Source organism: Curtobacterium sp. MMLR14_006, assembly GCF_001864985.1.
Classification (GTDB): domain Bacteria; phylum Actinomycetota; class Actinomycetes; order Actinomycetales; family Microbacteriaceae; genus Curtobacterium.
In genome coordinates, this window is the sequence record NZ_MJGU01000021.1 from 125,281 (window position 1) to 182,951 (window position 57,671).

General features: G+C 72.8%; 49 protein-coding genes (1 of these 49 running past the window's edge). 28 read left to right on the forward strand and 21 right to left on the reverse strand.

All coding sequences use genetic code 11. The features are described 5' to 3' along the window. The 5 genes from BIU94_RS08625 to BIU94_RS08645 all read left to right on the forward strand — a co-directional run. Window positions 1–933 (forward strand): anthranilate synthase component I family protein (locus BIU94_RS08625; RefSeq protein ID WP_139196361.1); only part of this gene is annotated, 933 nt, incomplete at its 5' end. 62 nt (window positions 934–995) lie between these two features. Further along, window positions 996–3,266, forward strand: a complete 2,271-nt coding sequence (locus BIU94_RS17810) for an Ig-like domain-containing protein (RefSeq protein ID WP_071257425.1) — start codon at window positions 996–998, stop codon at window positions 3,264–3,266. Between the two features lie 237 nt (window positions 3,267–3,503). Next, window positions 3,504–4,328 (forward strand): hypothetical protein, encoded by an 825-nt coding sequence (locus BIU94_RS08635; RefSeq protein WP_175472101.1) that lies wholly within the window; start codon window positions 3,504–3,506, stop codon window positions 4,326–4,328. Further along, complete coding sequence (locus BIU94_RS08640; RefSeq protein WP_083404695.1) at window positions 4,325–5,953, forward strand: DNA polymerase Y family protein; 1,629 nt, start codon at window positions 4,325–4,327, stop codon at window positions 5,951–5,953. The genes BIU94_RS08635 and BIU94_RS08640 overlap by 4 nt, the downstream gene beginning before the upstream one ends. A 22-nt stretch (window positions 5,954–5,975) precedes the next feature. Continuing rightward, on the forward strand, window positions 5,976–9,389 hold the full coding sequence (locus tag BIU94_RS08645) for an error-prone DNA polymerase (protein WP_071257428.1): 3,414 nt from the start codon (window positions 5,976–5,978) through the stop codon (window positions 9,387–9,389). A 6-nt stretch (window positions 9,390–9,395) separates the two neighbouring features. Here the strand turns inward: BIU94_RS08645 and BIU94_RS08650 are convergent, their stop codons facing one another. Both BIU94_RS08650 and BIU94_RS08655 read right to left on the reverse strand, forming a co-directional pair. Beyond that, window positions 9,396–10,880: a cell wall metabolism sensor histidine kinase WalK gene (locus tag BIU94_RS08650; RefSeq protein WP_071257431.1), complete on the reverse strand. Its 1,485-nt coding sequence runs from the start codon at window positions 10,878–10,880 to the stop codon at window positions 9,396–9,398. Continuing rightward, window positions 10,877–11,554, reverse strand: a complete 678-nt coding sequence (locus BIU94_RS08655; protein ID WP_071257435.1) for a response regulator transcription factor — start codon at window positions 11,552–11,554, stop codon at window positions 10,877–10,879. Before BIU94_RS08655 ends, BIU94_RS08650 begins: the two co-directional genes overlap by 4 nt. Before the next feature lie 202 nt (window positions 11,555–11,756). Between BIU94_RS08655 and BIU94_RS08660 the strand changes: the two genes are divergently transcribed. Then, on the forward strand, window positions 11,757–12,083 hold the full coding sequence (locus tag BIU94_RS08660; RefSeq protein WP_071257438.1) for a hypothetical protein: 327 nt from the start codon (window positions 11,757–11,759) through the stop codon (window positions 12,081–12,083). A gap of 188 nt (window positions 12,084–12,271) precedes the next feature. Here the strand turns inward: BIU94_RS08660 and BIU94_RS08665 are convergent, their stop codons facing one another. Further along, on the reverse strand, window positions 12,272–13,333 hold the full coding sequence (locus tag BIU94_RS08665) for an aromatic acid exporter family protein (RefSeq protein ID WP_071257441.1): 1,062 nt from the start codon (window positions 13,331–13,333) through the stop codon (window positions 12,272–12,274). Between the two features lie 80 nt (window positions 13,334–13,413). Here BIU94_RS08665 and BIU94_RS08670 point away from each other — a divergent pair, with 80 nt between their 5' ends. Both BIU94_RS08670 and BIU94_RS08675 read left to right on the forward strand, forming a co-directional pair. Further along, window positions 13,414–14,658 carry a phosphotransferase enzyme family protein gene (locus BIU94_RS08670; protein ID WP_139196359.1) on the forward strand — a complete coding sequence of 415 codons (1,245 nt, stop codon included), beginning with the start codon at window positions 13,414–13,416 and terminating at the stop codon, window positions 14,656–14,658. Between the two features lie 933 nt (window positions 14,659–15,591). After that, entirely contained in the window at window positions 15,592–17,718 is a 2,127-nt protein-coding gene (locus BIU94_RS08675) for a DEAD/DEAH box helicase (RefSeq protein ID WP_071257447.1), read from the forward strand. A gap of 128 nt (window positions 17,719–17,846) precedes the next feature. Here BIU94_RS08675 and BIU94_RS08680 read toward each other — a convergent pair whose 3' ends face one another. Beyond that, window positions 17,847–18,119, reverse strand: coding sequence for a mycoredoxin (locus BIU94_RS08680; RefSeq protein WP_071257451.1), 273 nt, complete (start codon window positions 18,117–18,119; stop codon window positions 17,847–17,849). 66 nt (window positions 18,120–18,185) lie between these two features. Here BIU94_RS08680 and BIU94_RS08685 point away from each other — a divergent pair, with 66 nt between their 5' ends. From BIU94_RS08685 to BIU94_RS08695, 3 genes are read left to right on the forward strand one after another with little or no spacing between them, the layout of a single operon-like run. Then, on the forward strand, window positions 18,186–18,512 hold the full coding sequence (locus tag BIU94_RS08685; RefSeq protein ID WP_071257454.1) for a PadR family transcriptional regulator: 327 nt from the start codon (window positions 18,186–18,188) through the stop codon (window positions 18,510–18,512). Beyond that, a complete protein-coding gene (locus BIU94_RS08690; protein ID WP_071257457.1) occupies window positions 18,509–19,348 on the forward strand; it encodes a hypothetical protein in 840 nt (279 codons plus the stop codon). The genes BIU94_RS08685 and BIU94_RS08690 overlap by 4 nt, the downstream gene beginning before the upstream one ends. Beyond that, complete coding sequence (locus tag BIU94_RS08695; protein ID WP_071257460.1) at window positions 19,345–20,874, forward strand: CYTH domain-containing protein; 1,530 nt, start codon at window positions 19,345–19,347, stop codon at window positions 20,872–20,874. The genes BIU94_RS08690 and BIU94_RS08695 overlap by 4 nt, the downstream gene beginning before the upstream one ends. A gap of 136 nt (window positions 20,875–21,010) precedes the next feature. On the opposite strand, the gene BIU94_RS08700 is transcribed toward BIU94_RS08695, so the two are convergent. Continuing rightward, window positions 21,011–23,182: a S9 family peptidase gene (locus BIU94_RS08700; RefSeq protein ID WP_071257464.1), complete on the reverse strand. Its 2,172-nt coding sequence runs from the start codon at window positions 23,180–23,182 to the stop codon at window positions 21,011–21,013. Between the two features lie 50 nt (window positions 23,183–23,232). Continuing rightward, on the reverse strand, window positions 23,233–24,429 hold the full coding sequence (locus tag BIU94_RS08705) for a Fic family protein (protein WP_071257503.1): 1,197 nt from the start codon (window positions 24,427–24,429) through the stop codon (window positions 23,233–23,235). Between the two features lie 202 nt (window positions 24,430–24,631). On the opposite strand from BIU94_RS08705, the gene BIU94_RS08710 reads away from it, so the two are divergent. Then, window positions 24,632–25,831, forward strand: coding sequence for an amidohydrolase (locus BIU94_RS08710; protein ID WP_071257507.1), 1,200 nt, complete (start codon window positions 24,632–24,634; stop codon window positions 25,829–25,831). 82 nt (window positions 25,832–25,913) lie between these two features. On the opposite strand, the gene BIU94_RS08715 is transcribed toward BIU94_RS08710, so the two are convergent. Further along, window positions 25,914–26,804: an aminodeoxychorismate lyase gene (locus tag BIU94_RS08715; protein ID WP_071257510.1), complete on the reverse strand. Its 891-nt coding sequence runs from the start codon at window positions 26,802–26,804 to the stop codon at window positions 25,914–25,916. A gap of 19 nt (window positions 26,805–26,823) precedes the next feature. Beyond that, the gene (locus BIU94_RS08720; protein ID WP_254784795.1) at window positions 26,824–27,105 is read right to left on the reverse strand and encodes a tryptophan synthase subunit alpha; all 282 of its coding nucleotides are present in this window, start codon (window positions 27,103–27,105) and stop codon (window positions 26,824–26,826) included. Between the two features lie 133 nt (window positions 27,106–27,238). Here BIU94_RS08720 and BIU94_RS08725 point away from each other — a divergent pair, with 133 nt between their 5' ends. Further along, complete coding sequence (locus BIU94_RS08725; protein WP_217639493.1) at window positions 27,239–27,763, forward strand: 8-oxo-dGTP diphosphatase; 525 nt, start codon at window positions 27,239–27,241, stop codon at window positions 27,761–27,763. Here BIU94_RS08725 and BIU94_RS08730 read toward each other — a convergent pair. The 3 genes from BIU94_RS08730 to BIU94_RS08740 all read right to left on the reverse strand — a co-directional run bounded on the left by BIU94_RS08730 (window position 27,760) and on the right by BIU94_RS08740 (window position 31,909). Continuing rightward, the gene (locus BIU94_RS08730; protein WP_071257516.1) at window positions 27,760–28,047 is read right to left on the reverse strand and encodes a hypothetical protein; all 288 of its coding nucleotides are present in this window, start codon (window positions 28,045–28,047) and stop codon (window positions 27,760–27,762) included. The two genes, BIU94_RS08725 and BIU94_RS08730, sit on opposite strands and share 4 nt — an antisense overlap. A gap of 531 nt (window positions 28,048–28,578) precedes the next feature. Next, window positions 28,579–30,168 (reverse strand): ABC transporter permease, encoded by a 1,590-nt coding sequence (locus BIU94_RS08735; protein ID WP_071257518.1) that lies wholly within the window; start codon window positions 30,166–30,168, stop codon window positions 28,579–28,581. A gap of 52 nt (window positions 30,169–30,220) precedes the next feature. Then, entirely contained in the window at window positions 30,221–31,909 is a 1,689-nt protein-coding gene (locus BIU94_RS08740) for a sodium:proton antiporter (RefSeq protein ID WP_071257797.1), read from the reverse strand. A 116-nt stretch (window positions 31,910–32,025) separates the two neighbouring features. On the opposite strand from BIU94_RS08740, the gene BIU94_RS08745 reads away from it, so the two are divergent. The 3 genes from BIU94_RS08745 to BIU94_RS08755 all read left to right on the forward strand — a co-directional run bounded on the left by BIU94_RS08745 (window position 32,026) and on the right by BIU94_RS08755 (window position 35,322). Continuing rightward, window positions 32,026–33,282 carry an inorganic phosphate transporter gene (locus BIU94_RS08745; protein WP_083404696.1) on the forward strand — a complete coding sequence of 419 codons (1,257 nt, stop codon included), beginning with the start codon at window positions 32,026–32,028 and terminating at the stop codon, window positions 33,280–33,282. Further along, complete coding sequence (locus tag BIU94_RS08750) at window positions 33,282–33,578, forward strand: hypothetical protein (protein ID WP_071257521.1); 297 nt, start codon at window positions 33,282–33,284, stop codon at window positions 33,576–33,578. Before BIU94_RS08745 ends, BIU94_RS08750 begins: the two co-directional genes overlap by 1 nt. Before the next feature lie 253 nt (window positions 33,579–33,831). Continuing rightward, the gene (locus BIU94_RS08755; protein ID WP_071257524.1) at window positions 33,832–35,322 is read left to right on the forward strand and encodes an aspartate ammonia-lyase; all 1,491 of its coding nucleotides are present in this window, start codon (window positions 33,832–33,834) and stop codon (window positions 35,320–35,322) included. Window positions 35,323–35,373: 51 nt separating this feature from the next. Here the strand turns inward: BIU94_RS08755 and BIU94_RS08760 are convergent, their stop codons facing one another. Continuing rightward, a complete protein-coding gene (locus BIU94_RS08760) occupies window positions 35,374–36,459 on the reverse strand; it encodes a YihY/virulence factor BrkB family protein (RefSeq protein ID WP_071257527.1) in 1,086 nt (361 codons plus the stop codon). A gap of 377 nt (window positions 36,460–36,836) precedes the next feature. Then, window positions 36,837–38,156: an MFS transporter gene (locus BIU94_RS08765; RefSeq protein WP_083404697.1), complete on the reverse strand. Its 1,320-nt coding sequence runs from the start codon at window positions 38,154–38,156 to the stop codon at window positions 36,837–36,839. 58 nt (window positions 38,157–38,214) lie between these two features. Here BIU94_RS08765 and BIU94_RS08770 point away from each other — a divergent pair, with 58 nt between their 5' ends. The 3 genes from BIU94_RS08770 to BIU94_RS08780 all read left to right on the forward strand — a co-directional run bounded on the left by BIU94_RS08770 (window position 38,215) and on the right by BIU94_RS08780 (window position 41,877). Beyond that, the gene (locus tag BIU94_RS08770) at window positions 38,215–38,586 is read left to right on the forward strand and encodes an FKBP-type peptidyl-prolyl cis-trans isomerase (RefSeq protein WP_071257535.1); all 372 of its coding nucleotides are present in this window, start codon (window positions 38,215–38,217) and stop codon (window positions 38,584–38,586) included. Continuing rightward, window positions 38,586–39,422: an aldo/keto reductase gene (locus tag BIU94_RS08775; RefSeq protein WP_071257537.1), complete on the forward strand. Its 837-nt coding sequence runs from the start codon at window positions 38,586–38,588 to the stop codon at window positions 39,420–39,422. Before BIU94_RS08770 ends, BIU94_RS08775 begins: the two co-directional genes overlap by 1 nt. Window positions 39,423–39,633: 211 nt before the next feature. Beyond that, window positions 39,634–41,877: an ATP-binding domain-containing protein gene (locus BIU94_RS08780; RefSeq protein ID WP_254784793.1), complete on the forward strand. Its 2,244-nt coding sequence runs from the start codon at window positions 39,634–39,636 to the stop codon at window positions 41,875–41,877. 150 nt (window positions 41,878–42,027) lie between these two features. Here BIU94_RS08780 and BIU94_RS08785 read toward each other — a convergent pair whose 3' ends face one another. Genes BIU94_RS08785 through BIU94_RS08795 form a run of 3 tightly spaced genes read right to left on the reverse strand, consistent with a single transcriptional unit; the run spans window position 42,028 to window position 44,518 of the window. Continuing rightward, a complete protein-coding gene (locus tag BIU94_RS08785; protein ID WP_071257604.1) occupies window positions 42,028–42,297 on the reverse strand; it encodes a protealysin inhibitor emfourin in 270 nt (89 codons plus the stop codon). 29 nt (window positions 42,298–42,326) lie between these two features. Next, window positions 42,327–43,376, reverse strand: coding sequence for a M4 family metallopeptidase (locus tag BIU94_RS08790; protein WP_071257606.1), 1,050 nt, complete (start codon window positions 43,374–43,376; stop codon window positions 42,327–42,329). 44 nt (window positions 43,377–43,420) lie between these two features. Further along, complete coding sequence (locus tag BIU94_RS08795; RefSeq protein WP_071257612.1) at window positions 43,421–44,518, reverse strand: glycoside hydrolase family 6 protein; 1,098 nt, start codon at window positions 44,516–44,518, stop codon at window positions 43,421–43,423. A gap of 152 nt (window positions 44,519–44,670) precedes the next feature. On the opposite strand from BIU94_RS08795, the gene BIU94_RS08800 reads away from it, so the two are divergent. The 3 genes from BIU94_RS08800 to BIU94_RS08810 all read left to right on the forward strand — a co-directional run bounded on the left by BIU94_RS08800 (window position 44,671) and on the right by BIU94_RS08810 (window position 46,262). Further along, window positions 44,671–45,135 carry a VanZ family protein gene (locus tag BIU94_RS08800; RefSeq protein ID WP_175472100.1) on the forward strand — a complete coding sequence of 155 codons (465 nt, stop codon included), beginning with the start codon at window positions 44,671–44,673 and terminating at the stop codon, window positions 45,133–45,135. A 101-nt stretch (window positions 45,136–45,236) separates the two neighbouring features. Next, complete coding sequence (rpsO, locus tag BIU94_RS08805) at window positions 45,237–45,506, forward strand: 30S ribosomal protein S15 (RefSeq protein ID WP_071257618.1); 270 nt, start codon at window positions 45,237–45,239, stop codon at window positions 45,504–45,506. A gap of 138 nt (window positions 45,507–45,644) precedes the next feature. Further along, window positions 45,645–46,262, forward strand: a complete 618-nt coding sequence (locus tag BIU94_RS08810) for a CE1759 family FMN reductase (protein ID WP_071257619.1) — start codon at window positions 45,645–45,647, stop codon at window positions 46,260–46,262. Between the two features lie 19 nt (window positions 46,263–46,281). Here BIU94_RS08810 and BIU94_RS08815 read toward each other — a convergent pair whose 3' ends face one another. Next, entirely contained in the window at window positions 46,282–47,481 is a 1,200-nt protein-coding gene (locus BIU94_RS08815) for a lytic transglycosylase domain-containing protein (RefSeq protein WP_071257621.1), read from the reverse strand. A gap of 281 nt (window positions 47,482–47,762) precedes the next feature. On the opposite strand from BIU94_RS08815, the gene BIU94_RS08820 reads away from it, so the two are divergent. After that, on the forward strand, window positions 47,763–50,051 hold the full coding sequence (locus BIU94_RS08820) for a polyribonucleotide nucleotidyltransferase (protein ID WP_071257625.1): 2,289 nt from the start codon (window positions 47,763–47,765) through the stop codon (window positions 50,049–50,051). Window positions 50,052–50,122: 71 nt separating this feature from the next. Here BIU94_RS08820 and BIU94_RS08825 read toward each other — a convergent pair whose 3' ends face one another. Together BIU94_RS08825 and BIU94_RS08830 are read right to left on the reverse strand one after the other, a co-directional pair. Continuing rightward, entirely contained in the window at window positions 50,123–50,650 is a 528-nt protein-coding gene (locus tag BIU94_RS08825) for a YbhB/YbcL family Raf kinase inhibitor-like protein (protein WP_071257628.1), read from the reverse strand. A 585-nt stretch (window positions 50,651–51,235) separates the two neighbouring features. After that, window positions 51,236–51,883 carry a TetR/AcrR family transcriptional regulator gene (locus BIU94_RS08830; RefSeq protein WP_175472099.1) on the reverse strand — a complete coding sequence of 216 codons (648 nt, stop codon included), beginning with the start codon at window positions 51,881–51,883 and terminating at the stop codon, window positions 51,236–51,238. Between the two features lie 250 nt (window positions 51,884–52,133). On the opposite strand from BIU94_RS08830, the gene BIU94_RS08835 reads away from it, so the two are divergent. Continuing rightward, a complete protein-coding gene (locus BIU94_RS08835; protein WP_071257631.1) occupies window positions 52,134–53,468 on the forward strand; it encodes a pitrilysin family protein in 1,335 nt (444 codons plus the stop codon). Window positions 53,469–53,476: 8 nt separating this feature from the next. Then, a complete protein-coding gene (locus tag BIU94_RS08840) occupies window positions 53,477–54,079 on the forward strand; it encodes a histidine phosphatase family protein (protein ID WP_071257634.1) in 603 nt (200 codons plus the stop codon). Between the two features lie 48 nt (window positions 54,080–54,127). Here BIU94_RS08840 and BIU94_RS08845 read toward each other — a convergent pair whose 3' ends face one another. Continuing rightward, window positions 54,128–54,622, reverse strand: coding sequence for a GNAT family N-acetyltransferase (locus BIU94_RS08845; protein ID WP_071257644.1), 495 nt, complete (start codon window positions 54,620–54,622; stop codon window positions 54,128–54,130). 23 nt (window positions 54,623–54,645) lie between these two features. Here BIU94_RS08845 and dapB point away from each other — a divergent pair, with 23 nt between their 5' ends. Both dapB and BIU94_RS08855 read left to right on the forward strand, forming a co-directional pair. Continuing rightward, on the forward strand, window positions 54,646–55,392 hold the full coding sequence (gene dapB / locus BIU94_RS08850; RefSeq protein WP_071257805.1) for a 4-hydroxy-tetrahydrodipicolinate reductase: 747 nt from the start codon (window positions 54,646–54,648) through the stop codon (window positions 55,390–55,392). A 51-nt stretch (window positions 55,393–55,443) separates the two neighbouring features. Continuing rightward, a complete protein-coding gene (locus tag BIU94_RS08855) occupies window positions 55,444–55,863 on the forward strand; it encodes a tetratricopeptide repeat protein (protein ID WP_071257650.1) in 420 nt (139 codons plus the stop codon). 94 nt (window positions 55,864–55,957) lie between these two features. Here BIU94_RS08855 and BIU94_RS08860 read toward each other — a convergent pair whose 3' ends face one another. After that, window positions 55,958–56,878: a TIGR01777 family oxidoreductase gene (locus BIU94_RS08860; protein WP_071257655.1), complete on the reverse strand. Its 921-nt coding sequence runs from the start codon at window positions 56,876–56,878 to the stop codon at window positions 55,958–55,960. Between the two features lie 38 nt (window positions 56,879–56,916). Between BIU94_RS08860 and BIU94_RS08865 the strand changes: the two genes are divergently transcribed. Then, window positions 56,917–57,671 carry the 5' portion of a thymidylate synthase gene (locus tag BIU94_RS08865; RefSeq protein WP_254784794.1) on the forward strand. Its footprint extends 76 nt past the window's final position, so only the first 755 of its 831 coding nucleotides appear in the window; its start codon is at window positions 56,917–56,919; its stop codon lies beyond the right edge, outside the window.

The following is a 57,671-nucleotide window of genomic DNA, read 5'->3' on the forward strand; positions in this document are numbered from 1 at the left end:
ACGGAGGCCGGTCCCGGGGACATGCCCACGGGCCTCCTGGCCGGGACGGCGACCGGCCGTGTGGGCCGCGCCGCCTACGAGGACGCGGTCGACGCGTGCCGCGCCGAGATCCGCGAGGGCAACGCCTTCCAGGTGTGCCTCACCACCACGTTCGTCCTGACGGACGGACGGGAGGGCCGGATCGCCCCCGGCACGGACCCGCACCTGGTCGAGTACCTGCGCATGCGCGCGGCGGACCCCGTGCCGTTCGGCGCCTACCTGCGGCTCGGCACGCTGCGCGTGGCGAGCCGGTCGCCGGAACGGTTCCTGCGGATCGACGCCGGCGGGGCGGTGACGGCGGAGCCGATCAAGGGCACGCGCCGCCGCGCCGCCGACCCCGCGGCGGACGCGGCCGTGCGGGCCGAGCTTTCGGCGAGTGCGAAGGACCGGGCCGAGAACGTGATGATCGTCGACCTGCTGCGGAACGACCTGCTGCGGACGGCGCTGCCCGGCTCGGTGCACGTCGAGCGGTTGTGCGACGTCGAGACCTACGCGAGCGTGCACCAGCTGGTGTCGACGATCGGCGCGCAACTACCGACGGGCACGTCGCGGGCGGAGGTGGTGCGCGCGGCCTTCCCGCCCGGGTCGATGACCGGTGCACCCAAGACCAGCGCCACGGCGATCGCCGACCGGCTCGAGCGTGCACCGCGCGGCGTCTACTCCGGGGCGATCGGGTACTTCTCGGCGAGCGGGGCGGTGGACCTCTCGGTGGTGATCCGGACACTGGTGACGGTCGTGGACACCGACGGCGTCGTCCGGTCGCGGACGCTCGGCGCCGGGGGAGCGGTGACGTGGTCATCGGACGCGGCGCAGGAGGCGGACGAGGTCGAGACGAAGACGCGTTCGGTGCTCGGGGCGGTCGGTGCGAGCACATCCTGGACCATCAATATGTGAAATACGGTGCGCTACGATGCCCGGGTCGCGTTCTGCGGCGTCCCCACATCGAGGAGTCACACTTGGCAATCCCACGCACAGCACACCTGACGACGCTCGGCGTCGTCATCGCGGTCGGCCTGAGCTGCACGATCGGCGCGTCCGGCGCCGTCGCGGCCCCTGCTCCGTCCCCCACCACACGCGTTTCGTCGACCGTCACCGATGCGTCGATCCCCGCACCCGTCGTACAGCGCATCGACACCGAGGCGAACGGCACGCAGCGGATGCTCGGGACAGCGAACTCGGACCGCGTCGAGGTGCTCGACGGTGACACCGTCGTCAGCGCCTGGCCCGCGGGCATGGGGTTCTTCTCGATCGCCGTCGGCGAGCGGTACCGCGACACCGAGTTGACCATCGTCGCGGAACGCACCGTGGACGGGACGGCGCGGCGCTCCGAGCCGGTCGTGCTCCCGCGGACCTTGCAGGTCGACGGCGTCGACACGAAGCTGACGAGCTTCACGCCGGGGCAGCACGAGTTCAGCGGCACGGCGACCGCGGGAGCGACCATCACCGCGACCGACGTGGACGGCACCGAGCTGTTCCGCGCCGAGGTGCCGTCGTCCCGGGCGGCGTCGGTGCGCTGGTCGGCCGACGCGGACCTCGGTGACACCAGCCACACGATCACGTTCACCCAGACGACGCCGTCCGGCATCCCGACGGTCCTCGCAGACGTCCGCTACCTGCCGTCGGTCGCCGCCGTGCCGACGGTGGACGACATCGACCGCGGCGTGCGGGGCGAGTACTTCCTGCGCGGCTCCGTGGGCGGGGAGGGGACCCGCACGGTCGTCGCCACCGTCGGCGAGGACCGGTACACCGCCGATGTCCGTGACGGTGCCTTCCTGCTGACGGTCCCGGGGTCGCACGTCGGAGCCACCGCGCAGGTCGCTTCGGAGTCCGACGACGGTCCCTCGAAGTCCACCCCGGTCGAGTTGATCGCCGCCCCTGAGGACGCGGACATCGCCGCTCCGACGGTCCGCGACGTCTTCAACCTGCCGAACGGCGAGATCCTGGTCACCGGCGACGCGCACGCGCCCGGCGCGATCTGGTTCCTGCACGGCGACCGTGTCGTCGCGGGGACGAACCCCGACGGCGGGTTCTCGTACCAGATCGGGTCCGACTCCACCGACCAGCAGATCGACATGGCCACCATGCAGTTCGGCAAGATCTCGGAGCGGACCGCCCTGCCGCGTCTGCTGTCGGTCGACGGGGTGACCGACCACGAGAACTCCTTCGTACCGGGCACGCAGACGTTCACGGGTCGGGCGGAGGCCGGTGCGACGGTCACCGCGCGCGACGCCGACGGGACGGAGCTGTTCTCGGTCGAGGCGTCGGGCGCAAAGGCGGGTGTCGGCAGTTGGTCCGCCCAGGCAGACCTGTCCGCCGGCTCGCACGAGCTGACGTTCACGCAGACCACGCGCGACGGGCGGACGTCCGTCATGCAGGACATCGGGTTCACCTCGGACGACGAGGCGCCGGTGGCGCCGGTGGTGGTGACCGGGCCGACGGAGGGGTCGACGGTGACGTCGAAGCGTCCGGTGTTCCAGGGCACCGGTGCCGAGGGCGCCACGATCGTCGTCAAGGGATCGAGCCGTCAGGTGGCGACGACCACGGTGGTCGACGGCAAGTGGTCGGTGCCGGCCGACTTCGACCTGGGCAACGGGGACTACCGGCTCTGGGTCACGCAGACCCCGACCGGTGGTGCGGAGCCGACCACGGTCGAGATGTCGTTCACCGTGCGGCACGCCGCCGTCGCGCCGCTGGTGGTGACCGGGCCGACGGAGGGGTCGACGGTGACGTCGAAGCGTCCGGTGTTCGAAGGCACGGGTGCCGAGGGTGCCACGATCGTGGTGAAGGGGTCGAGCCGTCAGGTGGCGACGACCACGGTCGAGGACGGCACGTGGTCGGTGCCGGCCGACTTCGACCTCGGCGACGGTGACTACCGTCTCTGGGTCACGCAGACCCCGACCGGCGGCGCGGAGCCGACCACGGCCGAGGTGACGTTCACCGTGCGGCACGCCGCCGTCGCGCCGGTGGTGGTGACCGCGCCGGCCGAGGGGGCGACGGTGACGTCGAAGCGTCCGGTGTTCGAGGGCACGGGCGCCGAGGGTGCCTTGATCGTCGTCAAGGGATTGAGCCGCCAGGTGGCGACGACCACGGTCGAGGACGGCACGTGGTCCGTGCCGGCCGACTTCGACCTCGGGAACGGCGACTACCGCCTGTGGACCACGCAGACCCCGACCGGTGGTGCTGCCCCGACCACGGTCGAGGTGACGTTCCGGGTCGCTGCGGGCTGACGTCCCTGCGACTGACGCCCCCGCGACTGACGCACCCGTCCGTCTGACGCGCCGGGCACCCTCGTCACGAGGGTGCCCGGCGCTGTCGTTTCCGGGGCGCGTGTCGGCCGTCCCGGGCAGGATGGAGCTCGTCGTCGGCACTCCATCGGCGCTTCGTCGACACAGCCACGGCGTGTCGAACGCGTGTTCGACCAGGGCTGTCCACGGATGTCGGACGCGGTTGACATCATCGAACACATGTTCGAATATGAGGGCATGCAGACGGCCGCCGCACTCCGGTCGCCCGTCCCCGACCGGGGCGGGCGGAACGGTGCAGCACGCGGCGGCGGCGGTGCACGGCGGGGGAACGACCACCTCGGCGACGCTCGCGCGGCCCTCGACCGCATCACGTCGCTGCGCTCCCGGGTCGCCGACATGGAGTCCACCCGGGTCGACACCGCCGGCCTGCCCACGGCACCGGCCCTCGAACCGCTGCTGCCCGGCGGGGCGATCCGCGTGGGTGGCACGTACGCCGTGCCCGAGTCGGTGCTGCTCGCGATGACCATGCTGCAGGCGGCCTCAGCGGCGGGCGCGTGGTGCGCGGTGGTGGGCGTGCCGTCCTTCGGGGTCGAAGCCGCGGCCGCCGCGGGGATCGACCTCGAACGGCTCGTGCTCGTCCCCGACCCGGGCGACCAGTGGCTCGCGGTGACGGCGGCGATGGCCGACGTCGCGCAGATCGTCCTCACCCGGCCGCTCGGTCGGGTCGTCCCCGGTGACGTGGCCCGGCTGTCCGCCCGGCTGCGGCAGCGGGGCGGCGCGCTCGTCGCGCTCGGCGCCTGGCCAGGAGCGGACGTCACGCTCCGGGTCACGTCCTCGACGTGGAGCGGCATCGGGCAGGGGCACGGCCACCTGACCGAGCGCCGCGCCACGGTGACGGCCACCGGGCGAGCCGGTGCGGTGCGGCCGACCAGCACCGAGCTGCTGCTGCCCGCTGCGGACGGCGCGGTCCGCGCCGCGGTCCCCGTGCCGTCGGTCGGTTCCGGCGACGGGCGGGTCCTGCGCCCGGTGGCGGTGGCGTCGTGATCGCCCGCGGTCGCATCCGCGCCGACGCGATCGCCCGCGGCGGTGCCGTGCCGGAACCGCCCCCGACCCGGACCGTCGTGCTCTGGTGCCCGGACTGGCCGGTGATCGCGGCTGCCCGCGCCGCCGGGGAGCCCCCGGAACAACCCTTCGCGGTCGTGTCGAAGGGACTCGTGTTCGCGAGCTCCGCCTCGGCCCGGCAGCACGGTGTCGTCCGGGGGCTCCGCGTGCGCGAGGCGCAGGCGCGCTGCACGGAACTCGTCGTGCAGCCCTACGACGACGCCCTCGACCACCGCGCCTTCGAACCCGTCATCCGTGCGGTCGAGGCAGCCGTGCCGGGGGTCGAGGTCGTGCGGCCGGGGACCCTCGCCCTGCGCTCGCGCGGTCCCGCGCGGTACTACGGCGGCGAACGCGCCGCGGCGGCCACGCTCGCCGGGATCGCGGCCGACCACGGCGCGCCTGCGGTGCGGGCGGGGGTGGCGGACACCCCGTTCGCCGCCGAGCAGGCGGCACGCGCGCGACCCCTCCGCCCCGGGGAACGCGTGCGGATCGTGCCCGTGTCCGGATCGGCCGACTTCCTCGCGGACCTGCCCCTCGGCGTCCTCGGCGACCCCGAGCTCGCGACCGTGCTCGACCGGCTCGGCATCGGCACGCTGGGGGACTTCGCGGCGCTCAGCGACGAGCAGGTCCGCGACCGCTTCGGGGTGGCAGGGGCGTTCCTGCACCGGTTGGCCGGCGGCCGTGATCCGCGCGAGGTCGCGGCACGCGAGGTCCCGCCCGAGCTCCGGGTCGAGGCGTCCTTCGAGCCGCCGCTCGACCGTGCCGACCAGATCGCCTTCGCGTTCCGGCGCTCCGCCGACGACTTCGACGCCCGGCTCCGGGCCGCCGGACTCGTCGCGACGACGATCCGGGTCGGGATCGTCGACGAGCGCGACGTCCTGCTCGAACGCACCTGGGCGCACCCGCGCTGGTTCGACGCCGCCGACGTGGTCGACCGGGTGCGGTGGCAGCTCGCCGGCGGGGTCGACCCGACCGGGCTCGAGGCGCCGGTCACGTCGGTCGTGCTCGAACCCGTCGCGGTCGACGACGTGGCGAACCACGAGCGCGGGCTGTGGGGCGCCGGCCCCGACGAACGCGTGCACCACGGGCTCGCCCGCATCCAGGGCATGGTCGGCCACGACGGTGTCGTCAGCCCCAGGATCGGCGGCGGTCGCACCCTGTCGGAGCGCGTGGTGCTCGTCCCGTGGGGCGATGCGCCCGCGGGTGGTGAGCGCGCGCTGGCCACCGTGCGCGACCGCCCGTGGCCGGGCAGGCTGCCGGGGCCGCCACCGGCCACGGTCCTCGAACGTCCCCGCCCGGTCGACGTGGTCACCGCCGGCGGCGCGAGCGTCGACGTCGACGAGCGCGGGGTGCTGTCCGGCCCGCCGGAGCACTTCCGTGCCGAGGGCGACCGCGGGGGCGGGTTCTCGGCGGTCTCCGCGTGGGCGGGGCCGTGGCCGCTCGTCGTGCGCTGGTGGGAGTCCGGCGGACGCCGACTGCACCGGCTGCAGCTCGTCGACGCCGAGGGGCGCGCCTGGTACCTGGTGCTCGCCGACCACCGCTGGTGGGCGGAGGCGATCGCCACGTGAACCGACCCGAGAGCAGGACCTGATGGGCTACAGCAACCCGGCCATCCCGTGGTCGCAGTTCGAGCGTGCCCTGTCCGACAAGCGGAGCCCCGGCACCGCACACGACGGCGACGGCGGCGACAGCCCCGCGTGGTCGCGCAAGCGCGAGCGGTACGTGCCGACGACGCTCGACACCGACGACGCCCCCGTGGTGCCGTACGCCGAGCTGCACGCGCACTCGACCTTCAGCTTCCTCGACGGCGCGAGCCAGCCCGAGCACCTGTTCGAGGAAGCAGCCCGGCTGCGGCTGCACGCCCTCGCGCTCACCGACCACGACGGCTTCTACGGCGCTGCCCGGATGGCCGAGGTCGCCGAGGCGTACCCCGCGGTCGGCACGGTCTACGGCACCGAGCTCTCGCTGGGGTTGACCGAGCCGCAGAACGGTGTGCCCGACCCGCAGGGGTCGCACCTGCTGCTGCTCGCCGACGGCCAGGACGGCTACCACCGGCTCGCGGGCGCGGTGACGAGCGCGCACCTCGCCGCCGGGTCCGAGAAGGGCAGCCCGCGGTACGACCTCGACGAGCTCGCGGCGCGGGCGGACGGCCACTGGCGCGTCCTGACCGGCTGCCGGAAGGGCACCGTCCGGCAGGCGCTCGAGCAGGGCGGCGAGTCGGCGGCCGAGACCGCCCTGCGCGTGCTGCTCGACCGGTTCGGCACCGGCAACGTCGTGGTCGAGCTCCTCGACCACGGCGACCCGCTCGACAGCGCCCGGAACGACGCCCTGGCGACGCTCGCCGAGCGGTACGCGCTGCCCCTGGTCGCGACCGGCAACGTCCACTACGCCACCCCGGACCGCTTCCCGGTGGCGACGGCACTCGCTGCGGTCCGCGCCCGGCGCAGTCTCGACGAGATCGACGGCTGGCTGCCGGCGGCCGACACCGCGCACCTGCGCTCCGGCGCCGAGATGACCCGTCGGTTCGGGCGGTACCCGGGGGCGATCGAGAACACCGTCACCCTGGCCGACGAACTCGGGTTCCGGCTGCGCACGGCGAAGCCCGGGCTGCCCGACATCGACGTGCCGGACGGGCACACCGCGATGTCCTGGCTCCGCGAGCTCACCTGGGCGGGGGCACGGCGCTTCTACCCGGGCAGCGCCGACGGGGTGGAGCCCCACAAACGCGAACGGATCGAGCGCGAGCTGTCCGTGATCGAGGACAAGAACTTCCCCGGCTACTTCCTCATCGTTCGCGACATGGTGCAGTACGCCCGCGGGCGTGGGATCCTCTGCCAGGGGCGGGGGTCCGCGGCGAACTCGGCGGTCTGCTACCTGCTCGAGATCACCGCCGTCGACTCCATCCGCTACGGACTGCCCTTCGAGCGGTTCCTGTCGGCGATGCGCGACGAGGAACCCGACATCGACGTCGACTTCGACTCCGACCGGCGCGAAGAGGTCATCCAGTACGTCTACGACAAGTACGGCCGGTACAACGCCGCGCAGGTCGCCAACGTCATCACCTACCGGCCGAAGGGCGCCGTGCGGGACATGGCGAAGGCGCTCGGGCACAGCCCGGGCCAGCAGGACGCCTGGTCGAAGCAGGTCGAGCGGTGGGGGTCGGTCACCGAGAGCCAGGACCACGACATCCCGCCCGAGGTCGTCGGGCTCGCGAGCGACGTCCTCGGCTTCCCCCGGCACCTCGGCATCCACTCGGGCGGCATGGTGCTCACCGACCGCCCGGTGGGCGAGGTCGTGCCGATCGAGCACGCCCGGATGGACGGCCGCACCGTGCTGCAGTGGGACAAGGACGACTGCGCCTACATGGGCCTGGTGAAGTTCGACATGCTCGGCCTCGGCATGCTCGCCGCGCTGCAGTACTCGTTCGACCTGGCGGCGGAGCACTGCGGGGAGCGCTGGGAGATGCACTCCATCCCGAAGGAGGAGCAGGGCGTCTACGACCAGCTCTGCCGCGCGGACACGGTCGGGGTGTTCCAGGTGGAGTCCCGCGCACAGATGGGCACCCTGCCCCGGCTGCTCCCGCGACGCTTCTACGACCTCGTCATCGAGGTCGCCCTGGTGCGCCCCGGGCCGATCCAAGGCGGCGCCGTGCACCCCTACATCCGCCGCCGCACCGGCGAGGAACCCATCACGTACATGCACCCGGCGCTCGAGCCGGTGCTCGAACGCACGCTCGGGGTGCCCCTGTTCCAGGAGCAGCTCATGCAGATGGCGATCGCGGTGGGCAACTGCTCCGGTGACGACGCCGACCTGCTGCGGCGGGCGATGGGGTCCAAGCGCGGGCACGAGAAGATCGACCGGCTCCGCGACACGCTCTACACGGGCATGGCGGACAACGGGATCCACGGGGCGGACGCCGACGCGATCTACGCCAAGATCCAGGCGTTCGCGAACTTCGGCTTCGCGGAGAGCCACTCGATCAGCTTCGCCCTCATCGTCTACGCGAGCGCCTGGATACGCCTGCACTACCCGGGAGCGTTCCTGGCGGCCCTGCTGCGGGCACAGCCGATGGGCTTCTACTCGCCGCAGACCCTGGTCGCCGACGCCCGACGGCACGGCGTGCAGGTGCTCCGCCCGGACATCCTGCGCTCCGGGGTGGACGCGACGCTCGAACCGCTGTCCGACGATTCCGCGCAGCCCACCGGGCAGGACGCCTGCCTCGCCACCGAGCAGCCGCCGGTGCTGCCATTCGACAAGGCGCTCCCGGACGACACGGCCGAGCACCGTCGCGACGGCGCCTTCGCGGTGCGGCTCGGACTCGCCGAGGTCGCGTCGCTCAGCCGGAAGACCGCCGAGAAGATCGTCGCCGAACGCGACGCGCACGGCCCGTACACCGACATGTCCGACCTGGCCCGCCGGGTGGGGCTGACCACGGCGCAGCTCGAGGCCCTCGCCGCGGCGGACGCCTTCGCGCCGTTCGACATCGACCGTCGCGGGGCGATGTGGTCGGCGGCGCAGGCCGCGGCCGAGCGTCCGGACCAGCTGCCGGACACACAGGTCGTGGTGCAGCCGCCGCTGTTCGGGCAGATGACCAGCGGCGACGTCCTGATCGCCGACATGTGGTCGACGGGCATGACGACCGACGACCACCCGGTGCGGCACGTCCGCGACCGGCTCGCCGCTCGCCGCGTGCTCACCGTGCAGGACACCGCCACCGCCGAGACCGGGCGTCGTGTCGAGGTGGGCGGCATCGTCACCCACCGTCAGCGACCCGCGACGGCCTCGGGCATCACGTTCCTGAACGTCGAGGACGAGACCGGGCTCGTCAACGTGATCTGCAGCGTCGGGGTCTGGGGCCGGTACCGACGGGTGGCCCGGGAATCGCCGGCGGTGGTCGTCCGGGGGATCCTCGAGCGCTCACCGGACGGCGTCGTGAACCTGGTGGCGGACCGCATCGAGCACCTGCCGCTCGCCGTCCGCACCCGGTCCCGCGACTTCCAGTGAGCGGCCCTACTCGACCTCGGGCAGGCGGATGGTGACCTCGAGCCCACCGGAACGGACGTTCCGCAGGGCGGCGGTCCCGCCGGCACGTTCGGCCACCGCGCGCACGATCGCGAGTCCCAGTCCGGAGCCGCCCGGCATCGGGATCGCGCCCGTGGTCGGGTCCGGGTTCGCCCGCGAGGTCCGCGCCTCGTCGGGACGGGTGAACCGGTCGAAGGCCACCGGGATGAACGACTCCGGCACCCCCGGCCCGTCGTCCGTGATCTGCAGGACGCCCTCGCCGTCGCTGCTGCGCCAGGACACGAAGACGCCACCGCCGCGGGGGAGTGCGGCGACGGCGTTGCCGGCCACGTTCGTCACGAGCTGCGCCATGCCACCGGTGTCGATGCGGTAGCGCGGCTCGGTGCCGCCGCCGGTCGCCGGCGCCTCGAGGTCGAAGTCGACCGTCACGTCCTTCGCCGAGGCGATGAGGCGGACGCGGTCCACGGCGGCCATGACCTCGTCGCCGAGGTCCGACCAGCCGGTCTCCGGCTGCCGGTCGCCGTCCTGCTCCCGCCGTTCGGACTCCTCGATCCGCGACAGGGCGAGCAGGTCGTTCGCCAGGCGGGACAGTCGGGCGACGCTGTGCTTGGCGCGCTCGATGTGCGCGGCCAGGGCGGCGGCGTCGTCGCCGTCGAGCGACGCCAGGTCGAGCTGCGTGGTGAGGATGGCCAGGGGGGTGCGGAGCTCGTGGCTCGCGTCCGAGACCATCTGCCGCTCCCGTTCGGTGGCCTGGCGGGTCCGGGCCAGGAACGCGTTGAGCGTCGTCGCGAGCGAGGCGAGCTCGTCCTGGGCCGGTCCGACGGGCAGCTCGGCGCGCTCCGGGGCGACGGAGAGCCGCTCGGCCTCGCGGCGCATCCGGTTCACCGGGCGCAGTGCGGCGGTGGCCAGGACCCACGACGCGATGCCGAAGGCGACGAGGATCGCGACCCCGGTGAGCGAGAGCGTCGAGGTCAGGTCGTCGACGACGATCGCCTCGGCCTGCGAGTTGCGGGCGGCGACGACCGTCCAGCGGCCGACCTCGTTGACGGGGTGCTCGACGACGACGCGGTACTCCGAGCCGGAGACCCGGATGATCGACGTGCCGGCTGCGGTCGAGGTGAGGCTGCCGAGGGCGCGCTCGACCCGGTTCGGCATCGTCGACAGCACGATGTCGCCCTCGGGGGAGACCACGGCGACGAGCTGCAGGTTGCCCGGCGGCGACAGGTCCGGGTCGCTGTCGACCTCGAGCGTCGCGACGTAGGGGTCCGCGTCGGCGTCGAGCAGGGTGCGGGTGGCGCTCGCGACGACGCTCACCACCTGGAAGCGCATCACCAGGACGAGCAGGACGATGACGACCGCGGCGATCGCCGTCGAGCCGATCGTGATCCGCGCGCGCAGGGACAGCAGGCGGAGCGGCCGGACCGGGCCGCGGCGCCGAGGCTCCGGCGCCGACGTGGCAGAGGACCCGCTCACGCCCCGATGAGGTCGAGCCGGTAGCCGCGGCCGCGGACCGTCGCGATGGCGACCGTCGCCTCGTGCGCGGTCAGCTTCTTGCGCAGGTACGAGATGTACTGCTCGACGACGTTCGGGTCCACGTGCTGCGACCCGTCCCAGACCTCTTCGAGGATCTTCGGCCGGTCGACGACGGTGCCGGCGGAGCGGGCGAGCAGTCGGAGCAGCGAGAACTCGGTGGGGCTCACGGCGACGCGCTGGCCCTTGATGGCGATGCGGCGGGCCTCGGAGTCGATGGAGACGTCGCCGACCTCGATCGTGCGGGGCGCACCGGCCGACTCGCGCCGGCCGAGCGCGCGGAGGCGGGCCGTGAGCTCGGCGAAGGCGAAGGGCTTGGTGAGGTAGTCGTCGGCACCGGCGTCGAGTCCGAACACCCGGTCGTCCACCGCGTCGCGGGCGGTGACGAGGAGGATCCGGACCGGGTCCTCGCGCTCACGGATGCGCCGTGCGAGCTCGAACCCCGACATCCCCGGCATCATGACGTCCACGACCGCGAGGTCGAAGGCCTGCTCGCCGAGGGCGATGAGCGCCTCGACCCCGTTCTCGACCGCCGTCACGCGGTACCCCTCGGCGGCGAGACCGCGCTCCATCAGGGCACGCATCTCGTCGTCGTCCTCGACCACCAACAGCCGCATAGTGGACCTCCTCGGACCCATCGTGGCATCGAACCGGTCCCCGGGTCCGCTCTCCGGGCCGAAGTCGCTGAATCTCGTCTCAGCAGCGGGCGGAACGGTCTGTCCCACGTTCGTGGGTCGTGAGGCCGAAGACCCTTCGTTGCTAGGCTCGCGCAGCGGTGGACGTGACCCGAAGCGTCGGCCGCTGCACTGGGGGAGCACCATGGACCACTCGACCGACCACCCGGCCATGGCGCGGCTGCGAGCAGAGCTCGACGCCGCGTGGAAGGGCATCGGCACGCTCGGCGACCTCGAGGACGCCCCGCGCGACCGCGTCGTGGCGGAGCTGCGCACCGCGGTGCCGGACGTCGCGAGCCGCGCGGCCCGCGCGGTCGGTCCCGAGGCCGTCGTCGCCGAGATCGACCGCTACGCCGGTGCCGGGCTGCCCGGCTCGGACGACGCCGTCCCGGCCGCCGTCATCTGGGGCGACGTCGTGCAGACCGCGGCAGCGGCGGCCCGGGCGACGAGCGGCCAGCACACGACCGGCTGAGCAGCGACCCGCACACGACCGGCCGGGCAGAGCAACCTCCGCACGACCGGCTGAGCAACGACCCGCACACGACCGGCCGGGCGGAGCAACCTCCGCACACGACCGGCTGAGCAGCGCGGCCCGCGCACGCCGCCCGGTCGGACCGACCGGGCGGGCCGACCGACCGGCCGGCGCACGACCGGTCCGGCTCAGTCGTCCTCGCCGAGCAGTTCCTCGCGCACGCGCCGGATGTCCTCGAGCAGAGCGCCGATGAGCACCCAGTGCCGTGAGTTCGGGCGGACCACCTCGAGCGGAGCGGTGAGCGCCGGTTCGGCCGCCTCGGGCACCGGGTCCGCGGCAGCGGTGGAGGGGTCGAGCCTCGTCGACTCGACGCGGGCACTGAGCGCCCGGACATCGGCCCCGATCCGGGCGACCTCGGTGGCGATGCCGCCGACGACGGGGTCTGCGCGCAGGTCCGGAGCGGTGGTGTCCCGGATCGCGCGGGTCATGCCGGTGACCCGGGTCACGAGCACCCGCAGGTGCTCGGCGATGACGACGTCGCGGTCGAGGATCGTCCGGTGGCGGCCGCCGCGCGGGTTCATCGTCAGCGACTCCCGTGCGGCGTTCAGCGACGCCTCGGCCTTCGCGTGCTGCTGCCGCAGGGCGCGGGCCCGCACCAGGGCCTCGTGCCAGCGGTCGTGGTCCCACCCCTCGGTCAGTCCGATGGCGACGCGTTCGAACGCCGCAGCGGTGTCCCGGGCCAGGCGTGCGACGGCCAGGTGGGCGGGTTCGAGCAGGACCGGGGGCACGATGAGGGCGTTCACCACCAGGGCGACGACCGCGCCGATCACGGTCTCGAGGATCCGGTCCGCCGAGTAGTTCGGTGTGACGACCCCGGCGGTGAGCACGAGCATGCCGCTGATGCCGACCTGGGTCGCCGACGTCGGGGTCAGCCGCAGGGCCCACGCGATGAGGATCGCGAGCACGATGACGAGCAGCACCACCCAGACCGCATCGCCGAAGAGCAGGTGGAAGCCGGTCGCGAGCACGACGCCGAGGACGACCCCGGCGCTCCGTTCCAGGCCCTTGACGAACGACTGGTTGATGCTCGGTTGGACCACGAGCAGGGCGGCGATCGCGGCGAAGGTCGGGAACGGCCCGTCGATGACGAGCCGACAGAGCAACACCGCGGCGACCACCGCGACGGCGGTCTTCACGACCTGCAGGAACGGCGTGCGACTGGAGCTGCGGAGGCGCGCGACCGGGTTCACACGGACCACGCTAGCCACGGCCCGCACGCCGAGCCGTGCACGAACGCGACGAAAACGCCCGGACACGGTTGACTGTGGTCGTGTGGCCCAACCATGAGCGCGTCATCCCGCAGGCCTTCGCCGGCTCCGGGACCTCCGTGGTGGCCGCGCGGGCGCACTCGGTCGAGCCCTCCGGCAACGGCTACCTGTACGGCTACGAGGTCGACACCGTCGACCGGAACGGCCAGCCGGCCACGGTCCTGACCTACGTCGACACCGGCGGCACGCACGACCAGAACAGCGCCATCGTCACCGACCCGACGACGGGCGAGCCGGTCTCGGTGTGGGCCTACCCGAACGACCCGGGGCTGCCGGTGCTCGCGCAGGTGACCTACCGCGACGCTGTGGCCGAGCTGCTCACGACGCTCGGCATGCCCGTCACCGACCCGGTGCTCAGCGTCGCGGCCTACCGACCCGGCAAACGCGCCGTCGTCCGGGTGGACGCCCCGGAGCGCACCGTCTTCCTCAAGGTCGTCCGGCCGCACCGCGTCGCGCCGATCGTCGAGTCGCACGAGCAGTTCGTCGCAGCGGGGCTGCCGGTCCCGCGGGTGTTGTCGAGCCGCGGTGACGGGCTCCTGGTGCTCGAACGGATCCGCGGTGTGCCGGCTGGCAGCCGCATCCTCGACATCGCCGACGACCCGCGCTTCGTCGCGTCGCTCGCCGCCCTGAGCGGTCGGGTGGCGACCGTCCCGGTGACGCAGCAGGCCCGCGCCGACGCGATGGACCACGCCGACTGGCACCGTCGCACCCTCGTCACCGCGCTGCCGCAGGACGCGGATGAGATCGACCGCCTGTACGACGCCATCGGACGCCGGTCGATCGGGTGGACGAACGCCACGAAGCAGGTCGTGCACGGGGACCTGCACCTCGAACAGGTCTTCGTCGACGAGGACGAGCCGTGGCGGATCTCCGGCCTGCTCGACATCGACACCGCCGGCTGGGGCTTCCCTGTGCGGGACATCGGTGCGGTCGTCGCGCACCTCGTGGTCACGGGTCTCTGGCACCGCTCGCGCGGCGACGCCGACCGCGGGGCCGCCGCCGAACGCCTCGCCGATGCGATCGCCCGCGACTGGGTGGCCCGCAACCCGCGGGAGTCCGACCGCATCGGACCCGCCATCGGCGCGCAGCTGCTCGCCCACGCCGGTGGTCAGGCGACCACGGGTTCGGCGAACGGGATCCAGACCGCCGAGCAGCTCCTGGCCGCCACCCGAGCGGCCCTGGCCGAGGCGACCCCGGTCCTGCCGTCGGGCGGCACGGTCAGACCGCGGTCCGCACCGCGCGTCTGACCCGCGCGGAACGGCAGCGGGAAGGTGTCGCTTCCGCGGGGTGGTCGCGTCCGGTGGCGGGGGACTCTGGCGCGAACGCGACAGGCGCACGCGGAACGTTCGCGGGAAGCTGTCGCCTTCGCGGGGTGGTCGCGACGGGTGGCGGTCGGGAGGCGCGGGGCGGGGCCGATACGGGCCTCCCGTCCGACGTCGGGGGACTCTGTCGCGAACGCGACAGGCGCACGCGGAACGTTCGCGGGAATCTGTCGCCTTCGCGGGGTGGTCGCGACCGGTGGCGGTCGGGAGGCTCGGGGCGGGGCCGACACGGGCCTCCCGTCCGACGTCAGGGGACTCTGGCGCGAACGCGACAGGCGCACGCGGAACGTTCGCGGGAATCTGTCGCCTTCGCGGGGTGGTCGCGACCGGTGGCGGTCGGGAGGCTCGGGGCGGGGCCGACACGGGCCTCCCGTCCGACGTCAGGTGACTCTGGCGCGAACGCGACAGGCGCACGCGGAACGTTCGCGGGAAGCTGTCGCTCTCGCGGAGTGATCGCGACAGACCGGGGTGCGACGCGCGCGGGTGGCGCGCCAGTCGCCTCCGTCGGGGGTCCGGGAGTAAACTGACGGCGCACGCACCGCGTTCCCGCGTGCCGCGTCGATCCCGGACGCAGCCGTCGGTCACTTGACCGACGCGGGGACCGGGCCGTGACCGCCTCGTGGAGGCGTCGCGTGCGTGTGACGACGCCGGATCCCGGCGCGGACCGTCGCACCCGGCGCTGAGCAGGCGCTCGCGGTGGAACGGCCCGCGGGAGTCCACCGGACGTCCCGATGCGGGGACCGGCGTACTGGCGGGCCACGGTGGCCCGCGGAGACACCGGAGCCGCGACGGGCGCCGGTGCAGGACTTCCCGCCCTCGGGCGGCTCGCCCGCACGAACGGGCGGAACAGGAGGAGCGTTGGCTCGATCAGGCACCCGGCGAGCTGCCGGCGGGACGCGGACCGCGTCACGTCGCACCCGGCCGCTGGACAACGACGGCGTGATCCCCGTCCTCGCCCGCGCAGTGCGCGAGGTCGAGGCGGCGGCGCAGCGCGGACCGCTCAAGGCGTCGAACCGGACGAAGTTCCAGGCCGTCGCCCTGCTCATGCGCGAGGAGCGCGCGCGGGTGAAGGCGGACACCGACCTCACCGACGCGCAGCGCGCCGAGCAGCTCAAGCGGCTCGACGGCGTGGCGACGATCCTCGCGAAGACGGCGGCGCGGGACACCAGCGTCATCCAGCTCCTCGCCGAAGAGGTGCAGGTCTCCGAGGCGACCCGCGCGGTGAAGCGCGACATGATGATCGCCGGCGGCATGGAGCTGCAGCCGGAGGACCTCGTGATCGCGGCGGAACCGGCGCCCGTCGTCGAGACGCCGGTGCGCGCGGTCGTGCCGCAGGCCGTCGTGCAGCGCCAGCTCGCGAACCCCTTCATGGCCCCGGACTTCGCCCTCGCCGACCAGCCCGTCGCGCACCCGCGTCGCCTGGCGAACTGGGAGCTGTTCGGCCCGCTGTTCAAGTCGTTCGAGTACGGCGCGGGCGGGGGAGCGGCGTCGATGCCGCTGCCGGAGCCGACGTCGCTGCACTCGCGCTCGGGCACCACGCTCATGAAGCACCAGGCCGAACTCGTGGCCGCCGCGTCGCAGGGGCACCGGACGTTCCTGCTCGCCGACGAGCCGGGCCTCGGCAAGACGGCGCAGTCGCTGCTCGCCGCCGACGCCGCGAACGCGTTCCCGCTGCTCGTCGTCGTGCCGAACGTCGTCAAGACGAACTGGGCCCGCGAAGCCGAACGCTGGGTGCCGAACCACCGCGCGACGGTCATCCACGGGGACGGCAACGACCTCGACGGGTTCGCCGACATCGTCATCGTGAACTACGAGATCCTCGACCGGCACGCCGGCTGGCTCGGGAACTTCGGGTTCAAGGGCATGGTCGTCGACGAGGCGCACTTCATCAAGAACAAGGACTCGCAGCGCGCCCGGTTCGTGCTGCAGATCGCCGACCGCATCCGGCAGCGCACCGCCGCGCCGCTGCTCATGGCGCTGACCGGTACGCCGCTCATCAACTCGGTCGAGGACTTCCGCACCATCTGGGAGTACCTCGGCTGGATCGACGACAAGAAGCCGCGCGCGAAGCTCATGAACGAGCTCGAGGAGATCGGCCTGACCCCGGCCGACCCCGGGTTCTTCGTCGAGGCCCGCCGCGCCGTCATCGACCAGGGCATCGTCCGACGCCGCAAGGTCGACGTCGCCGCGGACATCCCGGCCCGCCGGATCGCCGACATCCCCGTCGAGCTCGACGGTGACGAGGGCCGCTCCATCCGCGACGCCGAGCGCGAGCTCACCGCGAAGCTCGTCCGCCGCTACCACCAGGCGCTCGACGCCCGCACCGGGCAGGACCCGGTCGTCGGCATCGACCACAAGCTCGTCCGGCAGGTCGCGCGCTGGGAGCTCGAGGACCAGGACGCCTCGTCGACCGGCGAGAACGTGTTCTCGATGGTCCGCCGCATCGGTCGCGCCAAGGCGCAGCTCGCGGCCGACTACGCGGCGCAGCTCGCCTCGAACGTCGGCAAGGTCGTGTTCTTCGCGAAGCACCTCGACGTGATGGACCAGGCGGAAGAGGTCTTCGCTCGCCGGGGCCTGCGCACCGCCACGATCCGCGGCGACCAGACCCCGACGCAGCGCACGGCCGAGATCGACGCGTTCGTGAACGACCCCGACGTCGCCGTCATCGTCTGCTCGCTCACCGCGGCGGGCGTCGGCCTCAACCTGCAGGTGTCGTCGAACGTCGTGCTCGCCGAGCTGTCGTGGACGAGCGCCGAGCAGACCCAGGCGATCGACCGCGTGCACCGCATCGGGCAGGAAGAGCCCGTCACCGCGTGGCGCATCATCGCCGCGCAGACGATCGACACGAAGATCGCCGAGCTCATCGACTCGAAGGCGTCCCTGGCCGCCCGCGCGCTCGACGGTTCCGACGAAGAGGTCGTCGACTCCGGCGACATCCAGCTCGACGCGATGGTCGCGCTGCTGACCGAGGCGCTCGGGGGCTAGCGCGCGCGTCGCGCGGTGCGGGGGCGGCGCGCGTCGCGCGTCGCGCATTCGTCTCGCACGACCGAAGTCCGTCCGGACCACGCGATCACGCGGTCCGGACGGACTCGTGTCGTGCGGGGCTCCGCCGCTCAGATGCGGGACTGCACCTCGGCGAGCGACGGGTTCGTCGCGGTGCTGCCGTCCGGGAACACCAGGGTCGGGACGGTCTGGTTGCCGCCGTTGACCTCGGCGACGAGCTCGGCCGTGCCCGGCGTCTGCTCGATGTCGACCTCGGTGAAGGGCACGCCGGCCTTCGACATCTGGTTCTTCAGCCGGGCGCAGTAGCCGCACCAGCTCGTCGTGAACATCGTGACCCCGCCGGCGTCGGGGGTGAACTGCTCGCGGGTGATCGTGTCGCTCATGGCAGCAGGCTAACCCCTTCTCCTGAGGGGCTTGCGGCGCTTGTTCTACATAGGTAGGTTCACTGCATGGAACCGATCCGACGCGTGACCGCCCCCACGCTCGACGTGCTCGAGGCACTGCTCGCCGGGGACGGTCCGACCTGGGGGCTGCTCGTCATCAAGGCGACCGGCAGGCAGGCCGGCACCGTGTACCCGATCCTCGAGCGGCTCGAGCGACAGGGGTGGGTGGCGTCGTCGTGGGACGACGACGCCGACCGCCCCGGCCCGCGCCGGCGGTTGTACGAGTTCACCGCGGACGGCGTCGTCGCCGCGCGGGAGCTCGTCGCCGCCCGCCCCGCGGCCGCAGTGTCCACCCGGGCTGCCCGGCCGTCGAGCCGGCCGGTGACCCCGTGAGCGCACTCGACCGGGTGCTGCTGGGAGCGGCCCTGGCGGCCTCGCCCGCAACGCACCGCGCTGCACGACGCGAGCAGTGGACCGCCGACGTCCGCGACGCCCGCGAACTCGACCTGTCGCCGACCGCACTCGCCTTCGGCGCCCTGACCACCGCGCTGTTCCACCGACGCGCACCGCACCGATCGTCCTGGGGGGACTCGATGACCACACTGCCCACGCCCGTCCGCGCCGCGCCGCACACCATCCGCACGATCCCCGTGCTCATCGCACTCGCCGTGCTGTCCTTCGTGGTCGCCGCCGGCGTCCTCGCACTCCTGCAGCGGTACAACGGCCTGCCCGAGGCGCGTCCGGTGTTCGACCTGGTCGGCGTCGGGATGGCGGTGGTGCCGGGCCTCGCCGTCGCGACGAGCCTCCTGCTGGCGTCCGGCGTCCCGCGTCGGCGTCGTGGCCTCGGAGTGATCGCGACACTCGCCGTCGCCGCCGTCTGGTGGGCGGTCACCGACGGGACGCTGCACGTGCCCGGGTACGGGTCGCTGCAGGTCGGGCTCGTCGCCGCCGGGTTCCTCGCGGCCTGGCTCGTGACGCTCCGCCGCCCACTGTGGACGCTCTCGCTGCTCGTCCTGCCGTTGGTCGCCACCGTCGTGGTCACCCCGCTCGCGAACGCGGTGATCGCCGTCGGGCTGTCCTACTCGGTCATGACCCTCGTGTGGTGGGCCGGGCAGCTCGTCCCGTTCCTCGTCGCCGTCGTCGCCGGGGTGGTGGCCTCGCGGTTCTCCACGGATGCCCCGGTGGTGGTCGAGCCGCACGGTGAAGCCCTGGTAGACAAGAGCGTGTGAGCGACACACACCTCGAGATCGAGCGCACCTACGACCTGCCGACGGGCGGTGCGCTGCCCGACCTCGTCGGGGCGGGTGGCATCATCCGCACCGAGCACCAGGAGCCGTTCGAGCTCGACGCGACCTACTGGGACACCGAGCGCTACGACCTCGTGGCATCGCGGGTGACGGTCCGCCGCCGCACCGGGGGCCCGGACGCCGGATGGCACATCAAGCGCTCCGAGTCGGACACGGTGCGGCACGAGCAGCACTTCCCGCTGACCGACGACGCCGACACCGTGCCGACCGAGGTCCTGGCCGCCCTGTTCACCGAGCGTCGCGGCCGCGGCCTGCGCCCCGTCGTCCGCATCACGACGACCCGCACCGTCACCCGGCTCCTCGACGAGGACGGCGACCAGGTCGCAGAACTCGCCGACGACCAGGTCACGGCCCAGCGGCTCGACGACGAAGCGCCCGAGACCCCGCGCACCTGGCGCGAGGTCGAGGTCGAGACGGTCCCGGGCGTCGACGCCCAGGTCGCGCACGAGCTCTTCGCGGCACTCGACGGACGCTTCGCGGCCGTCGGTGCCGGCCCCGCCGCCGTCGCGTCCAAGCTGGCACGCGGGCTCGCCGGCGCACCGGCACCGCGCCTCCGCACCGAGGAGAAGCCGGACAAGGGCACGACCGCGCGCGTCCTCGCGAAGCGGCTGCGGAAACTGCGCACCGCCCTGCTCGGCCAGGAGGCCCGGCTCCGCTCCGGCGACACCGCCGACCTCCGGCAGACGGCCGCGACCACCCTCGAGATCGCCGCGATCCTCGACTCGTACCGCCCGGCGTTCCCCGACGGCGACGCCGTCGACCGCGCCGCCCAGGCCGCCGACGACCTCGCCGCCGTCACCGCGCGCGCCGCGCTGGCCGAGTACCTCATCGACCGCCTGCCGCGTGCGTCCACCCCCGCGCAGGACGACCTCATCGACGCGATGACCCGCGAGCGCATCCTCGCCTCCACCCGGGAACGCCGCGACCAGGCCGTGCGGGACGTCGTCGCCTCGCTGCACGGCGAGCCCTTCCTCGAACTGCTCGACGCCCTCGACGACGCGGTGGAGCGCCCCGCGCCGACGGAGTGGTCCCTCCGCTCGCCGAAGAAGGCCGCGCAGGACGTCGTCGCCGTCGTCAAGCCGCACGTCCGCGAGCTCGTGCAGGCCGCCGTGGCCGACGACGTCTCGGACACCGCCGCCGAGCGCGAGGCCGCCGACCGCGCCACGACCGAAGCCGCCTGGCAGGCCACGATGCGGGCCCGGCTCGCGATGGACGTGCTCGGCGACGACGCCTTCCCGCACGCGCTCTGGAAGCGCATCGGCACCGCGGCCGACGTGCTCACCGAGCGGGTGCGCTCCCTGCACGCCCTCGACACGCTGCGGACGAACGCGGCGATCGCGGAGCGCGGGGGCGAGGGCACGTTCGGCTACGGCGTCCTCGCCGGCGACCGGGTGCGCCTGGCGGACGAGTCCTACGACGAGGCGGTGCACGCGCTCAACCGCGTGTGAGCGCGCTGCGCGCCGCGTACGGTGCGTGCGCTGCGTGGTGCGTGGCGCGTGCGCTGCGCTCGCTCGGTGAGCAGAAGAGGTCGGGTCCCACGTCCGGACCCGACCTCTTCTGCTCACGGAGTGCGACGGAGCATGCTCAGCCGGCGGCGATCGGGCTCGCCGACGCCGCCGCGGGCGTCTCGTCCGCCAGCCCGAGCACGTCGAGGAGCCAGGCGAGCTCGAACGCCCGCTCCTTCCACGACGCGTAGCGACCGCTGACGCCGCCGTGGCCGGCGGACATCTCCGTCTTCAGCAGCACCGGTGCCCCGACCTCGCGCAGCTTGGCCGTCCACTTCGCCGGCTCGACGTAGAGCACGCGGGTGTCGTTGATCGAGGTCACCGCGAGGATCTGCGGGTACTGCACGTCGTCGCGGACGTTCTCGTACGGGGTGTACTCGCTCATGTAGCGGTAGACCTCGGCGTCGTGCAGCGGGTCACCCCACTCGTCCCACTCGATGACGGTGAGCGGCAGGTCCGGGTCGAGGATGCTCGTCAGGGCATCGACGAACGGCACTGCGGCCAGGATGCCGGCGAACCGCTCGGGCGCGAGGTTGGCGACCGCGCCCATCAGGAGCCCACCCGCGCTGCCGCCCTCGGCCACGAGCCGGTCCGCGCTCGTCCGGCCGGACTCGATCAGGTGCTCGGCGACCGCGACGAAGTCGGTGAACGTGTTCTTCTTCGTCAGGGTCTTGCCGTTCTCGTACCAGTGCCGGCCCATCTCGCCACCGCCGCGCACGTGGGCGACGGCGAACACGACGCCGCGGTCGAGCATCGACAGGCGCATGACGCTGAAGCCGGGGTCGATCGAGTGCTCGTACGAGCCGTAGCCGTACAGGTGCAGCGGGGCGGGCGTGCCCTCGTCGACGGCGTCGCGGCGCCACACGAGCGACACCGGGATCCGGGTGCCGTCCGCGGCGGTCGCCCAGTCGCGCTCCTGCACGTAGTCGGCGGGGTCGTACCCGCCGAGCACGGGCTGCCGCTTGAGGACGGTGACCTCGCCCGTCGCCAGGTCGAGGTCGCTCACCTCGGACGGGGTGACGAACGACGTGTACCCGATGCGCAGGGTCGGCTGCTCCCACTCGGGGTTGCCGCCGAGACCGGCCGAGAAGAGTGCCTCGTCGAACGGGACCTCGTGCGCGTCGCCGTAGCCGTCGCCCTCGATCGGGATGATCGCGATGCGGGGGAGTGCCTCGGAGCGGTACTCGAGCGCGAGGTGGCCGGCGAAGGCGTCGACCGACTCGATGCGACGTTCGCTGTGGTGCGCGACGACGACGCGGCGGTCGCGGTCCGAGGTCGGGTCGTCGGCGGGGACGTCGACGAGCTCGAAGTTCTCGGCACCGTCGTTGTGCAGCACCAGGAACCGGTCGCTGCCGCCGACGATGGCGTGCTCGATCTCGTACTCGACGCCCTCGCGGCGGGGCCAGACGACCTGGAACTCACCGGTCGGGTCGGCGGCGTCGAGGACGTGCGCCTCGGACGTGATCTTCGAGCCGAGCTCGATGACGATGTACTGCGAGGACCGGGTCACGCCGACCCCGACCCAGTAGCGGTCGTCGGGCTCCTCGAACACCAGGACGTCCTCGGTGGCGGCGGTACCGACCGCGTGCCGCCAGATCTTGTCGGGACGCCAGGACTCGTCGACCGTGGGGTAGAAGACGTAGCGGCCGGCCGGGTCGAACGTCGCGCCCGCCCCGGTGTTCGGGATCGCGTCGCCGAGGTCGGTGCCCGAGGCAAGGTCGCGCACGTGCAGGGTGTACCGCTCGTCGCCCTCGACGTCGATGCCGTAGACGAGTCGGGTGCCGTCGTCGCTGATGTCGTAGGTGCCGAGCGAGAAGAACTCGTGGCCGTCGGCCAGGGCGTTGCCGTCGAGGACGACCTGCTCGCCGGGGAGCGTCGACTCGCCCTCGGGGACGGCGGGCGGGGTCCAGTCGTCGGGGCCGGCGATCGGCGCGCGGCAGTGCACGCCGTACTGGCTGCCCTCGGCGGTGCGGGTGAAGTACCACCAGTCGCCCATGCGCACCGGGACCGAGAGGTCGGTCTCCTGCACGCGGCTCTTCACCTCGTCGAAGACGCGGTCGCGCAGCGCTGCGAGGTGGTCGGTCGCGGCGGCGGTGTGCGCGTTCTCGGCCTCGAGGTAGGCGAGGGTGTCGGGGGACTCCTTGTCCCGCAGCCACTCGTAGTCGTCGACGAAGTCGATGCCGTGGTGGGTCCGCGTGACGGGCCGCTTGGCGGCGCTGGGCGGGGTGGCCTGGGTGTGCTCGCTGCTCACCGTCCCACCCTATTCGAGTGCCCTGACGCAGGCCCTGCCTCCGCCCGCGCTCACGCCGCCGCGCCACGCTCGCACACGGCGGCCTGCACGCGCTGCTCGAAGGCCTCGAGCTCGGTGACGACGGCGGGTGCGACCCAAGCCCGGTCCCGTCGGCGGCGGGTGACGGGGCGGAGCACACCGGCCCGGACGAGGTCGTCCGCGACGCGGTCGGGGTCGGCCCCCGGCACCAGGTCCTGCAGGTGGTCCTCGGTCAGCACCGGATCGGCCGCGAGGGCCCGTCCGACCGCGGCGTGCGGGGCGGAGGCGCACGGCCCGGCAGCCCGGTCGGCCTCGTGCTCGGCGAGCAGCAGTGCGGTGAGCGAGGCCTCGTCGCACACCGTGCCGAGGGCGAGTGCGAGGTCCACGACGAACTCGTCGACCCGGCCCGCGCGGTAGCGCTCCAGGTGCCGGAAGTAGCGCTCGCGGTCGGCGGCCAGCGCGGTCGCGATCGGTGCGGTCACGGTGGTCGTGACGCCACGCCGCCGCAGGACCGCGCCGATCAGGGCACGCCCGATGCGACCGTTGCCGTCGGTGAAGGGGTGGATCGACTCGAACTGTGCGTGGGCGATCGCCGCCTGTGCGACCGGGTGCAGGTCGACGCGGTGCACGAACGCGAGCAGGTCGGCCATGAGCGGTGGGACGAGCTCGGGCGGCGGCGGGACGTACGTCGCCAGCCGGGGCGTCCGGCCGCCGCCGATCCAGTTCTGCACGTCGCGCCAGCGGCCGGCGTACCGACCGTCGACGGGGTCGTCCCGCATGAGCCGCCGGTGAGCGTCGAGCAGGGTGGCCTCGGTGACCTCGCCGGAGTCGGCTGCGGCGACGAGCCCCTCGACGGCCCCGGCGGCGCGGACGACCGCGGTGGCGCCCGGGTTCGCCCGGACCCCGACGAGCGCCCGTGCCAGGTCGTCGACCGAGGCCGACTCGTCCTCGATCCGGGACGACGCCAGGGCCTCGGTCCGGCCGAGCACGAGGCCGAGCGGCGCGAGGCGCGATCCGTGGTGGACGTCGAGCGAGCGGAGGGCGGCGGCGCTCCGGTCGAGCAGCGCCAGCGTCCGGGTGTCCGGCCGCCACCGGACCCGGGCGATCCGTGGGGGCAGGGCGACCCGGACGCTCGTCAGCTGACGGTCGGCCCGAGGGCCCCGGGACGCACTGCGCCACGGTCGGTCGGCGTGCCCGTGGACGGGCCAGGTCTCGCTCCGGTGTGCCATGCGGCGACGCTAGGGCCTGCTGCACGCCGGACGCCAGGCATCGGTATTTCGCAGCCACGACGACCACGACCACGACCACGAGCACGAGCACGCGCACGCGCTCGCGCTCGCGCTCGCGAGCACGCGCACGCGCACGCGTACGCGCACGACCGGACGCCTGCGCCCGACCACGACGACGGCGCCCTCGCGTAGCGTCGGTGGCATGAGCAACTCCTTCGCGATCACCGGTGCCCACGTCGTCCCCGTCGCCGCCCCCGCCTTCGACGGCGGTGCCGTCGTCGTCGAGGACGGCCGCATCACCGCCGTCGGCCCCGACGTCACCCCGCCCGAGGGCATGCCGGTCGTCGACGCCGCCGGCTCCTGGCTGCTGCCCGGCTTCGTCGAGTCGCACGGCCACGTCGGCATCCACGAGGAGGCGAACGGCGAGGCCGGCAACGACACGAACGAGATGACCGGCCCGAACATGGCCGGGGTGCGGGCGATCGACGCCGTCGACATCGACGACGAAGGCTTCCGTGACGCGCTCGCCGGCGGCATCACGAGCATCGTGGTGAAGCCCGGCTCCGGCAACCCGATCGGTGGGCAGACCGTCGCGATCAAGACGTGGGGCGGTCGCACGATCGACGAGCAGCTCATCTCCGACGCGGTCAGCGTGAAGAGCGCCCTCGGCGAGAACCCGAAGCGGGTCTACGGCGGCAAGGGTCAGACCCCGTCGACCCGGCTCGGCGTCGCGAAGATCATCCGCGACGCGTTCGTCGAGGCGCAGCACTACCAGGCCGCCCGCGATGCCGCAGCCGCGAAGGGCGAGCCGTTCGCGCGCGACCTCACGAAGGAGACGCTCGTCCGGGTGCTCGACGGCGAGCTCGTCTGGGACCAGCACACCCACCGCCACGACGACATCGCGACCGCCGTCCGCCTGTCCGAGGAGTTCGGCTACCGCCTCGTCGTGAACCACGGCACCGAGGCGCACAAGATCGCCGACGTCCTCGCCGAGAAGGACATCCCCGTCATCTACGGTCCGCTGTTCACGAGCCGGTCGAAGGTCGAGCTGCGCGACCGCGGCATCCCGAACCTCGCGACGATCGCCGCCGCCGGCGTCCGGGTCGCGATCACCACGGACGCGCCGGTCGTGCCGATCAACATGCTCGTCGACCAGGCGACCGCCGCCGTGAAGGAGGGCCTGCCGGCCCAGACCGCGCTGGAGGCGCTGACGGTCAACCCGGCGGACTTCCTCGGCTTCGGTGACCGCGTCGGCCGCCTGGCGGCGGGCTACGACGCCGACCTCGTCCTGTGGGACGGCGACCCGCTCGACGCGTCCAGCCGCGCGACGCGCGTCTGGATCGACGGCCGGCCCGTTTTCGAGTGGGCCGACGGAGCCGGGGTCACCACACCGCGCTGGTGACGCCGTGGAGGCCGGGAGGCCCGGGTCGCGNNCGCGACCCGGGCCTCCCGGCCGTCCGCGCCGGGGCGCCGGTGGTGACGTGTCAGACGGAGCGCGCGAGCAGGAAGTCGTTGATGCGCGTCGTGAGCTCGGCGTCGACGGGGCGGTCCTCGCCGTCGACGGCGCGGACCGGCGCCGCCTGCCGGACGCTCGAGACGAGCCAGAGCGCGTCGGCAGCGCGCAGGTCGTCGAGCGTGACGAGCTCGTAGGCGGTCTCCATGCCCTGCTCCTCGGCGAAGCGGAAGACGTCTGCCTGCGTGGTGCCGTCGAGGATGCCGATGTCGGTGCGCGGCGTGACGAGGCGGTCGCCGACGCGCATGACCAGGTTCGCCCGCGTGCCCTCGAGCACGTAGCCGTCGGTGGAGACGAACAGGGCGTCGTCGGCGCCGCGGCGGACGGCCTCGCGCAGGGCAGCCATGTTGATGCCGTAGGACAGCGTCTTCGCGCCCTGCAGCAGCCACGGCGAGGTGCGCTCGACGTCGTGCCGGTACCCGCGGTCGAGCAGCACGACCGAGATGCCCTCGGTGCGGGCCCGGGTGGAGTCCGGCGACGGCGCGGCGTAGACCCAGCCCGTCGGGCGGTCGGTGCCCTCGACGCCGCGGGTCATGACGGTCTTCACGAAGGCCTCGCGCACCGGGTCGAGCCGGGCGCAGGCGGCCTCGACCGCCTGGCGCCAGACGTCGGTGTCGGGTGCGGGCAGGTCGAGCTTCGCTGCGGAGCGACCGAAGCGGGCGAGGTGCGGCTCGAGGGCCTGCGGGTGCCCGTCGACGACCGTGATCGTCTCGAAGACGCCGTCACCGCGCGTCGCGCCGAGGTCCTGCACCTGCAGGTGCTCCTCGAGCGGCTCCACCCAGGTGTACGCGTCGGCGTCCGGGTCGTGCGGCGCGGCGTCGCGGGAGGGCTGGTTCAGGACGGCGAGCACGGTGTCGGTCATGCGTCCATCCAACCGCAGCTCAGCTGGCGTCGGGCAGGGCGCCCATGAGCTTCCACACCGCCGGGGTGAGCTCCGGGTGCTGCAGCGCGATCCGGCGCAGGCGGTGGTACTCCTCGCCGAGGGCCGTGCCCTGCCCCGACGCCGGGTGCGCCGACCACTGCGCGTTCCGCTTGCCGATCGCGTCGTCGAGGTCGACCGCGTCCGCGCGGAGGATGAGCACGACCTGCTCGTCGACGGTCGGCAGCGTCGGCATGAACTCCCACGGGTCCTCGCCCTGGCGGCTGCGGTGCTCGACCAGCATCGAGATCTCCTCGGCGGCCTCGGCACGCAGCACTTCGAGGCTGCGCCCCGTCCTGCGGGACTCAGCCACGGTGCCCCCACAGCACGCCTGCCATGCAACGAGCGTACGACACTTCGTCGGCCACACTGGACGGGTGACCCTGCGCGACGAGAGCAAGTCCCAGCACCCACGAGTGGTGGTCGTCTACCTGCTGCGCGACGGCGCGGCCGGCCCGGAGGTCCTGCTCGGCGAGAAGCGCCGCGGCCTCGGCACGGGCCGCCTGGTCGGCCCCGGTGGCAAGCGGGAGCCGGGCGAGACGGCGGTCGAGACCGCCGTGCGCGAGGTGGCGGAAGAGGTCGGCCTGCGGGTCGACGCCGCCGACCTGGAGGCCCGTGGAACGTTGGACTACCGGTTCCCGTTCCGGCCGTCCTGGTCCCAGGTCTCGGACGTGTTCGTCTGCCGCCGCTGGCAGGGGGAGCCGTCGGGGTCCGACGAGCTCGAGCCGCGGTGGATCCCCGTCGACGCCGTCCCGTACGACGCCATGTGGGACGACGCGCGGTACTGGCTGCCGGGCGTGCTCGACGGCGGGAGCGTGCGGGCACGGTTCACCTTCGCCGAGGACGACGCGACGGTCGCCGGCTTCACCGGGACCGGTGTCGGGCCGGGGACGGGTGACTAGCGCGGCTGCTGCGTGCGGGTGCTGCCGGTGCGTGCCTCTTCGGCGGCGGCGATGACCTCGGCCTCGCCGCTCCGGCCGCCCAGGGGCCGCACGAAGAAGTCGATGATGCCGAAGACGATCGCGCCGATCAGGGCGAACATCGCCCATCCGACGAACAGCCCGGCGGTGTTGCGGCCGTCGGCGGGGGCGAGTGCGATGCTCGCGACGTAGAACCCGACCGCCAGCACGAGGAACACGACGACGACGGCGACGAGCACGCGGTGCCAGGTGATGCGGGGCTTCATGTGCTCCAGGATACGCGGCGCCGCGGGTGTCCAGCTTCCCGGTCCCGCGGGCTTTGACCGTTGCCGGTGCCCGTTGCCGGTGCCCGCTGTCTGTGCGCGTTGCCGCTGCCCGCTGCCTGTGCCCGTTGCCGGTGCCCGCACCCGTTGCCTGTGCCTGCCGCCGGTGCCCTTGCGTGGAGCGTTCCGTCCCACCACGTGGAGCGTTCCGTCTCACCACGTGGAGCGTTCCGTCCCATCGCACGCGGAGTAGGAAGCGGATCCGCGCGTGAGGAGTCGGAAGGAACGGCCTCCAATGCGCGGATCGACCGACCATGCGCGGAACGACCTCCGACGCGCAGGACAGCTCGCCGCGGGAGCACGCGTGACCGCGGGAGGTGCGTGCGCATCGTGCGACGGTCCACGCGTTGGTCGACCGGTGCTCTGTCGGAACGTGCGCGCACACGTGCGTGCGCATCGTGCGACGGAGCACGTGTCGATCGACTGGTGCTCCGTCGTGACGTGTGCACGCAGCTCGCCCGCGTGCCCGCTCGGCTAGCGGTCGGCGTGTCGTCCGTGCCGCTGGTCGTCCGCCGCGTCGGACCGGAGCGGAGCGTCGGACCGGGCCGGGGTCCTGGGAGTCTCCGTGCGCGGGACGGGACGTGTGCGTGGACCGGTCCCCGCGCCTCCCGACCGCTGCTGCGGACCGGAGCGGTCGCTGGACCGGACCACGGGGATGCGGCCGGTCGGGGTGGTCTCGACCTCGAGTCCGTCGCGGCCACCGGTGAAGACGTCGCCGCCGACGCGTTCGTCCTGCCAGCCGTCGTCCTGGTCGAGGATGCTCAGCGTGCCGGTCTCGGTGGACTCCAGGCCGTGGCGGGCGAGCTCGGCGTCGCGCTGCTTCCCGAGGAACTCGCGGTTGGCGGTGTTGGCGTCCTGGAACATGGTGGTGCGGCCCGTGACGATCGCGCGGATGCGGCGACGCTCCCACCACTGCTTGCCGAAGTACATGAGCACGAGACCGGCCAACGCGTAGCAGCCCATCGTGATGAGCCCGCGCGCCGGGCCGGGGCCGACGCCGTAGACCTGGTGCTTGATCATGTCGACCATGCTCGAACCGACGACGACGTTGTTCAGCCACGCGAACGGCTCCGGCATGAACCACTTCGGGTAGGCCCCGCCGGACGACGGCATCGACAGGAACACGAAGCAGATCATCGCGGGGGCGGCGATGAACCGGCCGACGAAGTAGCTCAGCCCGTTGACGGCCAGGCCGATCGCCACGATCCAGCCCCAGGCGATGAGGACGAGCTCGATCCAGTGGCCGTGGATGGCGCCGACGACCGGGCCGGCGAGGCTGTTCGTGATGACCGAGATCACGAGACCGCCGACGACGATGACCGTCATGCGGGTGCGGTGGCGCAGCGGGCCGCCCATGATGCCGATGAACATCGCGACCATGTACCCGCCGATGCACCACGCGAGCATGACGTACATCGGGACGGTGCCGTACTCGTCCCAGGCGGGCAGCGGAGCGAGCTCCGTCACCTTCGGCGTCGCGGCGCCGATGCCGGTCAGCACCGCGGTGAGCGTCGCCGGCACCAGGCTCGCGACCTGGAACTGGTGCGCGCTCGCCTTGAAGAACTCGTTCGTGGCGGGGTCGTAGGCCACGGCCATCGACCCGGCGAGCACGTCGCGCTTCGCCGCCGCCAGGGAGTCGTAGGTGTGGAAGACGAACTCGCCGGGCAGGGCCTTCTGTACGGCGGCGACGAGCGTCGGGTCACTGCCGATGAGCGCGACGGGGACGTCGTGCGGGTGCGGGGCGTGGAACGCGAAGACGTAGCAGAGGCAGAAGCCGACGATGAAGAACAGCGGCATCCAGAGCTGCAGGCCGATGAGCTGCAGCGAGGGGTGCAGGGTGGCGTACCAGCGGCGGTAGGCACCGTGCTGCTGCGGCTCGGGGACCGGCGCCTGCCGACGGGGAGCCGGCCGGGTCGTGCCGGCGACCTTCGCCCCGCGGCGTGGCTTCGTCCCGCGGGCCGACGGCCTTGTGGTCCGCTGCTTCGGGACGGACGGCGTCCGCGACCCACCACCCCGGTCCGGGGTCTCGTCGGTCCTGGGGACGTCGTTCCGCGGCGTGCTCACTCGGCGCTGTGCTCCTGGTCTCGGTCGGAGCGCCAGGATACGCCCGGACCCCTCAGGACCGACTGCGCGAGGCCTGCGCGGAGTCCATCGCGAGTTCCTCGGCGTCCAGGGTCACGAGCACGCGGCGCATGACCTCCTCGTCGAGGTTGCCCTTCTCGCGTTCCTCGAGCACGATCTCGCGGCGACGGTCGAGCAGTTCGCGACGGATGTCCTGGATCTGCGCGCCCCGCAGCCGGGCCGGTGCGTTGCGCTCCTCGTCCTCTTCTTCCTCGGCGTCGCGGCGGAAGGTCTCGGCCTGCCGCTCCAACCGTGCCTTCAACCGGGTGACGACGGAGTCGACGGCCTCGGACCCGTACTGCTTCGACCAGGTGCTCCGGCGTCGCTCGAGCAGGTCGATCGCCGCCTCGGTCGTGCGCTGGTTCAGGCGCATCTCGCTGCGGACGTCCTCGTCGTCCTCGTCGGGGTCCTGCACCTTGAGCGCCCGGATGACGAACGGCAGCGTCAGGCCCTGCAGCAGCAGCGTGCCGACGGTGACCACGAAGGCGATCACGAAGATGGTGTCCTGCGCCTTGATGTCCACCGGGTTGGCGACCACCGACACCGCCGCGGCGAGCGTCACCACCCCGCGCATGCCCGTCCACGAGATCACGGTGAGCTCGCGCCAGTTCAGCTTCGGTTCGGCGGTGCCGCGCATCCACCGCAGCGACGGGTGCCCGCGCGACAGCCGGATGCGCAGTGGTCGGAGCCACCGTCCGTTGAACCGGTTGCGCACGTACGACTCGAAGATGAAGAGCGGCCGCACCAGGATCACCACGACGAGCACGACGGCGGCGGCCGTCAGGGTCTGCGCCAGGCTCCGCTCGCTCTCGACGAGGTCCTGCACCACGGTGTTGAGCTGCAGGCCGATGAGCGCGAAGACGAAGCCCTCGAGGATGACGTCGATGCTCGTCCACAGCGGACGTTCCTGCAGGCGCGTCGCGTAGCCCTCCTTCGGCGAGTTGTAGCCGATGTACAGGCCGGCGGTGACGACCGCGATGACGCCGGAGCCGGACAGGTGCTCGGCGAGGATGTACGCGACGAACGGCAGCAGGATGCTCATGATCGTCTCGACCACGGGGTCGTTGATGCGCATCCGGATCCAGTGCACGAGCACACCGAGCACGCCGCCGACGACCAGGCCGACCCCGATCGCCAGCCCGAAGATGCCGAGGTCCTGCCAGATGGTGAGCGAGGTGCCCGCGGCGATGAGGGTGAACACGCGCACCAGGGTCAGCGAGGCGGCGTCGTTGATGAGGCTCTCGCCGGACAACACGGTCATCACCCGACGGGGGAGTCCGAGCTTGCGGCCGATCGACGCCGCGGACACCGCGTCCGGCGGGGCGACGATCGCGCCGAGCAGGATCGCGGCGGGCCAGTCCATGTCGGGGATGATGATGTACGCCGCCAGCCCGACCGCGAGCGCGGTGAGGATGACGAGGAAGATGCCGAGTCGGCGGATCTGCTTGATCGACTTCCGGAAGCTCTGCCACGACACGTCGAGGGCGGCCGAGTACAGCAGCGGCGGCAGGATCACCGTGAGGATCACCTCGGAGTCGATCTCCATCGCCGGCAGCCCGGGGATGAAGGACGCGGCCAGCGCCACGGCCGTCACGAGCAGGGGAGCGGGGAGCCCCTTCGCTCTCGCGAAGCCGGTCACCGCGAGCGATCCGATCAGCAGGATGAGGAGCTCGACGGTGTCCATGCCGTCCATTCTTCCATCGGCATGGTTCCGAAACTGAACGAGTGTGAAGGGCGGGTGAACAGGAGGTTGCCGACAGGGTTTGCCTCAGGGCGGTCTGACTGGGACACTGGCCCGCGGTGGACATCACACTCATAGTCGTCCTGGTCATCGCGTTGGCCCTCTTCTTCGACTTCACAAACGGTTTTCACGACACCGCCAACGCGATGGCGACCCCGATCGCGACCGGGGCCATGAAGCCCAAGGTCGCGGTCACCGTCGCTGCGGTGCTCAACCTCGTCGGTGCGTTCCTCAGCACCGCCGTGGCGACCTCGATCTCGCACGGCCTGATCAACGAAGGCCCCGGCGGCGTCGCGATCTCGCCGGAGATGATCTTCGCGGGGCTCATCGGCGCGGTCGTGTGGAACATGATCACGTGGCTGCGCGGGCTGCCCTCGTCGTCGTCGCACGCGCTCTTCGGCGGGCTCATCGGCGCCGCGATCGTCGGGGCCGGGTTCCAGTCGGTCAACTACGTCGCGCTGCTGACCGTCGTCATCATCCCGGCGTTCGCCTCGCCCGTGATCGCGTCGCTCGTGTCGTTCCTGTCGACACGGATCGCCTACCGGATCACGAAGCGTCCGGTGTTCCCGAACGAGCGCGGTGGGTTCCGCGTCGGGCAGATCTTCACCTCGTCGATGGTGTCGCTCGCGCACGGGACGAACGACGCGCAGAAGACGATGGGTGTCATCACGCTGACCCTCATCGCCTCGGGTGCGCAGTCGTCGAACCAGGGCGTGCAGTTCTGGGTCGTCGTGGCGTGTGCCCTCGCGATAGCCCTCGGCACCTACACCGGCGGATGGCGCATCATCCGGACGCTCGGTTCCGGCATCACCGAGATCCGCGCGACGCAGGGCTTCGCCGCCGAGGCGTCGACCGCCGCCACGATCCTGGCGTCGAGCCACCTCGGCTTCGCCCTGTCGACCACGCAGGTGTCGTCCGGCTCGATCATCGGTGCGGGGCTCGGCCGCCGCGGCTCGAAGATCCAGTGGTCCACCGCCGGCAAGATCGTCATCGCCTGGTTCATCACGCTGCCGGCCGCCGCGGCCGTCGGCGCCGTGGCCTCGGGCATCGCACGCTTCGGCGTCGTCGGACTCGTCATCGACGCGGTCGTCGGCGCCGCGGTCATCCTCGGGCTGTACCTCTGGTCGCTGCGGAAGCCGCACGAGCAGGCCTCGGCCATCGAGGTCGACGTCGCCGCGAACGCGGTGTACACCCGCAAGGAGCTGCGCGACCTGCAGCGCAAGAAGCGCGCGGACGCGGTCGCCGCCCGCCGTGCCGAGCTCAGCCGCGAGCGCACCCTGCGCCGGATGGCCGCACGCAAGGGAGGCCGACGCTGATGGGCATCGACTGGTTCGCATTCCTCACGGTGGCGCTCGTCGCGGTCGTCTCCGCGTGCTTCGTCGTCGCGGTCTACTCGGTCGGCCTCCGACTCTGGAGCGCAGCGGACACCACGGCGGGCAAGTTCACCGTGAAGGACGACGGCACCATCGGCCCGGCGACGGTCGGCTTCCCGAACCCGGCCGGGGCCTCGGCGAAGGTCCGCGCGCTGCGCGCCCTGGCGATCGCGTGCTTCGTGGTGTGCGGCGCGGCCGTGCTGTACGGCATCTACCTCATCGTCCCGCAGTTCCACTGAGGCCCGGGGCGCCGCCGAGGCGCTGGGCGCCGCCGGATCTGGGGCACGGGGGCGCCTTCGTGAGCAGAAGATGTCGGGTCAGGACCTGCGACCCGACATCTTCTGCTCACCAAGCGCCCGAGCGCCCGCCCCGCGCCCGAGCGCCCGCCCCGCGCCCGCTGCGCGCCCGAGCGCCCGAGCACCCGCGCCCCGCTGTCCACACCCCGCCCGCCGGTCCCGGACCGGCCAGACGGATCGGACTACCCTCGGAGCCGTGACCGGCAACGACGCATCCCAGGCCCTCGACCACACGTCGACCCGCACCGAGAGCGACTCGCTGGGCTCGCGGGAGGTCCCGAAGGACGTCTACTGGGGCATCAACACGCTCCGGGCGCTGGAGAACTTCCCGATCACCTCGGTGCCGATCGCGGTGTACCCGGACCTCATCGAGGCGCTCGTCACCGTGAAGCAGGCCGCAGCCCGGGCGAACCGCGCGATCGGCGTGCTCGACGAGGAGCGTGCCGACGCGATCGACCGTGCCGCGCAGGAGGTACGGGACGGAGCGCTCCGCGACCAGTTCGTCGTCGACGTCGTGCAGGGCGGGGCCGGCACCAGCACGAACATGAACACGAACGAGGTGCTCGCGAACCGGGCGCTCGAGCTCCTCGGGCGGGAGCGGGGCGACTACGCGTACCTGCACCCGATCGACCACGTGAACCGCAGCCAGTCGACGAACGACACGTACCCGACGAGCATCAAGATCGCGATGATCTTCGGGGTGCGGCGGCTCATCGTGCAGCTCGAGGAGCTCTCCGCCGCGTTCGCGGAGCGGGGCAACGCGTTCGCCGACGTGCTCAAGGTCGGCCGGACGCAGTTGCAGGACGCCGTGCCGATGACGCTCGGCCAGGAGTTCACGGGGTTCTCGCACACCATCCAGGAGGACGCCGTCATGCTCCGGAAGGTCGTGCCGCTGCTCGCCGAGATGAACCTCGGGGCGACGGCGATCGGGACCGGCATCACGGCCGACCCGCTGTACCGCGACGAGGTCCGCCGGCAGCTGCAGGAGGCCAGCGGCATCGACGTCGTGACGGCGCCCGACCTCATCGAGGCGACGAGCGACGCGGGCGCGTTCATGACGCTGTCCGGCACGGTGAAGCGCAGCGCGGCGAAGCTCTCGAAGATCTGCAACGACCTGCGGCTGCTGTCGTCCGGTCCGCAGGCCGGTCTCGGGGAGATCACCCTGCCGGCGCGCCAGGCCGGGTCGTCGATCATGCCGGGCAAGGTGAACCCGGTCATCCCCGAGGTCGTCAACCAGATCGCCTACGCGGTCGCCGGTGCCGACACGACGGTCACCATGGCGGCGGAGAGCGGGCAGCTGCAGCTCAACGCCTTCGAGCCGATCATCGCGCACTCGATCCTGCAGTCGCTGCAGTGGATGGCGCGGGGGTGTGCGACGCTGCGCGAACACTGCGTCACCGGCATCGAGGCGAACGAGGCCCGGCTCGCCGCGCAGGTGGACACGAACGTCGGGGTCGTGACGGCGCTCACCCCGTACATCGGGTACGCGGCCGCCGCGTCGATCGCCCACACGGCGCTGACGACCGCGACGCCGATCTCGACGCTCGTCGTGGCCGCGGGGCTGATGGACGAGGACCAGGTGCAGCGGGTCCTCAGCCCCGCGCGGCTGTCCGGCATCGAGCTGGCGACCGGTGCGATCCCGGTCATCACCGAGGAGATGCTCGACGCCGAGGCGCGCAAGCGCTGACGCGCGACCGCGACCGCGACCGCGACCCCGCCCCCGGCCCCGACCGCGGGGTCAGGGCATCGGTGTCTCGCCGGCGCGGACCTGCTGCGCCATCGCACGGAGGTGCTGTTCGCCAGCGTCCGGCTCGTGCCCTTCGTCGTCGGCGACCCGGGCCGCCTCGGTCCGCACCTGCTTCGCGGCCGCGATGTCCGCGTCCCGCCAGCGCGCGAGCGTGAAGTTCCGGGTGACGTCGCGCAGCGGCAGGCGGATCGACTCGTCGGCCTCGATGCCCGCCAGCAGCTGCCGCATCCGGATCACCTCGGAGTCGAGCTCACCGCCGACGACGAGCACGAAGTTCGAGATGTACAGGTAGACGAGCAGCAGGATCGCCCCACCGAGCCACCCGTACGCGCGGTTGCCGCCGCCGATGGTCTCGACGTAGACGGCGAAGCCGAGCGTCGCGAGCGCCCAGGTGCCGATCGCGAAGCCGGCGCCGGCGGACACCCAGCGCAGCCGCGGTGTCTTGACGTTCGGGGTGGCGTAGTAGAGCACGGCGACCATCACGACGAGGTCGGCGGCGAGCACCGGCCACTTCGCCACGTTCCACACGTCGTCGATCCACGGCGCCCACTCGAGCTGCCGGACCAGCGCCGCCGCGATCGTCGGCGTGCCGAGCAGGATGACGATCGCGATCGCCCCGCCCACCATGACGAGCAGGGTGACGAACAGCATCATGCTGCGGAACTTCCAGATCCGGCGCCCCTCCTCGACCTCGTAGGCGGTGTTCATCGCCCGGCCGAAGGCGGTCGCGTACCCGGACAGCGACCAGAGCGTCAGGACGAGGCCGATGGTGAACCCGAGCCAGGGGTTGTCCAGGGTGAGCAGCTGCCGGAGTGGCCCCTCGAGGTGCTCGGCGGTCTCCGGTCGCACGATGAAGCCGAGGACCTCGACGACGTCGGCCAGGCTGTCGCCCTGCCGGTCGACGACGGACAGCGCGGACACCACGGCGAGCGCGCTCGGGAACACCGTCAGCAACGCGAAGAACGTCAGCGAGGCGGCCGCGTCCACGACGCGGTGTCGGATCACCGAGTGGTAGGTACGCCGGACGACGGCGCGGACACCGGTCCGCGCGAGATCGCGCGACGCGCTGTCCGGCATGCGTCGTACGGTACCCGACACCTGACGGACGGGAGGCGCGGGGCGCGCCCGCCACGTGCCTCCCGTCCGGCCGCCGGTCGTGCCCGGCAGCCGCTGCCGTCCTGTCCGCGGGAGCGACACGGTCCCGCCACCGTGCGCCGTCCCTGCCGTGGAGGCGACACGGTCCCGCCACCGTGCGCCGTCCCTGCCGCGGAGGCGACAGGTGTCCGCGGAAGGTCCGCGCAGAAGTGTCGCTTTCGCGAACCGGCATCGCGCGGATCGGCACCGCGAGTGGCGGCACCGCGCGTGGCGGAACCGCGCGTGGTGGGCGGAACTGCGCGTGGTGGGTGGAACCGCGCGTGGTGGGGCGGAACCGCGCGGAACCGCAGGGCGGCGCCTCAGTTCGCGTGCGGGTGCAGGGCGTCGTAGCGGCGGAAGGACGGCACCAGCCGGAGCAGCAGCGCGACGAGCGCGACGATGAGCACGCCGCCGATGATCGGCGGGTACGCGATGCCCGCGGCCACGACCAGGCCGGCGTACAGGTCGCCGAGCCGCGGACCGCCGGTGACCACGACGACGAAGATGCCCTGCAGCCGCCCACGCATGCCATCCGGCGACGCCGCCTGCAGGATCGTGTTCCGGAACACCGAGCTGACGTTGTCGGCGCCGCCCGCGAGTGCGAGGAAGAGCGCCGCTGCCCCGAGCGCCGGCAGGATGCCGACCGAGAACGTCTCGCCCGACCGACCGCCGAGCGCGTGCGCCAGCGCGATGACCACACCGAACGCCGCGATCGCGCCGCCGTACGCGGTGATCGCCCAGCCGACCGCCTCGCCCTGGCGGCGCACGTGTCCGAGCGGGCCGGAGAACACGCTCGACAGCAGCGCACCGATCGCGTACGCCGCCGTGAGCGTGCCGACCGTGATGGCACCGCCGCCGATGACGAGGGCACCGATCGCGGGGAAGAGCACGCGGGGCTGCCCGAAGGTCATCGCGACGATGTCGAGCACGAACGTCATCGTGATGTTCTTCGACCGGCGCAGGAACTTCGCGCCCTCGACGAGCGAGCCGAGCCCGGGGCGGAGCGCGCCGTGGTCGGCGGCCATCCGCGGCAGGGTGAAGACCCCGAGGAAGGCGAAGGTGAACAGCACGACGTCGATCGTGTACGTCGGGGCGAACCCGACGCTCGCGATGAGGACGCCGGCGACCGCGGGGCCGATGGTGACCTGGAACCCTGAGGCGATGCCGCCGAGGGCGCTCGCCGCGGGCAGCAGGTCGGTGCCGACGAGCCGGGGCACGATCGCCGAGCGTGACGCGCCGCTCACCGTCGCGGCGACGGCGTTCGCGGTCGCGAGCACGTAGAGCAGGACGACGCTGTGCAACCCGAGCCAGGCGTGGGTGGCGATCAGGGCGACCGCGACCCACGCGATGATCGCGGACACGAGTGCGACGGTGCGGCGGTCGAAGGCGTCGGCGAGCATCCCGCCGTACAGGCCGGCGACGATCATCGGCAGCAGGGCGATGACGCCGACGAGCGCGACGGCGAAGGTGGAGTGCGTGATCTCGTAGACCTCGAGACCGACGGCCACGGTGGTCATCTGGGTGCCGATGCCCGCGACGGCGGTTCCCGCCCAGAGTCGGGCGAAGGCGGGGGAGCGGCGGAGCGGGGTGAGGTCGGCGAACAGGCGGCGGCGCGGCGGTGCGGGAGTGGGTCGTGTCACGGTGGAACCATTCTGCTGGTTGCACGCCGGTTCCGGTGGCTCTGGTTGACTTGCGGGCATGACTGACCTCAACAGCAAGCCCGAGTTCGACGCTCCCGAGGGCCCGGCCCCCACCGAACTCGTCATCACCGACATCGTCGAGGGCGATGGCGACGTGGCGAGCGCCGGGTCGACCGTGAAGGTCCACTACGCCGGCGTCGAGTACGAGTCCGGCGAGGAGTTCGACAGCTCCTGGAACCGCGGCGAGCCGATCGACTTCCCGCTCGCGGCCCTGGTGCGCGGCTGGCAGGAGGGCATCCCCGGCATGAAGGTCGGCGGCCGCCGCAAGCTCGTCGTCCCGCCGGAGCTGGCCTACGGTCCCGCCGGCGGCGGGCACTTCCTGTCCGGCAAGACCCTGATCTTCGTGATCGACCTGCTCGGGGTGCGCTGATGCAGGTCGGCGCCCCGACCATCGAGCTGAACGACGGGCACCGGTTCCCGGAGCTCGGCCTCGGCACGTACGGCCTCGACGGCGACGAGGGCGCCGCGGCCGTCGGCACCGCGATCGCGAGCGGCTACCGGCTGCTCGACACCGCCCTCAACTACGGCAACGAGGACGCCGTCGGCCGCGCCGTCCGCGAGTCCGAGGTGGCGCGCGAGGACCTCGTCGTCACGTCGAAGCTCCCCGGCCGGCACCACGGCTACGACGAGGCGCACCGGTCGATCGACGAGACGCTCGGCAACCTGGGTCTCGACTCCGTCGACCTGTACCTCATCCACTGGCCGAACCCCTCGGTGGACAAGTTCGTCGACACCTGGAAGGCGTTCGTCGACCTCCGTGACAGCGGCAAGGTCCGCTCGATCGGCGTCTCGAACTTCACGCCGGAGCACCTCCGTCGCATCGTCGACGCCACCGGGGTCGCCCCGGCGGTGAACCAGGTCGAGCTGCACCCGTACTTCCCGCAGGCCGAACTGCGGAAGGTCCACCAGGAGCTCGGCATCGTGACCGAGAGCTGGAGCCCGCTGGCGAAGCGCTCGGAACTGCTCACCGAGCAGCCGATCGTCGACGCCGCCGCTGCGCACGGCGTCGCGCCGGGTCAGGTAGTGCTCCGCTGGCACGTGCAGATCGGTGCCGTCCCGGTCCCGAAGTCGGGCGACGCCGCCCGCCAGCGGGAGAACCTCGACGTCTTCGGCTTCGAGCTGACCGACGACGAGGTGCGGGCGATCTCCGGCCTCGAGCGCGGACGGCTCTGGGACGGCGACCCGGACACGCACGAGGAGATGTAGCGGCTCGCCCGCCGGAACCAGGTTCCGGACACAGCACCGCGGATCTCCACGGTGCTGTGTCCGGAACGCGGTGTTCGACGGGCGGAACCAGGTTCCGGACTGGAGGCGCGTGGCGGGTCCGCCACGCGCCTCCCGTCCGTCACGGGTCAGGCGTCCTGCGGTGTCGGTCCCGCGGGACTACACTGGGTTCCCCTGTCCCGAAGGGTTGTACGTGTCCGAACCGACCGAGATCGACCGCGAACGCGGCTACGTGGACGGCCTCTTCGGCCGCCTCGACGAGCTGACCGCCGAGGCCGAACAGCGTCTCGCCGAGACCCGTCGTCAGGCGGTCGGCGGGAACCACCAGAGCCGCAGCGAACGCGACGCGTACGCACGGCTCTACGAGGACACCATCGCCACGCTCGAGCGCGTGGGGGACCGCCTGGTCTTCGGACGGCTCGAGGTGTCCGAACCCGAGGACCCCGACGACACCTTCCGGTACATCGGCCGCGTCGGACTCCGTGACGCCGCGCACCGGCCGCTGCTGCTCGACTGGCGCGTCCCCGGGGCCAGCGCCTTCTACCAGGCGACCGCGGCCCACCCGATGGGCATGCGTGCCCGGCGCCACCTGTCCCTGCAGGGGCGGCGGGTCGTCGGCGTCGAGGACGAGGTCTTCGACGCCTCGCTGTACGACGACGAGCGGACCCACCTGCAGGGCGAGGGCGCGCTGCTCGCCGCGGTGACCGCCGAGCGCACCGGCCGGATGACCGACATCGTCGCGACGATCCAGGGCGAGCAGGACCGCATCATCCGCTCCCCGCTCGAGGGCGTGCTCATCGTGCAGGGCGGCCCCGGCACCGGCAAGACCGCCGTCGCACTGCACCGCGCCGCCTACCTGCTGTACTCGTACCGCGAGCGGCTCCGGGGCTCCGGCGTGCTCATGGTCGGCCCGTCGTCGGCGTTCCTGACGTACATCGAGCAGGTGCTGCCGTCGCTCGGCGAGACCGGTGTCGTGATGGCCTCGCTCGGGTCGCTCTACCCGGGGGTGCACGCGACGGTGCACGACTCCCGGGACGTCGCCGCGGTGAAGGGTGCCGCGCAGACGGCCTCGCTCCTGCGCCGCGCGGTCCGCTCGCGCCAGGTCGTGCCGACCGAGTCCGTCACGCTCGACGTCGAGGGCGAGCGGCTCGTCGTCCCGCCGCAGCTCGTCGCCGACGCGATGAAGCGGGCGCAGGACCGCGGCAAGCCGCACAACGTCGCCCGTGTCACGTTCAACAAGATCGCCCTCGACGCGATGACCCGCCTGCTCGCCGACCAGCTGCGCGAACGCGGCACCACGGTCGACGAAGCCGACGAGAAGGTGCTGCGCGAGGACATCCGGAGCTCCTACGACGCCCGGGTGCTGCTCAACACGGCGTGGCTGCCCCTGCCGCCGGAGAAGTTCCTCGAGGACCTCTACGCCCGGCCGAACTGGCTCGCCTCGCTCACCCCCGACTGGAGCCCGGAGCGCCGCGCCCTGCTGCAGCGTGCCCGCGGTACGGCCTGGACCGTCGAGGACGTCCCCCTGCTCGACGAGGCCGCCGAACTGCTCGGCCCGTTCGACCCGACCGGCGGCGCCGCGAAGCGCGCCGCGAAGGCCAGCCGGAACCGCGACATCGAGAACGCGCGCCAGGCGATCGAGAACATGGGCGTCGAGGGCATCGTCACGGCCGAGCAGGTCGCCGGGTCCTTCGCCGAGGGCGGCGACCCGCGCTCCACCGCCGAGCGCGCCGCCGAGGACCGCGAGTGGACCTACGGGCACATCGTCGTCGACGAGGCCCAGGAGCTCTCGCCCATGCAGTGGCGCGTGCTCGCCCGCCGCAACCCGCTCCGGTCGTTCACGATCGTCGGTGACATGGCGCAGGGTTCCTCGCCCGGCGCGGCACGCACATGGGACGACGTCGTCGGCGCCCTCGCGCGCCGCCGGCGCGGCCGTGCCCCGCAGTTGCCGCTCGACCACCGCGTCGAGCAGCTCACCGTGAACTACCGCACGCCGCGCTCCATCGTGCTCGCCGCGGGGGAGTACGCCGACGCCGCCGGGCTGACGGTCACCCGCAACGAGGCCGTCCGCGACGGCGACCCCGTCGAACGCGTCCGGGTGTCCCGCCCGGACCTGCTCGACACCGTCGCCGCGGTGGCGGACGCCGAACGGGCGCGCATCGGCTCGGGCACCATCGGCGTGATCGTCCCGGAGTCCCAGGTCGACGCCGTGCGGCAGCGCCTCACCCGCACCGAGGCCGACGTGCGGGGGCTCGCGTCGCCGCAGGCGGGGTCCCTCACGGTCCTGACCGGGGCGGACGCCAAGGGGCTCGAGTTCGACGGCGTGCTGCTCGTCGACCCCGACGGCGTGGGCGCCGACGCGGCGCGGGCCGCGGCGGCTGTCTACGTCGCGATGACCCGCCCGACCCGACGCCTGACCGTCATCGACGTCGACTGACGGTCGTGCGCGGGTCGCCGCGCACTCCGTGCGCAGGAACGGTCGGTCCCGTCGGCGCGACGCGACCGTGCCTGCTCACGATCCGTGGGCGGCGGCGTCGCCGCGGAGCTGACGGGAGGGCCGGTGCGGGCCCGCCACGGGCCTCCCGGCTCAGGCCTGGTCGCCCTCCGACCGCACCCGCGCGACCAGGTCGGCCCACGGACCGTCGAGTCGGCGGCCGGGGATCGTCACGGTCGTGCGCTCGACGGTGATCGTCCAGCTGAAGTCGTCGGGGACGGGTGCGTCCGTCGGGGCGGGGCTGCGCTGCAGGGCGTCGAGGACGTCCGACCACGCGGAGGGGTCACCGGCGGCGTCGGTGTCGACCCGCCAGCGCCGCGTGGTGCCGGCGAAGCCCCCGGTGCGGCGGACCTCGATGCGCATGGCTCCGACGGTACGCCGCCCGGCGTCGCTCAGTCGAGCACGCCCACCGTCTGCCAGGCCGTGCGGACGGCGGTCTGCTGGGCGGAGCCGTCGCCGAACCGGGTGCCGGCGGCGTCGACGGTGACGGTCGCGAAGCCGGCGAAGTCGATCGACGCCGTGACCGACGACGAGGTCAGGGCGTCCCACCAGACCGCACCCGCGCCCTGCCAGGCGTACCCGCCGATGGCGGTGGCGGCCAGGAAGAACGCGTGGTTCGGGATGCCCGAGTTCGTGTGCACGCCGCCCTGGTCGTCGGTGGTGTCGACGTACCCGGCCATCGTCGCCGGCTGGGGGTCCTTGCCGAGCACCGGGTCGTCGTACGCGGTGCCCGGCGCCCGCATCGACCGGAGTGCGACGCCGTGGACCGCCTCGGTGAACAGGCCCTCGCCGATCAGCCAGGACGCCTGCTCCGCGGTCTGCCCGGCGGTGTACTGGGCGACGAGGGAGCCGAACACGTCGCTGACCGACTCGTTGAGCGCGCCGGACTGGCCCTGGTAGGTGAGGTCGGCGGTGTACTGCGTCACACCGTGGGCGAGCTCGTGTCCGATGACGTCGAGGGCGACGGTGAACCGTCGGAACACTTCTCCGTCGCCGTCCCCGAAGACCATCCGGGAGCCGTCCCAGTAGGCGTTGTCGTAGTCCTGCCCGAAGTGCACGGTGGCGTCGAGGGGCAGCCCGGCGCCGTCGACCGAGGCCCGGTCGAACACGTCGAGCCAGAAGGCGTGCGTCGCGCCGAGGCCCGCGTAGGCCTCGTCGACGGCGGCGTCACCGGAGTCGGCGTCGCCCTCGCGCCGCACGACCGTCCCCGGCAGGGTGGTCGAGCCGTGGGCGTCCGACACGGTGCGCCGGGGGGACCGGTCGACGGTGCCGGCGACCTGCTGCGGCGCGGTCAGGTGCTGCTCCTTGGGGGACCGGACGGTGTCCAGGGACGCCAGCGCGGTGCGCGCGGCGGAGGCCGCCCGGGGGTACGCGTCGGCGTCGGCGACGGCGCGGAGCAGGTACGGCGGGACGACGGAGCGGATGCGGTCGGTCGCGGTCATGCGCTCATGGAACCACCGGGTACCGACACCCGCCCGGGTCGTCGTCAGTCGCGGGCGCGGTGCTCCACGAGTGCGAGGGCGTACGCCTCCCACCACCGGCCGGCGGGCGGGCCGCCGTTGCAGCTGCCGTCGCTGAGCCCGGGGGTCTTCACCCAGAGGAGGGCGTCCAGCCGGGTCGTGCCGCCGGTGACGTGCGGTGCCTGCCCGAGTCCGGCGCCCTCGGGGTTGCACCAGGTGCCGCGCCAGCCGCGCCCGTTGCGGGACACGTCGACGACGAAGTGCGGGTCGCCGCCGATCGCGTCGGCGAGCCGGTCGGCGTAGGCGCGCTCCTGGTCGACCCGGTAGAAGTTCGACACGTTCGTGAAGAACCCCTGCACCCGGTCGATCCCGGCCTGGCGGAGCCGGTCGGCCATGGTGTCGACCGGCACCCGGTTCTCGTTCCCGCCGTCGAGGTACACGGTCAGCCCGTGCCCGGACAACGCGTCGACGGCCTTCCGCAGCAGGGGCAGGCGGGTGTCGCGCAACCGGTCGCACTTGCCGATCTGCGCGACGGAGTCCGGCTCGACGAGCACCACGGCGCCCGAGCCGGACATCGCCTCGGCAGCGGAGCGGACCCACGGCAGGTACGCGTCGGCCTCGGTGCCGCCGCGCGAGTAGTTCCCGCAGTCGCGGTCGGGCACGTTGTACAGGACGAACACCGGGGTCGCGTCGGCACGCTCGGCGGCGCGGACGACGGTCCGGACCGTCTCGCGGGTCGCCGACCGCGAGGTGTCCGTGAGCCAGGTGGCGATCGGCTGGTCGGCGATGGCGGCGATCCGGTCAGCGGTGTCCTCGCGACCCTCGGCGCGTGCTCGTCGCTCCCGGATGCCGGGCTGGTTCACGGCCTCGGGCTGTCGGGCGAGCCCGCCGGGGAAGGCGTCGGCGGCCGACTTCCGCCCGACGACGGGGCGGTCGGTCGACGCTGAGGGACCGGCGGTCCCGTCCGGGCCTCCGGTGTCCCGGTCCCCACCGGAGGGACCGACCACGACGACCGTCGTCACGACCGCCGCGACGACGAGCGCTGCGGCGGCGATCCATCCCCACTGCCGACGGCCGTGGGCGCGAGCGCGGCGGGGTCGAGCGGGCCCGTGGTGGTGCGGCATGCGGCGGTCCTCCCTGGACGTGACCGTCGGGTCGGGCGTGGACGCCCCGGTCCATGCTGTCAGGTCCGGGTCCGCCGTGGCCAGTGCCCACCGGTGCCGTCCGGGCGTCGTGCCCGGGCCTCCCAGGAGCGCTCCAGCGACCGTGCAGGAGCGTGCAGCACACTGACGCGGTGTTCCGACGACTCCTCCTCCTCGCCCTGACCGCGGCGTACGCCTGGGTGATCTGGCGGATGACGCTGACCCCGCAGGTCTTCACCTCGGCGCAGAACTCGCTCGTGCTGCACGCCATCGCGTGGGTGCAGCAGCTGCCGCACGGCACGTGGTTCACGTACGAGCGCACCGAGTTCCTCGCCAACATCGCGATGTTCGTGCCCGTGGGTGCGCTCGCCGCACTCTGGCTGCCGCGCCGCTGGTGGATCCTCGGCGCCCTCGTCGCCGTGGCGCTGTCGACCGGCATCGAGTTCGCACAGGCCACCTACCTGCCGTACCGCGTCGCCGACCCGCGGGACGTCCTGTCGAACGGCCTGGGCGGGCTGCTCGGCGCCACGCTCGTCGGACTCGTCCGGAGCCTGCTGCCCGCACCGCGGCGCCGCCGCCTGCGGGCCAGGGCCGCCTAGATCTCTGGTAGTCTTGCGCGGTTGCCGTCGAACGGCCGCGGACAAAGAGCGCTCGTGCATCAGGTACGGGCACCGCGCAACGGACAGGAAGGGGATCATCCATGGCACTTGACGCGAAGGTCAAGCAGGAGATCATCGAAGAGTACGCGACCCACCCGGGCGACACCGGATCCCCCGAGGTCCAGGTCGCCGTTCTGACGCGTCGCATCAACGACCTGAACGAGCACCTCAAGGAGCACAAGCACGACCACCACTCGCGTCGTGGTCTGCTGCTCATGGTCGGTCAGCGTCGCCGTCTCCTCGGTTACCTCTCCGACGTCGACATCGCCCGCTACCGCACGCTCATCGAGCGTCTCGGCCTGCGTCGCTAGTCGACCGACCCACGGCTTGACCGAACGCCCCGGCCCTCGTACGAGGACCGGGGCGTTCTCCGTTCCCGGGGAATGCTCGCCGGGCTGGTCCGGTTGGATGCTATGTTCATGCAAACGCATCGAAAGTCGGGACCCACCATGACCACCATCGCCGTCGTCTCCGCCGGACTCTCCGAGCCCAGCTCCACCCGCCTGCTGGCCGACCGCCTCGGCGAGGCAGCCGTCGCCGCGCTCGTCGCCGAGGGCACCCCGGCCCACGTCGAGCACGTCGAGCTCCGCCCGATCGCGCACGAGGTCACCGACGCGATGCTCACCGGCTTCGCGGCGCCGGGGCTCGCCGCCGCGACGGCCACCGTGGTCGGGGCCGACGCCGTCGTGTTCGTCACCCCGATCTTCACGGCCGGCGTCAGCGGCCTCGCGAAGTCGTTCCTCGACGTGCTCGACAAGGACTCGCTGGCCGACCTGCCGGTGCTGCTCGGCGCGACCGGCGGCACGTCGCGGCACTCGCTCGCGATCGACCACGCCCTGCGGCCGGTGTTCGCCTACCTGCGCGCCGCGGTCGTGCCGACGGGCGTGTTCGCCGCGACGGACGACTGGGGGACCGACGGCGACGCCGCGGCCCTGGACGCACGCATCCGCCGGGCGGGGGCCGACCTCGCCTGGGCGATCCGGGCCTCCCGGCGGACCCCGCAGGAAGCCGACGCGCTCCCCGCGACCCCGGACTTCGCGAGCCTGCTCGGCGGCCTCGGGCACTGACCGGCGGTCCGCCGAGCGCTCAGTACCAGTGCGGGTCGACGCTCATCTCGTGCCCCCACGCGGCGCAGGGTGAGCCGTAGGCGCTCTTGATGTACGCGAGTCCCCAGTCGATCTGGGTGGCCGCGTTCGTCCGCCAGTCCGCTCCCGCCGCCGCCATCTTGTCGGCGGGCAGCGACTGCGGGATGCCGTAGGCGCCGCTCGAGGCGTTCAGGGCGTTCGCCCGCCACCCGGACTCCTGCGTCCAGAGCGACACCAGGCACGAGAACTGGTCGCCGCCCCATCCGTAGGCGCCGATCGCGCCGCGTGCGTACGACTGGGCGCCGGCGGGGTCGACCACGACGCCCCCGGTGCTCGGGTAGCTCGTGCCCGTTCCGCCGCTGCTCGCGCTGCTGTTCGTCGGCGTCGCGGCGTTCCGGGCGGCCTCGGCCGCAGCGGCCGCGGCGCGCTTGCGCTGCTGTTCGGCCTTCTGCGCCGCGACGCGCTGGCCGAGTTCGTACCCGGCCTGCTGCTCCGCGGTGCTGTCCTTGAGCGACGCGAGCTGCGCGTACAGCTCGTCGCTGTGCTGCTCGGTCGAGTCGACCGCGGCGTTCGCCGCCTGCTCGGCCGACTCCGCCGCGGCCGAGCGTTCCTCGGCCGCCTGCGCGCGGGTGGCCCGTTCCGCCTCGGCCCGCTCGGCCTGCTCGTGCAGCGACGACGCGGTGCCGGCGGCGACGGATGCCTCGTCCATCACGCCGGACCACGTCGACGAGAGCTGGTCGAGCGCCCCGAGCTGGTACAGCAGCTGGTCCGGGTCGCCGGCGGTCGCGATCCGGGTCGTCATCTGGTTCGTGCTGCCGTCGCGGTACAGGTTCGCCGCGAGCTGGCCGGCCCGCTGCTGGGCGCGGTCCGCCGTCTCGCTCGCGTGCTGCGCCTGGGCCTGGAGGCTCGTGGCGGCCTGGGTGGCCTCCGCCAGCTCCGCCTCGGCCGCGTCCGCCTTCGACGAGGCCACCAGGGCGGCCTGCGACCTCGCCGCGGCCTCGTCCTGCGCGGCCTGCAGTGCCGACTGGACCTTCCGCACCTCGACGCGTTTCGCGGCCTCGTTGCCCTTCGCACGCTGGACGTCCTGCCACGTCGGGTACTCGGTCGCGTTCGCCGGGACGGCGGTCAGTGCCGGGGCGACGAGCGCGCCGACGACCACGGCGGCCGCGACGAGCACGCCCCGCGAGGGGGTGAGACGCATGTCCGCAGGCTACCGAGGATCACCCGGGTGCCAGCGAGCCGCGCCGCCGATTCCCTGTGGACTGGTAAAGTCGCTTCCGTCCGAGGACCTTCTTCCCCGGACGTCAGACAAACACTGCGCAGGCCGGGCACGGAGCTGGTCATCGGTGGTGGCTCGCGGGCCGGAACGGTTTCCCGAGTGCTTCTACTGCTGGCCAGACATGCGTCCCGACCCATCGGCGCGCACGCACCCTCGTGTGCCGTCGCCACGGCCTGCCGGACACACATCAAGGAGGCACCCTTTTGGAGGGTCCCGAGATCAAGTTCGCCGAAGCCGTCATCGACAACGGCAAGTACGGCACGCGCACCGTCCGGTTCGAGACCGGCCGGCTCGCACAGCAGGCGCAGGGCGCGGTCGCCGCGTACCTCGACGAGGAGACGATGCTCCTCTCGGCCACCAGCGCCGGCAAGCACCCGCGTGAAGGATTCGACTTCTTCCCGCTCACCGTCGACGTCGAGGAGCGTTCCTACGCCGCCGGCAAGATCCCCGGCTCGTTCTTCCGCCGCGAGGGTCGTCCGTCGACCGAGGCCATCCTCGTCTGCCGTCTCATCGACCGGCCGCTCCGTCCGTCGTTCGTCGACGGCCTGCGCAACGAGGTCCAGATCGTCATCACCGTCCTGAGCATCGCGCCGGACGAGTTCTACGACGCGCTGGCCATCAACGCCGCGTCCGCGTCCACGCAGATCTCCGGTCTGCCGTTCTCCGGCCCGATCGCCGGTGTGCGCCTCGCGCTCATCCCGGGGTCCAACGGCACCGACCAGTGGGTCGCGTTCCCGAAGGCCTCGCAGCTCGCCGACGCCGTGTTCGACCTCACCGTCGCCGGCCGGGTCGTCACCGACGACCAGGGCAACGAGGACGTCGCGATCATGATGGTCGAGGCCGAGGCCACCGAGCACAGCTGGGACCTCATCCAGGGCGGCGCCACCAAGCCCGACGAGGCCGTCGTCGCCCAGGGCCTCGAGGCGGCCAAGCCGTTCCTCAAGGTGCTGGTCGAGGCGCAGGCGAAGATGGCCGCGCAGTCCGCCAAGGAGATCCAGGACTACCCGGTCTTCCCGCCGTACGCCCCCGAGGTCTACGACGTGGTCGAGTCCCTCGCCCTGTCCGAGCTCGGTGACGTCTACAAGATCGCCGGCAAGCTCGAGCGCCAGGACGCCGACGACGCCCTCAAGGCCCGCGTCAAGGAGGCCGTCGCCGCCAAGGTGTCGGCCGGCGAGCTGCCGGAGAGCGCCAACGGCCAGGTCAGCGGTGCCTACAAGTCGGTCACGAAGAAGGTCGTCCGCGGCCGCATCCTCACCGAGCAGGTCCGCATGGACGGTCGCGGCCTCGCCGACATCCGTCCGCTCGACGCCGAGGTCGCCGTGATCCCGCGCGTCCACGGTTCGGCGATCTTCCAGCGCGGCGAGACGCAGATCCTCGGCGTCACCACGCTGAACATGCTCAAGATGGAGCAGCAGATCGACTCGCTGTCGCCCGTCACGAAGAAGCGCTACCTGCACCACTACAACTTCCCGCCCTACTCGACCGGTGAGACCGGCCGCGTGGGTTCGCCGAAGCGTCGCGAGATCGGGCACGGCTTCCTCGCCGAGCGCGCCCTCGTGCCGGTGCTGCCGTCGCGTGACGAGTTCCCCTACGCGATCCGTCAGGTGTCCGAGGCCCTCGGCTCCAACGGCTCGACGTCGATGGGCTCCGTCTGCGCGTCGACCCTGTCGCTCCTCAACGCCGGTGTGCCGCTCAAGGCCCCGGTCGCGGGCATCGCGATGGGCCTCGTGTCCGACACCGTCGACGGCCAGACCCGCTACGCGGCGCTGACCGACATCCTCGGTGCCGAGGACGCCCTCGGCGACATGGACTTCAAGGTCGCCGGTACCTCGGAGTTCGTCACGGCCATCCAGCTCGACACGAAGCTCGACGGCATCCCGTCGTCGGTCCTCGACGCCGCGCTGAAGCAGGCCAAGGAGGCCCGCTCGGCCATCCTCGGCGTGCTGACCGAGGCGATCGACGCCCCCGACGAGATGGCGGACACCGCGCCCCGCGTCATCTCGGTGCAGATCCCCGTCGACAAGATCGGCGAGCTGATCGGCCCGAAGGGCAAGACGATCAACGGCATCCAGGACGACACCGGTGCCGACATCTCGATCGAGGACAACGGCACCGTCTACATCGGCGCCGTCGACGGTCCGTCGGCCGAGGCCGCTCGTGCCCAGGTCAACGCGATCGCGAACCCGACCAACCCGGAGATCGGGGACCAGTTCCTCGGCACCGTCGTGAAGATCGCCACCTTCGGCGCCTTCGTGTCGCTGCTCCCGGGCCGTGACGGTCTGCTCCACGTCTCCGAGGTGCGCAAGCTCGCCGGTGGCAAGCGTGTCGAGAACGTCGAGGACGTCCTCGGCGTCGGCCAGAAGATCCTGGTCGAGGTCACCAAGGTCGACGACCGCGGCAAGCTGTCGCTCGCGCCGGTCGTGGCCGACGACGTGGACACCGAGGGCCGTGATGACCACGCCTCGCACGCCGAGGCTCCGGCCGAGGGCTGATCCACCCGCGTCCCGACGCACGAACGGCCGCCGTCCCCTCCCGGGGCGGCGGCCGTTCGCCGTTGCGGGGGTCAGGTGGCCGGGGTCTCCTGCGTGCCGACGAGCTGGGCGCGGCCGAGCAGGTGCTCGCGGAGCACGAAGCCGACGACCGCGGGGGTGGCGTCCGCCGGTGCCTCGAGCACCGGCACGTCGAGCGCGCTCAACGTGAAGAAGTAGCGGTGCGCACCGTGCCCGGCGGGCGGAGCGGCGCCGAGGAACGTGTCCGTGCCGAACTCGTTGCGGCGACGGAGCGCCTCGGCCGGCAGCAGGGCGTCATCGGTCCCGGCGCCCTGCGGGAGCGAGGTCGCCGAGCCGGGGATGTCGGTGAGCGACCAGTGCCAGAAGCCGGAGCCGGTCGGTGCGTCGGGGTCGTACACCGTGAGCACGAAGCTCTTCGTGCCCTCGGGGGCGTCGGACCACTCGAGTGCGGGGGAGCGGTCCTCGCCACCGGCATCGGTGCCGCGGGCCCACGTCGGGAGCTCGGCGCCGTCGGCGAAGTCGGGGCTGGTCAGGGTGAACGCGGGGACCTCGGGGAGGTTCCAGTTGGGGTCGTTTGCCATGTGCTCCAGCCAACACCCGCGGCCTCGGGGGCGGCTCGGCGGCGGTGCGTGGGCGGCGTGGTGGTGCGGAAGCGACTCCCGTGGGGGGAGCTGCGCGGTTGGTGTCGCGAAGGCGACAGATCGCCGCGAACTGTTGGCGGGGGATTGTCGCTTCGGCGACCCGCGGGGGAGAACGTGACCGTGCGCCGGGCGGGAGGTGCGCGGCGGGGCCGGGTCCGGCCTCTCGGTCGTGGCTGGCGGGCACGCGGCGGCGTTGTGCTGCGGAAGCGACTCCCGTGCGGGGAGCTGCGCGGTTGGTGCCGCGAAGGCGACAGATCGCCGCGAACTGTTGGCGGGATCTTGTCGCTTTGGCGACTCGGGGGTGGGGACGTGACCGTGTGCTGAGCGTGAGGTGCGTGGCGGGGCCGGGTCGGGCCTCCCGGCAGCCTCCGCACCAGCGCGGGGCGACGTTGCGTTACGGAAGCGACACCCGTGCAGGGAGCCGCACGGTTCGTGCCGCGAGGGCGACAAATCGCCGCGAACTGTTGGCGGCAGACTGTCGCTTTCGCGTCAACGCCCGACCCGCCCGCACGGGGCGGTGACGCGTCAGACGGCCAGGACCCGGTCGACCACGCGCTGCAGGGCGGCCGTGGCCGCGATGGCGTCGCCGGCGTACGCGCCCGCCATCGCGCCGTCGCGGGCGAGCATGAGTTCGTCGGCGCCGTCGCCCGGCAGCGGGTGGCCGGCTTCCTGCAGCAGGGTCGCGAGGCGCTCGGTGTACCACTCGCGGTGGGTGGCGACGACCTCGCGCACCGGGTCGCGGGGGTCGTGGTACTCGGCTGCGGCGTTCAGGAAGGCGCAACCGCGGAACTCGGGGTCGTTGACGTCGTCGGCCAGGGCGGTGACCCAGGCCCGGACGGCCGCCGCGGGGGTCTCGGCCGACGTGGTGAACGACTCCATCCGCTGCTGCACGCGCTCGTCCTGTGCGCGGATGTAGGCGAGGATCAGGTTGTCCTTCGACCCGTAGTGCTTGTAGAACGTCGCCTTCGTGACGCTGGCCTCGGAGATGAGGCGGTCGACGCCGACGCTGTGGATGCCCTCTTCGTAGAAGAGTCGCGAGGCGGTCTCGAGGATGCGGACCTTCGCGCCGCCGGAGCGGGGAGTCGGGGGGACGCTCGACCCGTCCGGCGACGCGAGGTTCGTGCTCGGGCCAAGGAGACGCTGGACGGCCGGTTGGGGGGAATCGACCGTCACAGCGTGGCTCCTTGGGCTCATCGGCTCCGCGATCTGAGTGGGGGGACTCGTCGACCGCGCAGGACTGATGTCCCGAGCCACCGGATCGGAATCTAGGGGGGCTACCGATCCGGCTTGCCCAACTGTAGCACAAGGAGGACAGACAGACGAGTCGGTCTGTCCACACTTTCTGTACCCCACTTCGAGTGGCGTCCGACGCGCCTGTGCAAACTGGGCGAGGCCCGCGAGCCGATCAGTAGGCTCGTCTGCGATGAACCAGCCAGTGCCACTGCCGCTCGGGGCCCCGGACACGTCCTTCCTGACGTCCGGCGGGGCCTTCGTCCGTCGCACCGTGCTGCCGTCGGGTGTCCGCGTGCTGTCCGAGGCGGTGCCGGGTGCCGCTTCGACGAGCATCGGGTTCTGGGTCGGCGTCGGTTCGCGCGACGAACGCGACGGTCAGTTCGGGTCGACGCACTTCCTCGAACACCTGCTCTTCAAGGGCACCGAGACCCGCTCGGCGCTCGACATCGCGATCGCGTTCGACTCCGTGGGCGGTGAGCACAACGCCGCGACGGCCAAGGAGTACACCTGCTACTACGCCCGGGTCCGGGACACCGACGTCCCGATGGCCATCGGCGTGATCGGCGACATGGTCACCGCGTCCGTGCTCGACCCCGACGCCTTCGACGTCGAACGCGGCGTCATCCTCGAGGAACTCGCGATGGCGGCCGACGACCCGGCCGACGTGGCGGGCGAGGCCTTCTTCGCCGCGGCGTTCGGCGGACACCCGCTCGGGCGTCCGATCGGCGGCACCCCGGACAGCATCCGCGCCGTCGGGCGTGACGAGGTCCTGTCCCACTACCGCGAGCACTACGCACCGAACGGCATCGTGGTCACCGCCGCCGGCGCCGTCGACCACGACCGCCTGTGCGAGCTCGTCGGGCAGGTGTTCCACGACGCCCCGCGCGCCGACCCGCTGTCGCGTCGCACGCCGCAGACCGTCGCCGACCCGGTGCAGCCGAAGCTGTCGGTCGTGCACCGACCCACCGAGCAGGTGAGCATGCTGCGCGGCTCGCAGGGGCTCGACCTGCGCGACGAGCGGCGCCCGGCGCTGAGCGTGCTGAACGCCGTGCTCGGCGGCGGGATGAGCTCCCGGCTCTTCCAAGAGGTGCGCGAGCGTCGCGGGCTCGCCTACGCGGTGTCCTCGTTCGCACCCGCCTACCTCGACAACGGCGCGTTCGGCGTCTACGCCGGCTGCGCGCCCGACAACGTCCCCGGCGTGATCGACATCGTCGACGCCGAGTTCCGCCGGATGGTCGACCACGGCATCACGGCCGACGAGCTCCGGCGCGCCAAGGGCCAGATCGAGGGCGCGCTGACGCTCTCGCTCGAGGACTCCGACGCCCGCATGACCCGCCTCGGCCGGTCCGAGCTCGGCACGGGGGAGTACACCGACCTGGCAACGGCCCTCGAGCGCGTCGACCGCGTCACCACCGACGACGTGCTCGAGCTCTCGCGCGACCTGCTCACCCGTCCGACGATCACCTCGGTCGTCGGCGCCGTGCAGCAGGACGAGCTCGCGGCCGCGATCGGGATCGGCAGCTGAGCATCGACATGTCGCACTACCTGTACCTCGTCCGGCACGGTGAGCACCAGGACGCCGAGCACGGCCTGCGCGACGGCAAGCTCTCGGAGCGCGGCAAGCGTCAGGCGATGTTGGTGGCCGATCGGCTCGGCGGCGTGCCCTTCGACGGCGTGTACCACTCGCCGCTCGAGGCCCCGAGCGAGACCGCCGCGTTCCTGGCGCAGCGACTGCCCTCGATCCAGCCGGAGCCGTCGACGCTGCTCTTCGACTGCATCCCCTCCGGTCCGACCCCGGACATGCCGCACGCGTACCAGGGCTGGTACGGCGGCATCACGGAAGAGGAGATCGTCGCCGGCCAGGCCCAGATGGGTGACGCCGTGGCCGAGTGGTTCACCCCGGCGCGCGAGGACCGGCACGACCTGCTCATCACGCACAACGCCGTCATCGGCTGGTTCGTCCGCGAGGCCTTCCAGGCCCCCGAGTGGCGCTGGATGGGCACGAACGTCGCGCACACCGCGCTCACCATCATCCGGATCCGGTCGGCCAAGCCGGCCGAGGTGGTCACGCTCAACGACCTGGCCCACCTGCCGGTGGAGCTCCGCACCGGGCTGCCGGTGGACCAGCCCGTCTAGCGGCCGACGGTCCGGGACACGCGTTCTGGACGGGAGGCCCGGTCCGGCTCAGGCGATCGGCTTGCGGTACCAGGCGGTCGCGTTCGGGTTCGCGTTGAACGGCTCGACGCGTCGGTAGCCGCGTCCCCTGTACATCGCCCCCGCTGCCACGAGCGAGTCGTTCGTGTCGAGCACGATGCTCGTCGCGCCGAGACCGGCGCCGGCGCGCTCGAGCACGTCCATCACCGCGGTGGCGACACCCTGCCCGCGACCGGCCGGGGTGACGAAGACGTGCTTCACCTCGAAGCGCACGTCGACCGCGCCCGCGTCGCCGGTCCCGTCCGCGATGCGTCGGAGCCCGCCGCACCCGACCGCGGTGCCGTCCGCGTCGTACGCGACCGCGAAGACCCCGTTCGGCGGCGTGAACTCGGCCGCCGGGGTGCGCTTCCGCGAGTAGGCGCCCTGCGCGCTCGGGAACGTCGCCTCGCGCTCGTCCAGGTACGCGTCCAACAGCACGTCGACCTCGGGCAGATCGGCCGGCACGGTCCTGACCTCGACTGACATGGGTCGATCCTAGGATGGAGCGCATGGTCACTCCCGTCGCCGTCGTCGGCGCCACCGGTCGTCTCGGGGGTCTCGTGGCCGCCGTGGTCCAGGAACTCCCCGAGCTCGAGCTCGTCGCGAGCCTGTCCTCGAAGGACGGCGCGCACGAGGCCGACCCGCAGGTCTTCGCGGGCGCCCGCGTCGTCGTCGACGTGACGGTGCCCGCGCTCAGCCCCGCGATCGTCGAGAACGCGCTGTCGAGCGGCGCGAACGTGCTCGTCGGCACCTCCGGCTGGTCTGCCGACCGGCTGGCGACACTCCGCTCGGGGATGCAGGACCGCCCGGAGCAGGGGGTCCTCGTCGTCCCGAACTTCTCCATCGGCTCCGTGCTCGGCACGCACCTGGCGACGATCGCCGCGCCGTGGTTCCCCGCGGTCGAGATCATCGAGACGCACCACGCCGGCAAGATCGACTCGCCCTCGGGCACCGCGGTCCGCACGGCCGAGCTCGTCGCCGACGCCCGCCGCGACGTCGGCCCGGTCGACGCCCCGCACGTCGACCAGCGTGCCCGCGGGCAGCAGGTCGCCAGCGTGCCGATCCACTCGCTCCGACTGCCCGGGGTGAAGGCCGTGCAGGACGTCCTGCTGAGCGGTCCCGGCGAGACCCTGACGATCCGGCACGACACGAACGACGACGTCGCCTACGTCGCCGGCATCCGGGCGGCGCTCGGTGCCGTCGGGGCCGCGCGCGGGCTGACCGTCGGCCTCGGCAGCGTGCTCGGCATCGGCTAGGCGACCGCCGTGCTCCGCACCGTCCGTTCGCCTTTCTGGGGCGCGGCGCTGATGACCCTCCTGCTGGCGCTCTACATCGGGCTCGTCGGGCAGCGTGCCGTCGCGTTCGTGGCGACCGGTGTGCCGATCGGCATCGCGATCGGCGTCGCGCTGTTCGTCGTCGCGGCCGTCGGCGCCCTGCTGCTCGTGCTCGAGGTGCGCTTCGGTGTCCGCATCACCCGGCTCGGCGCGCGGCTCGAACGCGAGGGTGGGACCCCCGACGACGTCGTCGCGGTCCGCCCCTCCGGCCGTCCGACGCGGCAGGCCGCCGACGAGGTCTTCCCGCGGTACAAGGCGGCGGTGGAGTCCGACCCGGGCGACTGGCGCGGCTGGTACCGGCTCGGCGTGGTCTACGACGCCGCCGGCGACCGGAAACGAGCCCGGGCCGCGATGCGCGAAGCGCTCGCGCGGTCCCGGGCGACCGCGTCCTGAGCGCACGACGCCGCACCGTCCGGAGCGGTGCAGTGGAGCCGACCGACCCGGTCAGCGGGGCCGCGCGGGGGACGCGGGGCGGGCCTCCCGGCCGTCAGAAGGCGGCGTCGACGGCGTCCTCGGCGCGCGCGTACCGGAACGCGTAGCCGGAGTCGAGCAGCTTCGTCGGCACCATCTGCTGGCTCGACAGGAGCATGTCGTCCGCGGCGTCGCGGAGCGCGAACCGCAGGGCGAAGGCGGGGACGTGGAACAGGTACGGGCGGTGCAGGTCCTCGGCGACGCGCTTCGTCAGGCGGTCGGCGACGGCGGCGTCCGGGCCGGCGAGGTTGACCGGTCCGGTGACCCCGGCGGCCGCGGGGCTCGTCGCGAGGTGCACGATCGCGCCGACCTCGTCCTCGAGGGCGATCCAGGGCCAGAACTGTCCACCGGTGCCGAGCCGACCGCCCAGGCCGGCCTTCGTCAGGGGGACGAGCGGTGCGAGCGCGCCGCCGCCCTGGCCGACGACGATGCCGGTGCGCAGGGTGACCACGCGGACGCCGTCGGGGGCGGCGTTCGCGGCGGCCTCCCACGCGGTGCAGACGTCGGCGAGGAAGCCGGTGCCGGGGGCCGCGTCGTCGTGCAGGACGTCGGCGGGGCGGTCGCCGTACACACCCGAGGCCGAACCGGACAGGAACAGCGCCGGCGGGACGGCCGCGTGGCGCATCGCCTCGACCAGGGTGTCCGTGGCGTCGACCCGCGACCGGCGGATCTCGTCGCGGTACGCGTCCGTCCAGGGCAGCTTGCCGATGTTCGCCCCGGCCAGGTTGATGACGACGTCGGCGCCGTCGAGCACCGCGGGGTCGAGCGGCCGCCGTCCGGGCGCCCACCGGAACTCGGCCGCGGTGCGGGGCTCGCGCCGGACGAGCGTCGTCACGTCGTGGCCCGCCTCGCGCAGCGCGTGCACGAGCGGGGTGCCGATGAAGCCGGAAGCGCCGGCGACGAGGATCGAGAGCGGTGCTGCCGCCGTGTCTGCCATGCCCGCAACGCTACTCACGCCGACGTAGTCTTCTGTGTGTGAGCGACAGCGAGACCGTGCAGCCCGACCCCACCGTGCCGACGCCCTACGAGGACCTGCTCCGCCGCGTCCTGACCGAGGGCACCCCGAAGGGCGACCGCACCGGTACCGGCACCCGCAGTCTGTTCGGCGCCCAGCTCCGCTACGACCTGTCGCAGGGCTTCCCGCTCGTCACCACGAAGCGGGTGCACTTCAAGTCGATCGCCTACGAGCTCCTGTGGTTCCTGCGCGGCGACGGCAACGCCACCTGGCTGCAGGAGCACGGCGTCCGCATCTGGAACGAGTGGGCCGACGCCGACGGCGACCTCGGGCCGGTCTACGGCGTGCAGTGGCGCTCGTGGCCGACGCCGTCGGGGGAGCACGTCGACCAGATCGCCCAGGTCATCGACCAGATCCGCACGAACCCGGACAGCCGCCGACTCATCGTGTCCGCGTGGAACGTCGCGGACGTGCCGGACATGGCGCTCGCCCCCTGCCACGCGTTCTTCCAGTTCTACGTGGTCGACGGCAAGCTGTCGTGCCAGCTCTACCAGCGCAGTGCGGACATGTTCCTCGGGGTGCCGTTCAACATCGCCTCGTACGCGCTGCTCACGCACATGATCGCCGCGCAGACCGGACTCGAGGTCGGCGACTTCGTGTGGACCGGTGGCGACTGCCACGTCTACGACAACCACGTCGAGCAGGTCGAGGAGCAGCTGTCCCGCACCGCGTACGCGCTCCCGACGCTCGAGCTCGCCCCGCGCGACTCGATCGA

Bases quoted from the DNA above. Each gene is read 5' to 3' on its own strand.
- BIU94_RS08635 (WP_175472101.1), top strand. From the start codon at position 3,504: ATGTTCGAATATGAGGGCATGCAGACGGCCGCCGCACTCCGGTCGCCC.
- BIU94_RS08860 (WP_071257655.1), bottom strand. From the start codon at position 56,878: ATGGCAGACACGGCGGCAGCACCGCTCTCGATCCTCGTCGCCGGCGCT.
- rpsO (WP_071257618.1), top strand. From the start codon at position 45,237: ATGGCACTTGACGCGAAGGTCAAGCAGGAGATCATCGAAGAGTACGCG.
- BIU94_RS08720 (WP_254784795.1), bottom strand. From the start codon at position 27,105: ATGCTGGTCGAGCACCGCAGCCGCCAGGGCGAGGACCCGTGGGAGTTC.
- BIU94_RS08750 (WP_071257521.1), top strand. From the start codon at position 33,282: ATGGGCATCGACTGGTTCGCATTCCTCACGGTGGCGCTCGTCGCGGTC.
- BIU94_RS08795 (WP_071257612.1), bottom strand. From the start codon at position 44,518: ATGCCGCACCACCACGGGCCCGCTCGACCCCGCCGCGCTCGCGCCCAC.
- dapB (WP_071257805.1), top strand. From the start codon at position 54,646: ATGGTCACTCCCGTCGCCGTCGTCGGCGCCACCGGTCGTCTCGGGGGT.
- BIU94_RS08855 (WP_071257650.1), top strand. From the start codon at position 55,444: ATGACCCTCCTGCTGGCGCTCTACATCGGGCTCGTCGGGCAGCGTGCC.
- BIU94_RS08825 (WP_071257628.1), bottom strand. From the start codon at position 50,650: ATGGCAAACGACCCCAACTGGAACCTCCCCGAGGTCCCCGCGTTCACC.
- BIU94_RS08730 (WP_071257516.1), bottom strand. From the start codon at position 28,047: ATGAAGCCCCGCATCACCTGGCACCGCGTGCTCGTCGCCGTCGTCGTC.
- BIU94_RS08660 (WP_071257438.1), top strand. From the start codon at position 11,757: ATGGACCACTCGACCGACCACCCGGCCATGGCGCGGCTGCGAGCAGAG.
- BIU94_RS08810 (WP_071257619.1), top strand. From the start codon at position 45,645: ATGACCACCATCGCCGTCGTCTCCGCCGGACTCTCCGAGCCCAGCTCC.
- BIU94_RS08785 (WP_071257604.1), bottom strand. From the start codon at position 42,297: ATGCGCATCGAGGTCCGCCGCACCGGGGGCTTCGCCGGCACCACGCGG.
- BIU94_RS08770 (WP_071257535.1), top strand. From the start codon at position 38,215: ATGACTGACCTCAACAGCAAGCCCGAGTTCGACGCTCCCGAGGGCCCG.
- BIU94_RS08680 (WP_071257451.1), bottom strand. From the start codon at position 18,119: ATGAGCGACACGATCACCCGCGAGCAGTTCACCCCCGACGCCGGCGGG.
- BIU94_RS08760 (WP_071257527.1), bottom strand. From the start codon at position 36,459: ATGCCGGACAGCGCGTCGCGCGATCTCGCGCGGACCGGTGTCCGCGCC.
- BIU94_RS08705 (WP_071257503.1), bottom strand. From the start codon at position 24,429: ATGGCACACCGGAGCGAGACCTGGCCCGTCCACGGGCACGCCGACCGA.
- BIU94_RS08840 (WP_071257634.1), top strand. From the start codon at position 53,477: ATGTCGCACTACCTGTACCTCGTCCGGCACGGTGAGCACCAGGACGCC.
- BIU94_RS08835 (WP_071257631.1), top strand. From the start codon at position 52,134: ATGAACCAGCCAGTGCCACTGCCGCTCGGGGCCCCGGACACGTCCTTC.
- BIU94_RS08845 (WP_071257644.1), bottom strand. From the start codon at position 54,622: ATGTCAGTCGAGGTCAGGACCGTGCCGGCCGATCTGCCCGAGGTCGAC.
- BIU94_RS08815 (WP_071257621.1), bottom strand. From the start codon at position 47,481: ATGCGTCTCACCCCCTCGCGGGGCGTGCTCGTCGCGGCCGCCGTGGTC.
- BIU94_RS08645 (WP_071257428.1), top strand. From the start codon at position 5,976: ATGGGCTACAGCAACCCGGCCATCCCGTGGTCGCAGTTCGAGCGTGCC.
- BIU94_RS08775 (WP_071257537.1), top strand. From the start codon at position 38,586: ATGCAGGTCGGCGCCCCGACCATCGAGCTGAACGACGGGCACCGGTTC.
- BIU94_RS08715 (WP_071257510.1), bottom strand. From the start codon at position 26,804: ATGACCGACACCGTGCTCGCCGTCCTGAACCAGCCCTCCCGCGACGCC.
- BIU94_RS08655 (WP_071257435.1), bottom strand. From the start codon at position 11,554: ATGCGGCTGTTGGTGGTCGAGGACGACGACGAGATGCGTGCCCTGATG.
- BIU94_RS08710 (WP_071257507.1), top strand. From the start codon at position 24,632: ATGAGCAACTCCTTCGCGATCACCGGTGCCCACGTCGTCCCCGTCGCC.
- BIU94_RS08790 (WP_071257606.1), bottom strand. From the start codon at position 43,376: ATGACCGCGACCGACCGCATCCGCTCCGTCGTCCCGCCGTACCTGCTC.
- BIU94_RS08685 (WP_071257454.1), top strand. From the start codon at position 18,186: ATGGAACCGATCCGACGCGTGACCGCCCCCACGCTCGACGTGCTCGAG.
- BIU94_RS08740 (WP_071257797.1), bottom strand. From the start codon at position 31,909: ATGGACACCGTCGAGCTCCTCATCCTGCTGATCGGATCGCTCGCGGTG.